Annotated in this window: 54 protein-coding genes (1 of these 54 cut by a window edge); 40 read left to right on the top strand and 14 right to left on the bottom strand. The window is 58.9% G+C overall.

Going from position 1 to position 56,575, the window contains the following annotated elements; translation table 11 throughout:
• Positions 1-129 precede the first annotated feature (129 nt).
• The 34 genes from ACKPCU_RS15910 to flhB all read left to right on the top strand — a co-directional run bounded on the left by ACKPCU_RS15910 (position 130) and on the right by flhB (position 34,583).
• On the top strand, positions 130-1,047 hold the full coding sequence (locus ACKPCU_RS15910; RefSeq protein ID WP_321348203.1) for a GNAT family N-acetyltransferase: 918 nt from the start codon (positions 130-132) through the stop codon (positions 1,045-1,047).
• Positions 1,037-1,771 carry a class I SAM-dependent methyltransferase gene (locus tag ACKPCU_RS15905; RefSeq protein ID WP_321348201.1) on the top strand — a complete coding sequence of 245 codons (735 nt, stop codon included), beginning with the start codon at positions 1,037-1,039 and terminating at the stop codon, positions 1,769-1,771. The genes ACKPCU_RS15910 and ACKPCU_RS15905 overlap by 11 nt, the downstream gene beginning before the upstream one ends.
• Positions 1,755-3,155 carry a hypothetical protein gene (locus tag ACKPCU_RS15900; protein WP_321348199.1) on the top strand — a complete coding sequence of 467 codons (1,401 nt, stop codon included), beginning with the start codon at positions 1,755-1,757 and terminating at the stop codon, positions 3,153-3,155. Before ACKPCU_RS15905 ends, ACKPCU_RS15900 begins: the two co-directional genes overlap by 17 nt.
• Positions 3,155-3,898 carry a class I SAM-dependent methyltransferase gene (locus ACKPCU_RS15895; protein WP_321348197.1) on the top strand — a complete coding sequence of 248 codons (744 nt, stop codon included), beginning with the start codon at positions 3,155-3,157 and terminating at the stop codon, positions 3,896-3,898. The genes ACKPCU_RS15900 and ACKPCU_RS15895 overlap by 1 nt, the downstream gene beginning before the upstream one ends.
• A gap of 79 nt (positions 3,899-3,977) precedes the next feature.
• A complete protein-coding gene (locus ACKPCU_RS15890) occupies positions 3,978-5,009 on the top strand; it encodes a DegT/DnrJ/EryC1/StrS family aminotransferase (RefSeq protein ID WP_321348194.1) in 1,032 nt (343 codons plus the stop codon).
• A 19-nt stretch (positions 5,010-5,028) separates the two neighbouring features.
• The gene (locus ACKPCU_RS15885) at positions 5,029-5,436 is read left to right on the top strand and encodes a sugar 3,4-ketoisomerase (protein WP_104737947.1); all 408 of its coding nucleotides are present in this window, start codon (positions 5,029-5,031) and stop codon (positions 5,434-5,436) included.
• A gap of 82 nt (positions 5,437-5,518) precedes the next feature.
• Positions 5,519-9,841 carry a glycosyltransferase gene (locus tag ACKPCU_RS15880; protein ID WP_321348190.1) on the top strand — a complete coding sequence of 1,441 codons (4,323 nt, stop codon included), beginning with the start codon at positions 5,519-5,521 and terminating at the stop codon, positions 9,839-9,841.
• Between the two features lie 253 nt (positions 9,842-10,094).
• The gene (locus tag ACKPCU_RS15875) at positions 10,095-11,294 is read left to right on the top strand and encodes a flagellin (RefSeq protein WP_321348188.1); all 1,200 of its coding nucleotides are present in this window, start codon (positions 10,095-10,097) and stop codon (positions 11,292-11,294) included.
• Between the two features lie 74 nt (positions 11,295-11,368).
• Positions 11,369-11,773, top strand: coding sequence for a flagellar protein FlaG (locus ACKPCU_RS15870; RefSeq protein ID WP_104737945.1), 405 nt, complete (start codon positions 11,369-11,371; stop codon positions 11,771-11,773).
• Between the two features lie 97 nt (positions 11,774-11,870).
• Positions 11,871-13,325 carry a flagellar filament capping protein FliD gene (gene fliD, locus ACKPCU_RS15865; RefSeq protein ID WP_321348185.1) on the top strand — a complete coding sequence of 485 codons (1,455 nt, stop codon included), beginning with the start codon at positions 11,871-11,873 and terminating at the stop codon, positions 13,323-13,325.
• A gap of 4 nt (positions 13,326-13,329) precedes the next feature.
• Positions 13,330-13,698: a flagellar export chaperone FliS gene (gene fliS / locus ACKPCU_RS15860; protein ID WP_321348184.1), complete on the top strand. Its 369-nt coding sequence runs from the start codon at positions 13,330-13,332 to the stop codon at positions 13,696-13,698.
• A 132-nt stretch (positions 13,699-13,830) separates the two neighbouring features.
• A complete protein-coding gene (gene fliS / locus ACKPCU_RS15855) occupies positions 13,831-14,214 on the top strand; it encodes a flagellar export chaperone FliS (RefSeq protein ID WP_104737942.1) in 384 nt (127 codons plus the stop codon).
• A gap of 10 nt (positions 14,215-14,224) precedes the next feature.
• The gene (locus ACKPCU_RS15850; protein WP_170063027.1) at positions 14,225-14,521 is read left to right on the top strand and encodes a flagellar protein FliT; all 297 of its coding nucleotides are present in this window, start codon (positions 14,225-14,227) and stop codon (positions 14,519-14,521) included.
• 327 nt (positions 14,522-14,848) lie between these two features.
• Positions 14,849-16,318 (top strand): sigma-54 dependent transcriptional regulator, encoded by a 1,470-nt coding sequence (locus ACKPCU_RS15845; protein WP_321348182.1) that lies wholly within the window; start codon positions 14,849-14,851, stop codon positions 16,316-16,318.
• A 110-nt stretch (positions 16,319-16,428) separates the two neighbouring features.
• The gene (locus ACKPCU_RS15840) at positions 16,429-17,685 is read left to right on the top strand and encodes a sensor histidine kinase (RefSeq protein WP_321348180.1); all 1,257 of its coding nucleotides are present in this window, start codon (positions 16,429-16,431) and stop codon (positions 17,683-17,685) included.
• On the top strand, positions 17,672-19,093 hold the full coding sequence (locus ACKPCU_RS15835; RefSeq protein WP_321348178.1) for a sigma-54-dependent transcriptional regulator: 1,422 nt from the start codon (positions 17,672-17,674) through the stop codon (positions 19,091-19,093). The genes ACKPCU_RS15840 and ACKPCU_RS15835 overlap by 14 nt, the downstream gene beginning before the upstream one ends.
• A gap of 159 nt (positions 19,094-19,252) precedes the next feature.
• Entirely contained in the window at positions 19,253-19,585 is a 333-nt protein-coding gene (gene fliE / locus ACKPCU_RS15830; protein WP_321348176.1) for a flagellar hook-basal body complex protein FliE, read from the top strand.
• A gap of 28 nt (positions 19,586-19,613) precedes the next feature.
• Positions 19,614-21,332 (top strand): flagellar basal-body MS-ring/collar protein FliF, encoded by a 1,719-nt coding sequence (gene fliF, locus ACKPCU_RS15825; RefSeq protein WP_373289748.1) that lies wholly within the window; start codon positions 19,614-19,616, stop codon positions 21,330-21,332.
• The gene (gene fliG / locus ACKPCU_RS15820) at positions 21,325-22,347 is read left to right on the top strand and encodes a flagellar motor switch protein FliG (protein WP_321348173.1); all 1,023 of its coding nucleotides are present in this window, start codon (positions 21,325-21,327) and stop codon (positions 22,345-22,347) included. The genes fliF and fliG overlap by 8 nt, the downstream gene beginning before the upstream one ends.
• Positions 22,348-22,419: 72 nt before the next feature.
• Entirely contained in the window at positions 22,420-23,202 is a 783-nt protein-coding gene (fliH, locus tag ACKPCU_RS15815) for a flagellar assembly protein FliH (protein WP_321348171.1), read from the top strand.
• Positions 23,199-24,551: a flagellar protein export ATPase FliI gene (gene fliI / locus ACKPCU_RS15810; RefSeq protein WP_321348169.1), complete on the top strand. Its 1,353-nt coding sequence runs from the start codon at positions 23,199-23,201 to the stop codon at positions 24,549-24,551. The genes fliH and fliI overlap by 4 nt, the downstream gene beginning before the upstream one ends.
• Positions 24,544-24,999, top strand: coding sequence for a flagellar export protein FliJ (gene fliJ, locus ACKPCU_RS15805; protein ID WP_321348167.1), 456 nt, complete (start codon positions 24,544-24,546; stop codon positions 24,997-24,999). The genes fliI and fliJ overlap by 8 nt, the downstream gene beginning before the upstream one ends.
• Positions 25,000-25,071: 72 nt before the next feature.
• Complete coding sequence (locus tag ACKPCU_RS15800; protein WP_321348165.1) at positions 25,072-25,377, top strand: STAS domain-containing protein; 306 nt, start codon at positions 25,072-25,074, stop codon at positions 25,375-25,377.
• Between the two features lie 2 nt (positions 25,378-25,379).
• Complete coding sequence (locus ACKPCU_RS15795) at positions 25,380-27,113, top strand: ATP-binding SpoIIE family protein phosphatase (protein ID WP_321348164.1); 1,734 nt, start codon at positions 25,380-25,382, stop codon at positions 27,111-27,113.
• A gap of 38 nt (positions 27,114-27,151) precedes the next feature.
• Entirely contained in the window at positions 27,152-27,487 is a 336-nt protein-coding gene (locus tag ACKPCU_RS15790; protein WP_321348163.1) for an Hpt domain-containing protein, read from the top strand.
• 90 nt (positions 27,488-27,577) lie between these two features.
• Positions 27,578-29,005 carry a flagellar hook-length control protein FliK gene (locus tag ACKPCU_RS15785; RefSeq protein WP_321348162.1) on the top strand — a complete coding sequence of 476 codons (1,428 nt, stop codon included), beginning with the start codon at positions 27,578-27,580 and terminating at the stop codon, positions 29,003-29,005.
• Positions 29,006-29,220: 215 nt separating this feature from the next.
• Complete coding sequence (locus ACKPCU_RS15780; RefSeq protein WP_104737929.1) at positions 29,221-29,727, top strand: flagellar basal body-associated FliL family protein; 507 nt, start codon at positions 29,221-29,223, stop codon at positions 29,725-29,727.
• A 9-nt stretch (positions 29,728-29,736) separates the two neighbouring features.
• Positions 29,737-30,708 carry a flagellar motor switch protein FliM gene (fliM, locus tag ACKPCU_RS15775; RefSeq protein ID WP_104737928.1) on the top strand — a complete coding sequence of 324 codons (972 nt, stop codon included), beginning with the start codon at positions 29,737-29,739 and terminating at the stop codon, positions 30,706-30,708.
• A 34-nt stretch (positions 30,709-30,742) separates the two neighbouring features.
• A complete protein-coding gene (gene fliN / locus ACKPCU_RS15770) occupies positions 30,743-31,210 on the top strand; it encodes a flagellar motor switch protein FliN (protein ID WP_104737927.1) in 468 nt (155 codons plus the stop codon).
• Entirely contained in the window at positions 31,210-31,647 is a 438-nt protein-coding gene (gene fliO / locus ACKPCU_RS15765) for a flagellar biosynthetic protein FliO (RefSeq protein WP_321348159.1), read from the top strand. Before fliN ends, fliO begins: the two co-directional genes overlap by 1 nt.
• The gene (gene fliP, locus ACKPCU_RS15760; protein ID WP_104737925.1) at positions 31,644-32,396 is read left to right on the top strand and encodes a flagellar type III secretion system pore protein FliP; all 753 of its coding nucleotides are present in this window, start codon (positions 31,644-31,646) and stop codon (positions 32,394-32,396) included. Before fliO ends, fliP begins: the two co-directional genes overlap by 4 nt.
• An 11-nt stretch (positions 32,397-32,407) precedes the next feature.
• Positions 32,408-32,677: a flagellar biosynthesis protein FliQ gene (gene fliQ, locus ACKPCU_RS15755; RefSeq protein WP_104737924.1), complete on the top strand. Its 270-nt coding sequence runs from the start codon at positions 32,408-32,410 to the stop codon at positions 32,675-32,677.
• Positions 32,677-33,453, top strand: a complete 777-nt coding sequence (gene fliR / locus ACKPCU_RS15750; RefSeq protein ID WP_104737923.1) for a flagellar biosynthetic protein FliR — start codon at positions 32,677-32,679, stop codon at positions 33,451-33,453. Before fliQ ends, fliR begins: the two co-directional genes overlap by 1 nt.
• A complete protein-coding gene (flhB, locus tag ACKPCU_RS15745; RefSeq protein ID WP_104737922.1) occupies positions 33,453-34,583 on the top strand; it encodes a flagellar biosynthesis protein FlhB in 1,131 nt (376 codons plus the stop codon). Before fliR ends, flhB begins: the two co-directional genes overlap by 1 nt.
• A 7-nt stretch (positions 34,584-34,590) precedes the next feature.
• Here the strand turns inward: flhB and ACKPCU_RS15740 are convergent, their stop codons facing one another.
• Together ACKPCU_RS15740 and pomA are read right to left on the bottom strand one after the other, a co-directional pair.
• Positions 34,591-35,538 (bottom strand): flagellar motor protein MotB, encoded by a 948-nt coding sequence (locus ACKPCU_RS15740; RefSeq protein WP_407651766.1) that lies wholly within the window; start codon positions 35,536-35,538, stop codon positions 34,591-34,593.
• Positions 35,538-36,311: a flagellar motor protein PomA gene (gene pomA, locus ACKPCU_RS15735; protein WP_104737920.1), complete on the bottom strand. Its 774-nt coding sequence runs from the start codon at positions 36,309-36,311 to the stop codon at positions 35,538-35,540. The genes ACKPCU_RS15740 and pomA overlap by 1 nt, the downstream gene beginning before the upstream one ends.
• A gap of 151 nt (positions 36,312-36,462) precedes the next feature.
• On the opposite strand from pomA, the gene ACKPCU_RS15730 reads away from it, so the two are divergent.
• Positions 36,463-37,179, top strand: a complete 717-nt coding sequence (locus ACKPCU_RS15730; protein ID WP_321348154.1) for an SIMPL domain-containing protein — start codon at positions 36,463-36,465, stop codon at positions 37,177-37,179.
• 3 nt (positions 37,180-37,182) lie between these two features.
• Here the strand turns inward: ACKPCU_RS15730 and ACKPCU_RS15725 are convergent, their stop codons facing one another.
• Complete coding sequence (locus tag ACKPCU_RS15725) at positions 37,183-37,962, bottom strand: alpha/beta fold hydrolase (protein ID WP_321348152.1); 780 nt, start codon at positions 37,960-37,962, stop codon at positions 37,183-37,185.
• A gap of 109 nt (positions 37,963-38,071) precedes the next feature.
• On the opposite strand from ACKPCU_RS15725, the gene ACKPCU_RS15720 reads away from it, so the two are divergent.
• Positions 38,072-38,947: an alpha/beta fold hydrolase gene (locus ACKPCU_RS15720; protein WP_321348151.1), complete on the top strand. Its 876-nt coding sequence runs from the start codon at positions 38,072-38,074 to the stop codon at positions 38,945-38,947.
• Position 38,948: 1 nt separating this feature from the next.
• On the opposite strand, the gene ACKPCU_RS15715 is transcribed toward ACKPCU_RS15720, so the two are convergent.
• The 6 genes from ACKPCU_RS15715 to ACKPCU_RS15690 form a co-directional block, all read right to left on the bottom strand.
• Complete coding sequence (locus tag ACKPCU_RS15715) at positions 38,949-40,529, bottom strand: cation:proton antiporter family protein (RefSeq protein ID WP_321348149.1); 1,581 nt, start codon at positions 40,527-40,529, stop codon at positions 38,949-38,951.
• 168 nt (positions 40,530-40,697) lie between these two features.
• Entirely contained in the window at positions 40,698-42,128 is a 1,431-nt protein-coding gene (locus ACKPCU_RS15710; RefSeq protein WP_321348147.1) for an aspartate kinase, read from the bottom strand.
• A gap of 317 nt (positions 42,129-42,445) precedes the next feature.
• Positions 42,446-42,835, bottom strand: coding sequence for an ectoine synthase (locus ACKPCU_RS15705; RefSeq protein WP_104737914.1), 390 nt, complete (start codon positions 42,833-42,835; stop codon positions 42,446-42,448).
• Positions 42,836-42,848: 13 nt separating this feature from the next.
• Positions 42,849-44,135, bottom strand: a complete 1,287-nt coding sequence (gene ectB / locus ACKPCU_RS15700; protein WP_321348145.1) for a diaminobutyrate--2-oxoglutarate transaminase — start codon at positions 44,133-44,135, stop codon at positions 42,849-42,851.
• A gap of 14 nt (positions 44,136-44,149) precedes the next feature.
• Positions 44,150-44,671, bottom strand: coding sequence for a diaminobutyrate acetyltransferase (ectA, locus tag ACKPCU_RS15695; protein WP_321348144.1), 522 nt, complete (start codon positions 44,669-44,671; stop codon positions 44,150-44,152).
• Between the two features lie 299 nt (positions 44,672-44,970).
• Positions 44,971-45,741, bottom strand: coding sequence for an SDR family oxidoreductase (locus tag ACKPCU_RS15690; RefSeq protein ID WP_321348142.1), 771 nt, complete (start codon positions 45,739-45,741; stop codon positions 44,971-44,973).
• Between the two features lie 233 nt (positions 45,742-45,974).
• Here ACKPCU_RS15690 and speA point away from each other — a divergent pair, with 233 nt between their 5' ends.
• Positions 45,975-47,894 (top strand): arginine decarboxylase, encoded by a 1,920-nt coding sequence (gene speA, locus ACKPCU_RS15685; RefSeq protein WP_104737997.1) that lies wholly within the window; start codon positions 45,975-45,977, stop codon positions 47,892-47,894.
• Between the two features lie 4 nt (positions 47,895-47,898).
• Here the strand turns inward: speA and ACKPCU_RS15680 are convergent, their stop codons facing one another.
• Genes ACKPCU_RS15680 through ACKPCU_RS15670 form a run of 3 tightly spaced genes read right to left on the bottom strand, consistent with a single transcriptional unit; the run spans position 47,899 to position 50,290 of the window.
• Positions 47,899-48,615, bottom strand: coding sequence for a hypothetical protein (locus ACKPCU_RS15680; protein ID WP_321348140.1), 717 nt, complete (start codon positions 48,613-48,615; stop codon positions 47,899-47,901).
• Between the two features lie 11 nt (positions 48,616-48,626).
• Positions 48,627-49,307, bottom strand: coding sequence for an SDR family oxidoreductase (locus ACKPCU_RS15675; protein WP_321348138.1), 681 nt, complete (start codon positions 49,305-49,307; stop codon positions 48,627-48,629).
• A 14-nt stretch (positions 49,308-49,321) separates the two neighbouring features.
• A complete protein-coding gene (locus ACKPCU_RS15670; RefSeq protein ID WP_321348136.1) occupies positions 49,322-50,290 on the bottom strand; it encodes an alpha/beta fold hydrolase in 969 nt (322 codons plus the stop codon).
• A gap of 226 nt (positions 50,291-50,516) precedes the next feature.
• On the opposite strand from ACKPCU_RS15670, the gene ACKPCU_RS15665 reads away from it, so the two are divergent.
• The 3 genes from ACKPCU_RS15665 (at position 50,517) to ACKPCU_RS15655 (ending at position 54,841) form a co-directional block, all read left to right on the top strand.
• Complete coding sequence (locus ACKPCU_RS15665; RefSeq protein WP_321348135.1) at positions 50,517-53,408, top strand: HD domain-containing phosphohydrolase; 2,892 nt, start codon at positions 50,517-50,519, stop codon at positions 53,406-53,408.
• Between the two features lie 89 nt (positions 53,409-53,497).
• Positions 53,498-54,241, top strand: coding sequence for a lysophospholipid acyltransferase family protein (locus ACKPCU_RS15660; protein WP_321348133.1), 744 nt, complete (start codon positions 53,498-53,500; stop codon positions 54,239-54,241).
• A gap of 219 nt (positions 54,242-54,460) precedes the next feature.
• The gene (locus ACKPCU_RS15655) at positions 54,461-54,841 is read left to right on the top strand and encodes a rhodanese-like domain-containing protein (RefSeq protein WP_104737905.1); all 381 of its coding nucleotides are present in this window, start codon (positions 54,461-54,463) and stop codon (positions 54,839-54,841) included.
• A gap of 42 nt (positions 54,842-54,883) precedes the next feature.
• Here ACKPCU_RS15655 and ACKPCU_RS15650 read toward each other — a convergent pair whose 3' ends face one another.
• Positions 54,884-55,339, bottom strand: a complete 456-nt coding sequence (locus ACKPCU_RS15650; protein WP_104737904.1) for a hypothetical protein — start codon at positions 55,337-55,339, stop codon at positions 54,884-54,886.
• A 78-nt stretch (positions 55,340-55,417) separates the two neighbouring features.
• On the bottom strand, positions 55,418-56,575 hold the 3' portion of the coding sequence (locus ACKPCU_RS15645) for a sigma-54-dependent transcriptional regulator (protein WP_321348130.1). The gene runs 216 nt beyond the window's last position; only the last 1,158 of its 1,374 coding nucleotides appear in the window; its start codon lies beyond the right edge, outside the window; the stop codon is at positions 55,418-55,420.

Raw genomic sequence — 56,575 nt, 5'->3', positions numbered from 1 at the left:
TTGCCTCCCTTACCAAATCGGATGTTAAGTGTCAGGTTTTGGTCGTTACGCAGTTTATGTCAGGCAGCCCATGGATTGTTGGTAGATGATAAGTCGATGTAAAGGAATTCCGGACGCCGGAGGTGGCGTGTGCTGAGCGTTAATCAGTTTGTGAGCCAGCCACAGGACAGGCTGTTTAATACCGAGGCATTCTTCCGTTTGCATGCGCCGGACAATGCCTGCTTTTTCCAATGGGTTCTCAAAGGGCGCGCGGTCATGTGCCTGCATGCCAGCGAGGTAAACCCCGGTTGCTGGCGGTCCCCGCGACGCGGTACCTATGGTGGGGTTAGCTTCTTTGCGGACGTTAGCGTGCAGGAGCTTGAGGCGTTTCTGGTTGAGGTACTGGAATATCTGCAGCGACAGGGTGTTGAGCGCCTGGAAATACTGTTGCCACCCATGGCGCACGCCGAGGAACGGGCCGCGGAGCAGTTTTTTGTGTTGCGCTCGTTGGGCTTTACCGAATCGCTCTGCGATGCCAACTATGCGATTGACGTGGACACCAGGCCGCTGCTGGAACACCTCAATTATGCTAATCGAAAGCGCTTGAACAAGTGCCAGCGTGAGGGCTTTGCCGCCAGAATGGCAGAGCCGACTGAGCTGCCAGCAATTTATCAGGTGATAGCGCGCAACCGGTTGGGCAAAGGGTATCCAATGACCATGACCCTCGCGCAACTTACCCAGATGCAGGTGCTTTTCCCGGAGCAGGTTCAGTTGTTTGCTTGTCATGCTGCACAGCAGATGGTCGCATCGGCGGTGTGTCTGCGGGTGTCGCCTGAGGTGCTTTATGTTTTCTATTGGGGCGATGAGGCGGCGTTTTCCCAGTTTAGCCCCATAACCCTGCTTGCCAGTGCCATCTATGAATACTGTCAACAGCAGGCCATTGCCCTGCTCGATATTGGTACTGCAAGCGCTGACGGTCAGGCCAATCACGGCCTGATTCGCTTTAAGCGGGGGCTCGGCTGCGAGGCTTCGCTGAAATTCAGACTGGAGAAAACCCTTGAGTCGTGACTTGCAGCAGTATCAACAGGACTATCACGCGTTGCCGTTCGAGGCGACGCAACTGTCGTTCCGGCGGCGCGTGGTTCTGGAGCAGATCGCCGCCTGCGAGCCGCGACGGCTGGTGGAAGTGGGTTGTGGATTGCGCCCGTTGTTCTGTGACTGGACTGGTTCAGAGGTGATCACGGTGGTCGAGCCGGCCGCCGAGTTTGCCTCCAACGCCCGTGTCCTGTCGGCTGATGACCCTCGTGTGCGTGTCCTGGAGGGGCGTCTGGAAGACGTTGCCGATCAGCTCGATGGCGAACCCGATATGGTCATTGTCAGCAGTCTGTTGCATGAGGTTGAGCATCCTGAGGCGCTGTTGGCTGCGGTCAGACGGATCTGCGGTACTGACACGCTGGTGCATTTCAACGTGCCCAATGCGTATTCGATTCACCGCCTGCTGGCGGTCGAAATGGGGCTGATTGAAGACCCCTTTACTCTATCCGGCACTCAGACCCGCATGCAGCAGCACAGCACTTTCAGCCAGGAGTCGTTGCAGTCGTTGCTTGAGGCCAACGGTTTTGCAGTCCAGGACAGTGGCAGTTTTTTCATTAAGCCCTTTACCCATGCGCAGATGCAGCAGCTGGTTGATCAGGGGATGCTGACTGCTGACCACCTAGAAGGCTTGTTCAAACTGTGCCGGCGATTGCCGGCGTTCGGTTCGGAGATATATGCCAATGCCAAACTCTGCTGACGCCGATGTTGTATTGCTGGGCAACAATCTTGCCCTGATGGTCGCTGGACGAGAGCTCGCCTTGCAGGGGCGCTCGGTAATCATGCTTACCGATGGCAAGCGTCCCGGTGCCCATTTCACCGGAATGCGTATCGATAATTACGACTTCGATATCGGGATGGTGCTGTTTGAGCAGGTGATGCGTGGCGAACAGTCGACTGATGTAACTGGCTACGATGATCGGGTCCGCAACGATTCTGCGCGGTTTGCGGCGGTAGTCGCCGAATATGTCGGGCAGTTTGTGACGACGGTGCCGGTGCCTACACCGTCAGTATGGCTTGATGGGCAACGCCACCCTGACTTTGTGATTGCCAACCGGCTTGATTACTTTGCGTCCGCTGCCTGTCGCCCGGAGCTGGCTGAAGCTGTGGCTGCGCTGCCCGATCCGGGCGTGCTGCACGCTTCTCGCAAGCTGACGCCCGGCTATCAGTGGGTCAGCTATGAGGAGGCTTCGTTGGCAAACCATGGCGCGCCGCTGCACGCGTTGTTCGAAGGGCTGGTGCAGAAGATAACCCGCCGCTCCAGTCGCGATATTCTGGCACCCTGGCATCGCTTGGCGTGGCTGCCTCTCTACTACCCAGAGACCCTCAAGGCGGCGTTGCAGGGCGAGCCTTGCGGACTGCCAGAATATCCGTTTCGCGCCGCGCAAGAGGGGTTTACCGGGGCGTTCGTCAGGGAGTTGCAGGCGAGCATGCTCGCTGCCGGCGTGACCCTCGTCGAGACTCCGCTTGAGCGCTGTGAACCTGAGGCCTGTGGCGGGCTGGTTACGACCGTTGATGGCAGTAGTTGGCGTGCCCCGGTGTTGGTCATGGGCCTGGCTCAGGGGCGGGCAGCCGAGCTGCTTGGGATGGGGCAGAAGCCGCCCGTGGGCGCCTCGATGCGGATCTGCTTCGGGCTGATTCCGAGAACCAGTCTCTTAAGTCTGGACAGTTGTCTGTTGGTGTTGGATGAGCGGTATGCCATTTACCGTGTAACCAACCAGGATGTCGCGGCCGGGACTGACGATCCTCTCTGTCGAGTGACGGTCGAGCTGAATCCGCAGTGGGCCGACCACGTTTACCCTGGCCTGGATGATGCTGCATTGCAGAATAGGGTCTTTGCGGAGCTGGTCGAGCTCGGTGTTATCAGTCAGCTAGAAGACTTCCGCCTGCTGCGCAGTATCGATGCGAGCGGTGCGTTGCCATTTGCCGATCAGTCGCTGTTGGACTTCAGCCGCCAGCTTGGCGACGCCGCCGCTCAATGGCCTGGACTGGAGCTGACCGCGAGCTTGCTCGGAATGGGCGTTTCTTCATTCAACGATCAGATTATTCAAGGGCTCAAGCTGGCCCGAACCTGGAGCCATTGATGACGGATTCTCTGGAAAGTCTTGAGCATATCGCTCAGAGCTACCATCTCAGTGATGAGGTGCCGGACCGCTTTATTGAAAGTGCTTGCCAACACTACTGCTGTGATTGGATCGCTGGTCATCTGCAAGGCGCAGAAAGCGTGCTGGAACTGGGATATGGTGACGGAATAACCCTCTCTCGGCTTAGTCCGCTGGTTCCGAGTTACCGGGTAATCGAAGGCGCGAAGAGCCTCGCGGAGCGTGTGCGGCGTGAGCATCCGAAGGTTGAGGTTCTGCATCAATTGTTTGAGGAACATCAGTCTGCGCAGCCCTACGACCGGGTCTTGGCGTTGCATGTTCTGGAACACGTTGACGATCCGGTTAGCCTGCTGCGCCACATGGCCAACTGGATGGGGCCGGATTCGGAGATGATTGTGGTCGTTCCCAACAGTGAGTCGTTGCACCGGCGTCTTGCGGTCTTGATGGGGCTACAGCCAGAGCTGGATACGCTTAGCGCCCGCGACAAGGTCGTGGGACATCAGCGAGTGTATGACCTCGCCGGGTTGATTGCTGACCTTGAAGCCGGTGGTTTTGAGGTGATCGAGAGCAAGGGGTTTTTCCTCAAGACGCTGCCCAACTCAATGATGCTGGAGTACAGCGAGGGGCTGATCGCAGGGCTCAATGCACTCAGTGAGCAGTTGCCTGCGCAATTGCTTGCAAATCTGGCTGTGCGTGTCCGTCTGGCGAGTGCGTCCGATGGCTGATGCTCGTGTTCCGTTTCTCGATCTGAGAGCGCTTAACGAGCCTTTTCGCCCGGCAATTCGAGAAGCGTTGGACCGTGTTATGGATTCGGGTTATTACCTGCTCGGCGAGGAGGTTGCCGCTTTCGAGGGTCGGTTTGCGCGCTACTGCGGGTGCGCTGCCGCCATCGGCGTGGCCAATGGGCTGGATGCGCTTACCCTGGTGCTGAGAGGGTGGAAGGAACTCGGGCAACTGAGCGATGGCGACGAAGTCATCGTGCCCGCCAACACCTACATTGCAACGCTGCTGGCGATCAGCGCCAGCGGTTTGGTGCCGGTGCCGGTTGATCCCGATGCTGACTCTTTCAATCTTGACGCAGACGGTGTTCGGCGTGCGCTCACAGCGCGTACACGCGTGGTTTTGCCGGTGCATCTGTATGGTCGTATGGTCGACATGCCGGCGATTATGTCGCTGGCACAGGAGCACGGCTTGCTGGTGCTGGAAGATGCGGCTCAGGCGCATGGCGCGACGTGTGAGGGACAGCGGGCCGGCAGTTGGGGGCACGCTGCCGGTTTTAGCTTTTACCCGGGCAAGGTGCTCGGCGCTCTCGGAGATGCCGGCGCGGTGACGACCTCGGATCCGGAGCTGGCAGGCGTGGTGCGCTGTCTTGCAAACTACGGATCCAGTGAGAAGTACATTTTTCCCGTTAAGGGAAGCAACAGTCGGATGGATGAGTTACAGGCAGCGATTCTGAATATCAAGCTGAACGAACTGGAACAACATCTGACTGGGCGCAGGGCGGCAGCGCTGGCTTATCAGCAGGGAATTGCCAATTCTGCACTCAAACTGCCGACGGGTGTCTTAGACGAGCATGCCTGGCACCTTTACGTTGTGCGCTGTCGCGAGCGCGAGCGCTTGCGCGAGCACCTGACCCGCGAAGGTATCGGTTGCCTGATACATTACCCGCTGCCGCCACATCGCCAGGGAGCCTATGCTGATTTGAGCACCCGGGTCTTGCCGATTACCGAGCGTCTGTCGGAAAGCGTGCTCAGTCTGCCGATTTATCCTGGGGTGGACTCGCAGTCTGTCATTGATGCCTGCAATCGGTTCTCCGGTGCGGCTTGGTCCGAATAACAACACAGGAGACCTCACCTTGGCGCTGGACGATTGTCGAATTATCGAATTGCCGCAAGTACATGATCAGCGTGGCAATTTGACCTTTGTCGAGGGCGGACGTCACGTACCCTTCGATATACGCCGTGCGTACTATCTGTATGACGTTCCTGCCGGCTCGCACCGTGGTGGGCATGCCCATCGCGAGTTGTCTCAGTTGATCATCGCGATGTCCGGCAGCTTCGACATCTTGCTGGATGACGGGTGCGAAAAGAGAAAGTTTCACCTGGCTCGGCCGCATTATGGCCTGCTGATTACGCCGATGGTGTGGCGAGAAATGGACAACTTTTCAGGTGGTTCTGTCTGCATGGTGTTGGCCTCCGCGCACTATGACGAGAGTGACTATTTTCGCGATTACCAGCAGTTCTGTGCGGCAGCATCGCGCTGATCCATCAGTGCTGTTGCGATGACGTTTATTTATTGCCGGGGGGCTCTTTCTCACCCGGTTAATCCAGGAATCAGGGAATCCCATGCGCGTTGAAAAACCTGTTGATGTTTCCGTTGTTGTCATGTCGTACAACAATGCACGCTACATCGGTGAGACCATCGAATCGGTTCTGGCCCAGCAGGATGTTGAGCTTGAGCTGATCATTGTGGATGACTGCTCCACTGACGGCTCGTTGGATGTTGTCCGCCGCTACCAGAAAGACCCGCGGCTCAGCGTGCAGGTAAACGCTGAGAACCTCGGACAGACCGGCAACTTCAACAAGTGTGTGGTCTGCGGAACGGGCCGCTATGTTGTCGTGCTTGGCTCTGATGACATCCTGTATCCCGGGCACCTGGCCGAGCTGGTCAAGGCGCTGGATGCCAACCCTGAGGCGGCCCTGGCCTACTCGCAATGTACGTGGATTGATGAGGCCGGGAAGGTGCTGAAGTATGTGGACCATCGCGGACACCTGCCCCAGTCCTATTCCGGTGGGCGAGATGAGGTTGTTGATTTGTTGTCATTCGACAACTACATCACGCCCTCGACGGTGATGCTGCGTCGCAGCATTCTCGATGATATTCGCCTCGAGAACGGCGATTACGCGCAAGAAGGGATGCTCGCGGGTGATTGGGAACTGTGGGTTCGGATTGCCCGCCATCACCCGAACTTCGCCTTTGTCAGACGCTCGTCGGTAGGCTATCGGGTGCACGGCAACCAGGTATCTCAGGATTTTTATCGCTCCGAGCGGCCGCTATGGGAGCATCTGCACATCCTCGAACTGAACCTGCTTGATCTGGCGACTCGGCCGCGCCTGCAAGCGGCAGCTGAAAGGGTTTGGCAGTTGGTTGAGGGGCGCATGTCGCATTTCTCGCCAGAGGTGGTTGCCAAGTACCGCGACGATATTACGCGAGTGCGACGTTTGCTCTTTGCTCTTCCTGAGGTGGATGAGGCGAGTTCCGATTTTCTTTTTTCTGTGGTGGTGACCACCTACAACCGTCCGGCGATGCTGCTGGACGCATTACGCAGTCTGTCTGCCCAGACTCTGCGTGACTTCGAAGTGATTCTGGTGAATGACCACGGTGAGCCAGTGGAAGCGCTGCTGGGCGAGTTTGATTTTCCGCTCACGTATATCTACAAGGGGCGCAACGAGGGTTTGTCTGCTGCGCGCAACTCGGCACTGGCGCTGGCGCGCGGGCGCTACGTTTGCTACCTGGATGACGACGACTGCTATGCGCCATCTCACCTGCAGACGCTGCTTGCGGCGTTCGAGGAGCACGGCGAATGTGTTGTTTATACCGGGGTAGAATACGTTGCCGAGCGTATTGAGGCGGGTGAACGGGTAGAGCTCTCGCGTGAAGTTCAGTTTGTACACGACAGTTATGACCGTGAGCGACTGTTCATTCATAACTACATACCGGTAAATACCTGGGCTCATCCGCGCTCTATGCTGCGCGACGTCGGGCAGTTCGATACCAGCCTGACCGCGCTCGAAGATTGGGACCTGCTGCTGCGCCTGGCGGCTCGCTTCCCTCTGGTGCATGTGGCGGACGTCACCGCCGAGGTGCGGACCCGGGAAGCTGGAAGCGGTTCGGATGATCATATGTTGAGCCGCGAACGAGAGCGGTTCGCCTCTTTATACCAGGAGATCTATCGACGCCATTCTGATTTGGCCAGTGACCGTGTTCGCAAGGGGCGAGCGCTTCAGCTCCGAAGCCTTGGGGTGACCGGCAAGGTCGATGCGACGCCAGTGCGCACCTGGCTCGCTTCTCGGGTGATGACGCCGGTGCAGCAGCGACTTGCGAAGGAGCACATTGAAGCGTGTCGATCCGCTGGCGCGACGCTGACTGTTCTTGTACTGGATATGGCTGCCGACGCAGCCGCGTTGGCGCGGTCGATCCGCTCACTGACCTGCGACGTCGATGCCGGGAACATCTCGCTGCATGTGTTGAGTACCGGCGCGCGGCCGGATAACTCGATGCCAGCCTGGAGTCAATGTGAGCAGCAAGACTGGGTCGAAGCGCTAAACCGTTTGCTGGCAGAGCTGACCTGCGACTGGGTCATGTTGTTGCAGGCCGGCGATGAGCTGGTTTCCAGCGGGGTGCAGGTGGTGTCGCTGGAATTGTTGGCCAACCCCGACTGCCGTGCCATCTATGCGGATGCTTTGTGGCACCAGGAAGGTGATGACCTTGGTCCCCTTTTGCGTCCGGATTTCAACCTCGACTACTTGCTGAGTTTTCCTCGTGGCCTGATCGGTAACTGGTTGTTCCGACGCACCGAACTACTGGGGCTGGGAGGCTTCGCGCAAGATAGTGGCGAGGCCATGGAGCTGGATGTGGTGTTGCGCCTGATCAACCAGCAGGGAGTGAGCGGTTTTGGGCATGTTTCCGAGCCACTGGTGCTGAACTCAGCATCACTGCTTACAGACTCCGTAAAAGAGCGTGATGCCATCACCCGGCATCTGCGTGCGCGTGGCTATGACCAGGCTGCTGTTGTGGCGGTTCGGCCTGGGCAGTATCGGGTCGAATACGGACACAGCGAGCAGCCTTTAGTCTCCATCGTCATTATCGTACGAGACCAACTGGCGGCAGCCCAGCGCTGTGTCATGAGTGTGTTGGAGCATACTCAGTACCCCAGATATCAGATTCTGCTGGTGGATAACGCGAGCTCTGATCCGGCAACGCTGCAGTGGCTGCAGTCGGTTGAAGAGATGGCGAGTGATCAACTGCTGGTCCTGCGTTCAGCCACGGAGCTGTCCGACAGCGACCTATACAACCAGGCAGCCTTGAACGCCGAGGGTGACTATCTGTTGTTGTTACAGGCAGAGGCGGCGGTGCTGGAGGCCGGTTGGCTGGACGCGCTGCTCAATCATGGACTGCGGCCGGAGGTGGGCGCTGTAGGTGCCAAAGCGATTGATGCTGATGGCAAGGTAACCAGTGCCGGTCTTGTACTTGGGCTGCAGGGGCCCGCGGGCAGGGTGTTTGTCGGTGAGTCGGTCGATGCGCCCGGCTATATGCAGCGCCTGCAGGTTGACCTGAATCCAAGCGCGCTGGGTGCGGGCTGTGTGCTGGTCCGCAAGTCTGTCTACGTTGAGCTTGGTGGTCTTGACGCTGTCGAGTTTGATGGCCAGGCGGCGCTGCTGGATCTGTGCCTGCGGTTGACGGCAAACGGCCATCTGTTGGTCTGGACGCCGGCGGCTACGCTGTTGCTTGCGAGCACACCTGAGGCGTTGCCTACTGAGGTTGAGGACAAACTCTATCAACGTTGGCTGCCACGCTTGGCACGGGATCCTGCCTATAACGCGAATTTTTCCTTAGTAAGGAAGGGCGGCTTCAAGCTGACTGATACGCAGATTTCCTGGCGGCCGCTGGATATCTGGCGGCCCAGTCCAGTTGTGCTGGCGCACCCTGCCGACATCTTTGGTTGCGGGCACTATCGTGTGATTCAACCGTTCGGCGCGTTGTTGGCGGCCGGGCTGGTGGACGGTGCGCTTTCACAAGGGTTGATGCACCCTGCTGACCTTGAGCGATACAACCCGGATGTGATCATTTTGCAGCGCCAGATCGGTGACGAGCGTTTGGAAGCGATGCGGCGCATGAAAGCCTTCTCTCCAGCCTTTAAAGTGTATGAACTTGACGACTATCTACCCAATCTGCCGATGAAGAGTGTTCACCGGGCACATATGCCCAAGGACATCGTGCGCTCGCTCAAGCGCGGTCTTGCGCTGGTAGACCGGTTCGTTGTTTCCACCGAACCGTTGGCTGAGGCGCTGAGTGGTTATCACCCTGATATTCGCGTGGTCCCCAATCGGCTGGAGCCGCGCATTTGGGGCAACCTGCCGGAGTCTCTGCGGGGGCAGTCCGGAAAACCGCGCGTCGGCTGGGCTGGTGGCTCCAGTCATACTGGTGACCTTGAACTGATCATGGATGTTGTTCGTGATCTGGCAAGTGAGGTTGAGTGGGTGTTCTTTGGGATGTGTCCGGATGCGATCAGGCCCTATGTGCATGAATTTCATCCCGGTGTACGGATCGACGAGTATCCGCGTAAGCTGGCAAGCCTTAATCTGGACCTGGCATTGGCCCCGGTTGAAGAGAACCTGTTCAACGAGTGCAAGAGTAATCTGCGTCTGCTCGAATATGGCATCTGCGCGTACCCGGTCATCTGCTCGGACGTACGCTGTTACGCGGGTGATTTGCCGGTAACTCGAGTGAAGAACCGCTATCGCGACTGGATGGAGGCGATTCGCATGCACCTAGCCGACGCTGCCGCCTCAGCCAGCCAGGGCAGGGCCCTGCAGCAGGCGGTGCGTGCGCGCTGGATGCTGGACGAGCAGGGGCTCACCGCCTGGCAGCAGGGCTGGTTGCCCTGAACCGTTGGGCAGTGACGAACGGTCGCTAAAGGATTTCTGCCTGAGGTCGATACATGGATCGTGGCTGGCATGGTTGCCAGTCACGCTATAGCTGACTGGAAGAATTCGCCGATAAAAAATGAATTTCCTCCTAAAGCTTTCGGACAAGGTGTCGATAAAGTAATCGAATGCGAACTCAATGGGTGCCTGGGCAGGTCCGGCCCACGAGTCGCAAGCTCAGGCAAACATTTTCAGGTCCTTTGGAGGCAATACCATGGCCCTTACAGTCAACACAAACACAGCTTCTCTGAACGCTCAGCGCAACTTGGGATCTTCCTCCAACGCGCTGGCCACTTCTCTTGAGCGTCTGTCCTCCGGTTCGCGCATCAACAGCGCAAAAGATGATGCTGCCGGTCTGCAGATCTCCAACCGCCTGACCAGTCAGATTAATGGTCTGGGCGTCGCTGCGAAGAACGCCAACAGCGGTATCTCCATCGCACAAACTGCTGAAGGTGCTCTGCAAGAGTCCACCAACATTCTGCAGCGTATGCGTGACCTGGCTCTGCAATCAGCCAACGGCTCCAACGGTGAAACCGAGCGTGACGCTCTGAACGCTGAAGTGACCGAGCTGAAGAAAGAACTGGATCGTATCGCCAACACTACTGCGTTCGGTGGCAAGAAACTGTTTGATGGCAGCTTTGGTACCGAAACCTTCCAGGTTGGTAGCGCTGCCAACGAAGCGATCAGCATCAAGCTGGATGAAGTTAGCACCAAAGAGCTGAAGAGCGATTCGATCAGCTCCGGTTCGGTTGCTGCTCAGGCCGCCGCTAGTGCTTCTGGTGCTGTTGCAGTCACCTTTACCGTGGCATCCGGCAGCGCTGACGGCACTGATCGTGTCTTCACCATCAGCGCTGAATACGCGTCTGGCGCAACTGCAGCTGAACAGACCCAACTGCTGGCAACCGTGATCAACGATGCCAACATGGGTGTGGGTGCCTTCGTACAGGATGATGGCACTATCTCTGTGGTTACTGACGCCGATGTTGGTACTGCCAAGGGCGAGCTGTCCTTCGCGTTTGCGACTGGTGCGACCGTGGCGGCAGCAGAGACTGCAGCTGGTTCTGCCACTGACGTAGCGCTGTCCGACGTGACCACTAAAAATACTGTGAAAGATATCGACATCAGCGATGCGAAATCTGCTCAGGAAGCGGTCTACATCATCGACGAGGCGATTGCGTCCATCGACTCTCAGCGAGCTGACCTCGGTGCGATTCAGAACCGCTTCGAGTCGACCATCGCTAACTTGCAGAACGTGTCCGAGAACGCCTCTGCCGCTCGCGGCCGGATTCAGGACACTGACTACGCGGCTGAAACTGCAAACCTGACCAAGAACCAGATCCTGCAACAGGCAGGTACTGCGATCCTGGCCCAGGCCAACCAGCTGCCTCAGGCCGTTCTCAGCCTCTTGGGCTAAGAAACGATCCGGGGTAATATGCGGGGGGAGGGCTTCAGCCTTCTCCCCGCTTTGTCCGTTGCGAGGTAAGCACCATGGATATGGGTGTTATCAAACCGTTTGAAGTGACCCGTCCTGCCAGTCGCGCAGCTGCGGTGGAAGCGGGTACTGACGCAAGTCAGGTCAAGCAGATGGATGCTGCACAGAATCGTTCCTCCTCATCCGAACAGGTGGCAACCCAGACCCGCTCTGCGGTTGAGCAGTCACCCGAAGCCGAGCGCGAGAAGCTGCAGGCGGCAGTGTCGGATATTCAGGGTTTTGTCCAGTCGGTGCGCCGTGATATCAACTTCAACCTTGATGAAGACAGCGGCCGGGTGGTTATCAACGTCACCGAGGCAACCAGCGGCGATGTGATTCGCCAGATTCCCTCGGAGGAAGCGTTGCGGTTGGCCGAGAACCTGTCGGAAATTCGCAGCGTGTTGTTCGAAGCAGAGGCCTGACTCTGCTTGCCGGTTTGCTGGCACGTAACTTGCCTGATAGACCGGAACCTTCTTTTCGGCAGGCGATACGTCAAAAAACGGTCGCGAGGTAAGTACTATGGCTATTACTGGTATTGGCTCAGGTCTCGAAATCAACAAGATTGTCAGCGCTCTGGTGAGTGCGGATGGCGCGCCAAAGACGGCCCAGCTGTCTCGCCTTGAGAACGCAACAACCTCCAAGTTCACTGCGCTGGGTAGTTTTCGCAGTGCCTTGTCGACGTTTCAGTCGGTTCTGGAAAAGCTGAACAGCGCTGATCTCTACAATGCTCGCAGTGCAACCTCCGGTGACTCCAAGGTCTTCTCGGTAACGGCAGACTCGGCGGCTTCGGCAGGCAGCTATGACCTCCAGGTCTTTAATCTTGCCCAGACCAGCAAGGTGGCGCTGCGCGGGCAAGCCAACGCGACTGATCCGGTTGGTACCGGGACCCTGACGCTGTCTGCCGGCAGCACGTCAATTGATGTCGAAATTACCGAAGATAACAACAGTCTCTCGGGTATTCGTGATGCCATCAATGCGAAAAGCGCTGACAGCGGGATTACAGCGACGGTTGTGACTGACCCTAATGGCGCAGGTGGCTCCCGTTTGGTACTCAGTTCCAATACTGCGGGCACCGGTAACGACATCAGTGTTGCCGTGACAACCGATGGCAGTGACACCGGTGACCTTAGTGTGCTGGCGTATACGCCGCCTGCAACCACGGATTTTGAACCTACCCCGAGCGATCCGATGGATCCGTTGGGGCCGCGCGTTGTTTCCTACGCGCGAGATGCCAATCTGTCGATCGACGGCCTGGCGATCAGCAGTACCAGTAATACGATTTCTGATGCTATCGACGGCGTCAGCATTACGCTGAAGAAGGCTCAAAGCCAGGAAGATATTGATGCAGGCTCGACTATCAGCCTGTCGGTAGGGCTGGACAAATCAAGTGTCCGGACCTCGCTGGAGTCATTCGTTGATGGCTATAACGCCATGATGAAGAGTATCAACTCCCTCACTTCGGTTACTCCCGTCGGTGGTGATGATGGCGAGCCGTTGGCCGCTGCCCTGGTTGGTGATGCATCCGTCCGTTCGTTGACGGCAGCGCTGCGTACCGAGATGGGGACGGTTGCCAAAGGCGATGTCAGAATTCTGGCTGACTTGGGTATTTCCACAAAGTCGGATGGTACTCTGGAAATTGATTCCGAGAAGCTGGATGACGCGCTTGAGAACAAATTTGAGTCGCTAAGTACCTTTCTGGCCGGCGACGACGGTCTGATGAGCCGACTGAACGCGAAGATTGAGCCCTATACCAAAGACGATGGCATTTTGGAGAAGCGTACGACGTCTCTGCAGAATACGCTGTCCGGTATCGACGATCAGCGGGAGCGTCTGGAAGCGCGGCTGGCAAGCATGGAAACACGCCTGCTGGCGCAATTCAACGCGATGGACACCCTGGTGGCTGGTTTGTCCAGTACCAGTTCTTTTTTGGCTAGCCAATTAGCCAACCTGCCTGGTATAGCGAAGGAGTCGTGAACTTATGGCAAACCCTATTGATACCTACAAGCAGGTAAATGTTACCCAGGAAGTGTCGCAGTATCGTGCTGTACAACTGCTTCTTGATGGCGCCATTGAGCGTTTGAAGCTTGCACGGCACGCACAGGCGCTAGGTAATTCGGAGCGTCGTGGTGTCGCGGTCAGCAGCACCATCAGCATCATCGGTGCGCTACAAGCTTCGCTGGACAAGGACATGGGCGGTGAGATTGCCGAGAACCTCGATGCCCTCTACGACTACATGACGCGCAAGTTGGTTGGTGTGGCCGTAGACGATACCCCGCGCTCGCTGGACGAAGTGCAGCAGCTGCTGGCTGAGATCAAGGCGGCGTGGGACGCTATTGAACCAGCCTGAATCTGGTCCTGTGATTATTGGTGAACTGAGGAACCGGCCTGGGTTGGCCGGTTTTTTTATGCGAAGGCGCTTCAGCTTTTTGACTGCTAGCCGATACAGGGGCATGTGCCACAGCAACGCAGGATCTTGCAGATGAACGCCTACGCAGCAATGAAGCAATACCAGACGGTGAACGTCAACGCTCAGGTCAGTGAAGCGGACCCGCATCGGCTGATTCAGATGCTGATGGAGGGCGGTCTGCAGCGCATTGCTCAGGCCCGGGGCGCAATGCAACATGGTAATGTTGCGCTCAAGGGCGAACTCATTGGCAAGGCGTTGGGGATTATTGGCGGTCTGCGTGATTCGCTGAATGCCGATCAAGGCGGCGAACTGGCGCTCAACCTGGATCGACTTTATGCTTTCATGCAGGATCGTCTGAGTCAGGCCAACCTGAAAAATGACGTCAGTATGCTGGACGAGGTGGCGGAGCTACTGCGCGAAGTCAAGGCTGGCTGGGACGGCATCCGCCAATCGTGAGGATTCAAGCATGGCCAATGCTGTAGAAAAACTGCAGGAAACTCACGCGTCGCTGATAGCGGCCGTGCAGGCGTGTGACTGGCAGCAGGTCGGTGAGCTCGACAAGGCTTGCCGTGAGCAGGTGCGCGCTGCAATGGAAGATCCTGCGAGAGATGATCAGCAGGTAGCGTCCACGCTTGAGGAATTGAGCGAAACCTACCGCGAGGTGGTTGCTTTGTGCCAGGCAGTTCAAGGCAAGCTTGCCGAAGAGCTGCAGGGGCTGCAGCGGGGGCGTCAGGGGGCAAAGGTCTATCAGATGTTTCGCTAGCCGACTGGTGAAATGTTCTCGATCGTCCCTACTGAGGCTAATACCGGCCGTGCGTCCGCTGGGTATCATGTTCTCCGGTGCTGGAGTGGCGTGATGCGAGGTTTGAGTATTTTCGCGCCTTTTTGCTCGACGTTGGTCGCCTCGGCTGCGTTTGTCAGGCCACCTGCGGGAATACCTGCCTGCCAATTTGGCGCCGACAGCGATGCGCCAACTATTTGACTCGCTAGTCGTTTCTGACTACATTATCGGACCATAACAGAGTGTGGCGCAGCGCCATCATGGTGATGCGCTCTGCTCAAGCCTGCTAACAGGAATAGCGCCCCGTCTATGCTGCCAAACAATCATATTTTGCTGATTGATGATTCCGCTCAGAGTCGTCACGATCTGAGTGTCGTTCTGGAGTTTCTCGGGGAAGATGCAATCATCGCCGACAGTGCCGACTGGCTGCAGGTTGCCGCCAACCAGGTCGAATCGGCAGGCGAGGTCAAATGCGTCATTCTTGGGCGTTGCGATCTTGACCAAGGGCTGCCCGCACTGTTGGGTCAGCTCGACAAGTGGGACGAGAATCTGCCCGTCATCCTGCTTGATCCCAGTCAGTCGGCCAGTTGGCCGGACCATCTGAAGCAGCGTCTGCTCGCGGTAATGGAGCCGCCGCTCAGCTACAACCATCTGCTTGACGCTTTGCATCGTGCCCAAGTCTATCGCGAGGTGTTTGAAGAGAACGCCAACCGTCAGCGTCAGCGTGAACCCAATCTGTTTCGCAGTTTGGTTGGCACCAGCCGCTCTATTCAGTCGGTACGGCAGATGATGCAGCAAGTGGCTGATACCGAAGCCACTGTATTGATCCTCGGCGAGTCTGGCACCGGCAAGGAAGTAGTTGCCCGCAATCTGCATTACCATTCCCGTCGGAAGGACGCTCCCTTCGTGCCGGTCAACTGCGGTGCTATCCCGGCCGAGCTGCTGGAAAGCGAGCTGTTTGGCCACGAAAAAGGTGCCTTTACTGGTGCTATCACCAGTAGAGCAGGGCGTTTTGAGCTGGCGCAGGGTGGCACCTTGTTCCTGGATGAGATCGGTGACATGCCGTTGCCGATGCAGGTAAAACTGCTGCGCGTGCTGCAGGAGCGAACCTTTGAGCGGGTTGGTAGCAACAAAGTGCAGAGCGCTGATGTCCGCGTCATCGCGGCAACGCACAAAAATCTCGAGCAGATGATTGAGGATGGTACCTTCCGCGAGGACCTCTATTATCGTCTCAACGTATTCCCCATCGATATGCCAGCCATGCGCGAGCGTATCGAGGACCTGCCGTTATTGCTCAACGAGCTGATCACTCGGATGGAAACCGAAAAGCGTGGCTCCATTCGCTTCAGTACATCGGCAATCATGTCGCTGTGTCAGCACGACTGGCCGGGCAACGTTCGTGAGTTGGCCAACCTGGTTGAACGCATGGCCATCATGCACCCCCATGGCGTAATTGGCGTTGGCGAGCTGCCGCGTAAATTCCGCTATGTGGAGGATGATCAGGATGATCTGCGCCAGCTGCGAGAGACTGAGGATGAGCGTAGCGATGCCTTCAGCGGCTTGGTTGGCCTGGACAGTCCTGCGTTTCTGCCACCGGAGGGGTTGGACCTGAAGGAGTATTTGGCGGGACTGGAGCAAACGCTGATTCAACAGGCGCTGGACGAGTGTGGTGGCGTTGTGGCGCGGGCGGCGGAGCGCTTGCGTATTCGCCGTACTACCCTGGTCGAGAAGATGCGCAAGTATGGACTCAATCGTGGTGCTGATGCGTCAGAAGACTGACGTGACTACGCTAATCTTTTTTTAAGATCCTGTTTTTAAAGGATAACTTATTCTTGGCATAAGGTTTGCAGTGCTTCCCCTGTGTGCTTCATGTATTCAGGGGATACCCCATGGCGGCCAACGTGCAACCCAATCAGAACCCGGCAGATTACCTCGACGATATCGTTCGTGAGGTGATGACATCGGATCGTGCGACCGACAGCGACCAGCTGCACGACGCGTTCGAACGCTTTCAATCGATGTCTGCCCAGTTGGGGGCTTCTCATGCGCTGCTGGAAAGGCAGGTTGTGCTGCTTAAACGGCAGTTGGCTGACAGTCAGGCCCAACGTACCCGGGAGCTGGCCGAAAAGGCTCGACTGGCAGGCCGTTTGCAGAATGTGCTCAATCTGCTGCCCGGTGGCGTCATCATTCTTGATGGTCGAGGCGTGGTACGTGACGCTAATCCGGCTGCTCGCGAATTGCTTGGTGAGCCGCTTGAGGGGCAGCTGTGGCGCGACCTTATCCAGCAGCGCTTTGCCCCGCGCGAAGACGATTACCATGAAGTGTCGTTGCGCAGTGGACGGCGTGTCTCGCTGGCGACCCGTTCATTGGAAGGCGAGCCGGGTCAGTTGATTCTGATTCAGGACCAGACCGAGACGCGTGCGCTACAGTCTGAGCTGGCGCGCAATGAGCGTCTGTCCGCGCTGGGCCGTATGGTGGCCTCACTGGCACACCAGATTCGTACGCCGCTGGCCTCTGCGCTGTTGTACGCCGAGCATCTCGGTGATGAGACGCTGCCGACCGAGCACCGCACCCGTTTTTCCGGTCGTCTGCATGGACGGCTGTTGAGTATTGAGCATCAGATTCGTGACATGCTGCAGTTTGCCAAGGGTGATCTGCCAATCAACGATCTGCTGCCGGTTTCCATTTTTTTTGAATGGCTGCAGAGTCAGGCTGAAAGCGTCATCGAAGCGCGTGGCGGAATCTGTCGCTGGGTCAACCTGTTGCCACAGGATGCGATGCTCCGCTGCAACCGGGATACGTTGGTCGGCGCGGTCATCAATCTGATTGAGAACGCGCTGCAGGCAGGCATGCCGGCACCCAGACTGAAAGTCGTGGCGCGCCTGATCGAAGGGCAGCTGAGCCTGTGCGTGGTCGACGCTGGCCAGGGCATGACGGTCGAGCAGCTGGCACATATCGGCGAGCCCTTTCATACCAGCAAGCCGCAGGGCACCGGTCTTGGTGTGACCGTCGTCAAGTCGGTGGTGAGTGCCCATGGTGGTGCCTTTCATCTGCATAGCAAGGCCGGTTGGGGAACCAGTGCTGAAATCCTGCTGCCGCTGCGGTTGCTCCCTGCCGCGAAGGAGCTAGACCATGAGCAAGTCTGATATCCGTATCCTGCTGGTTGAAGACGATACCAGCCTCAGTGAGGCTCTGGCAGATACCCTGCTGTTGGCGGGGTACGCCTGCGTTCAGGCGGCTGATGCCGAGTCGGCGATTACCCTACTCGGGCGCGAGCAAGTGAGCATGGTGGTCAGTGATGTGAACATGCCGGGCATGGACGGTCATGCGCTGCTGCGGACGTTGCGTGCCGATTATCCGCAATTGCCGGTATTGCTGATGACAGCTTATGGCACTGTGCAGCAAGCTGTCAGCGCCATGCGTGAGGGGGCTGTCGATTATCTGGTAAAACCCTTTGCCCCCAAAGCGTTGTTGGACCTGATAGCGCAGCACACCCAGGGGCGCCTGAGTTCGGCGCCGGGTAGCGGCCCGGTGGCGGTCGATCCAGGTAGCGTGCAGTTGCTGGAGCTGGCAGCGCGGGTGGCGGTCAGTGATTCGACTGTGCTGATTTCAGGCGAGTCCGGTACCGGTAAGGAAGTACTGGCGCGCTATATTCACCAGCAGTCTTCACGTGCCGAACAGCCGTTTATTGCGATCAATTGCGCAGCCATTCCCGACAACATGCTTGAAGCAACCCTGTTCGGTCACGAAAAGGGGGCGTTTACCGGTGCGGTAGCCGCGCAGCCAGGCAAGTTTGAACAGGCCAACGGTGGCACCCTGCTGCTGGACGAAATTTCCGAAATGCCACTTGGGTTGCAGGCGAAACTGCTGCGCGTGTTGCAGGAGCGGGAGGTTGAACGCGTTGGCGGGCGCAAGTTGATTGAACTGAATATCCGCATCATTGCCACCACCAACCGCGATCTGCCTGCCGAGGTTGCGGCAGGCCGGTTTCGTGAGGACCTGTTCTACCGGCTGGGTGTTTTCCCGCTGCAGTGGCGCGCGCTGCGTGAGCGGCCGGCAGACATTCTGCCGATTGCCGAGCGCTTGCTGGCCAAGCATGCGGGCAAGATGAACATGGCCAGTGTCAGTTTTTCGACGCAGGCGGTTCAGGCATTAGAGGCGCATCCCTGGCCGGGCAATGTGCGTGAATTGGATAATGCGATACAGCGGGCGTTGGTGCTGCAGGCTGGTGGTGTAATTCAGCCGTCAGACTTGTGCCTGGATCTGCAGGCCAGCGGTGGCACGCCGGTTTTGCGTAGGGTGCCGGCCAGTCGGCTTGACCCGCTGGCTGAGCAGCCGTTGGCTGATGCTGGGCAGGAGGCTGGTTGTGACCTGGGTACCGGTGTGCGGCAACGTGAGTTCCAATTGATTATCAATGTCCTGCGCGCCGAGCGGGGACGTCGAAAGGAGGCAGCGGAGCGGCTCGGTATCAGCCCACGGACGTTGCGCTACAAGCTCGCGCAGATGCGTGATGCCGGGCTGGATGTGGAAGGTAGTCTGTTCGCGGGCTTCTGACCTCTCACCCTATATTCCCCTTCTTCTGCGCCAGCCTCTCGGCTGGCGTAGGTCGTTTTCCTGTGCCCGTTGGCGCAGGATGCGTTTTGGCATCAAACTTGCTGAGTACCCTGTAAAGCGACTGTAGCCGTCAAAAAACCGGACGGCCTGGAGGCAAACGTGACTCAGGGTGTTGAATTCAATCGATTGATGCTGCAAATGCGCACCATGCAAATGGAAGCCATGGGCAAGCCGCAACCGGTCAAGCCGGCCGAGCCGAGCGTCAACGGTCCAGGTTTTGATGATCTGCTCAAGCAAGCCGTCGACCGCGTCAACGAACTGCAAAAAACTACCTCCGAATTGCAGACTGGTTACGAGCGTGGGGTCGAGGGTATCGATCTGACCGAAGTGATGATTGCCTCGCAGAAATCGTCCGTTGCTTTCCAGGCAATGACGCAGGTGCGCAACAAGATGGTTGCCGCCTACGAAGACATCATGAAAATGCCTATCTAATCTTATTTGAGCCTGACCGCCTGAGGAAATGACAATGGATTCCGCCAGCAACACTCCGGCTACCCGTGACCCGCTTGTCGCTGACCGCAAGCCGCTGATGGGGCTGACCTTTCTGGAGAACCTGTCGCAACTGCCGATGCTGCGCCAGTTTGGTTTGCTGGTGGGGTTGGCTGCGAGTGTGGCGATCGGGTTTGCTGTCGTGCTGTGGTCGCAGGAGCCGGAGTATCGGCCGTTGTACAACAGCATGGATGGCTTCGATGCTGGCCAGGTGGTAGAGCTGCTGCAGCAGAGCCGTATCGACTACAAGGTGGAGCCCAACAGCGGCGCGTTGCTGGTTCGCAGTGAGGATCTGGCTGATGCCCGCATGCGCCTTGCCAGCGCCGGCATTTCGCCCACCGACGGCAATGTCGGGTTCGAGATTCTGGATCGTGAGCAAGGGCTGGGCACCAGTCAATTCATGGAAACCACCCGTTACCGTCGCGGCCTGGAAGGGGAGTTGGCCAGGACCATCTCCAGCCTCTATAACGTGAAGGGCGCTCGTGTGCATATCGCCATTCCGCGCTCTACTGTTTTTGTGCGGGATGACCGCAAGCCCAGTGCCTCGGTGTTGCTGGAAATGTATGCCGGTCGCCGCCTCGAGCCGGCTCAGGTAATGGCTATCGTCAATCTGGTGGCAACCAGCGTTCCGGAGCTGGGCAAAGATGAGGTAACGGTTGTCGACCAGAACGGCAATCTGCTCTCCAATCAAAGCGAGCTCAACGAACTCACCGTGGCCGGTCGCCAGTTTGATTACACCCGTCGTCTGGAAGACACCTACACCCGTCGGGTTCACAACATTCTTCAGCCGGTTCTGGGCTCAGGTCGTTACAAGGCCGAAGTCTCTGCTGATGTGGATTTCAGTGCAGTCGAGTCGACCGCCGAAATGTTCAGTCCAGATGCAGCTCTGCGCAGTGAACAAGTTGTCAGCGAAGCGCGTGCCGCCAATGCGGGTCCGCAGGGCGTGCCAGGTGCGCTGTCTAACCAGCCGCCCGGCGCTACTCAGGTGCCGGAGCAGGTGATTGACCCCGCAACCGGTCAGCCAGTAGTGGCAGCGGTACCCCAGGATAAGCGTGAGCAGGCTGTGCGCAACTACGAGCTGGATCGTCAGATCAGCCACACCCGCCAGCAGCAGGGCCGCCTGAAGCGGTTGTCGGTTGCGGTGGTAGTAGATGATCCTGCCCAGGTGGATCCGCAGACCGGTGAGGTCACCCGGACGCCAATCAGTGAGGCCGAGATGGCTCGGCTGACCCGCCTGGTGCAGGATGCGGTCGGTTATGACGCCAGCCGTGGTGACAGCGTCAGTGTCATCAACAGTCCGTTCGTGCCGGAAACCGAGCTGGAACCCCTACCGTCCATCCCATTCTGGGAACAGCCCTGGTTCTGGGACGTTGCCAAGCAGATACTGGGTATTCTATTCGTGCTGGTCCTGGTGTTTGCGGTGTTGCGCCCGGCGCTGAAGAATCTCACTGTCGCAGGCAAAGGTGGCAGTGACGGTTACCCTGCGCTGGCCGGTGGCGGGTATGATGGGATGGATGCTGCTCTGCGAGATGATCAGGTGAGTCTGTCCGGACCGGCTTCCAACCCGGTATTGCTGCCGCCGCCTGGTGCGGGTTATGAGCAGCAGCTCAACGCCATCAAGGGCCTGCTGGCCGAAGACCCGGGCCGGGTGGCGCAAGTCGTGAAAGAGTGGATCAACGCCGATGAGTGAAGAAGCCAGCAAACGCCATGCGAAGATGTCCAAACTGGACAAGGCGGCCATTTTCCTGCTCAGTCTCGGTGAGTCTGATGCTGCGGCGATTCTCAAGCACATGGGCCCCAAGGAGGTTCAGCGGGTCGGTAGCGCGATGGCCGGTATGCGTACGGTTCAGCGTGACCAGGTGCAGGAGGTCATGGGCGATTTCATCGAGGTGGTGGGCGAGCAGACCGGCTTGGGGGTTGGTGCTGACAGCTACATTCGCACCATGCTGACCCAGGCGCTGGGCGAGGATAAGGCAAATGGCCTGGTTGATCGCATTCTGCTGGGTGGCAGCACCTCTGGTCTGGACAGCCTGAAATGGATGGAGCCGCGTGCGGTAGCTGATGTGATCCGTTTCGAGCACCCGCAGATTCAGGCAATCGTTGTCGCGTATCTTGATCCTGACATGGCGGCCGAGGTGGTCGGTTACTTTGATCACAAGGTACGGCTCGACATTTTGTTGCGCGTGGCTGCCCTCAATACGGTGCAGCCTTCGGCACTGAAGGAGCTGAACGAGATTCTCGAGAAGCAGTTCGCTGGTAACTCAAACACCTCGCGGGCCTCTATGGGCGGTGTCAAGCGTACGGCAGATATCATGAACTACCTTGAGTCGAGTGCCGAGTCTCAGCTGATCGAATCGATCCGTGAAGTTGATGAGGACCTGTCCTCGAAGATCGAGGACCTGATGTTTGTCTTCGACAACTTGGCTGATGTGGATGATCGTGGAATTCAGGCGCTGCTGCGTGAGGTGTCTTCCGAAGTGCTGATCGTTGCCCTCAAGGGGGCCGATGAGGCGATCAAGGAGAAAATCTTCCGCAATATGTCCAAGCGTGCGTCGGAGCTGCTGCAGGACGACCTGGAAGCCAAGGGGCCGGTGCGCATCAGCGAAGTGGAGGCAGCGCAGAAGGAAATCCTCACCATTGCGCGCCGCATGGCCGACGCCGGCGAAATTGTGCTGGGCGGCAAGGGCGGCGAAGAGATGATCTGACGAACGCAGCGCGCCGCCGTGTGCGTTTGGCGGTGGTATGCTGGCCGGGTTTTCCAAGCGGGGTAGGGTGTCATGTCGCAGGTCAAGAATGAAAGCGAGCTATTGCGCAGCAGCGAGGTGTCGGCATTCAGTCGCTGGGATCTGCCTAGCTTTGACGCTGAGCCGCATCAGATTGCCCTGGAGCGCGAAACGGAGCCGTCCTCTGAGTCCGCGCCCGACCCGCAGCCTGAAGAAGAGCAGGAGCTTGAGACGGTCAAACCATTCACCGTCGAAGAACTCGAGCAGATTCGTGAAGAAGCCTACAACGAAGGCTTTGCAACCGGTGAGAAAGACGGGTTTCACGCTGGTCAGCTGAAGGGGCAACAGGAAGCCAAGGCCGTTCTGGCCAAGCGCACCGACGAGCTGGACGCGCTAATGGTTCAGTTGATGGCGCCGCTGAAAAAGCAGGACGAGCAGATTGAAGATATGCTGCTGGTGCTGCTTGAGCAGATGCTGCGTGCGGTGCTGCAGCGTGAAATGCAATCGGATCGTGATCAGGTGATGGGCGTGCTGCGCTCGGCACTCAAGGCGCTGCCGGTTGGTGCCGAGAATATCCGTATCTACCTCAATCCACTCGACTTTGACAGCATCAAGGCGCTGCGCGAGCGCCACGAAGAGAGTTGGCGCCTGCTTGAGGATGACCAATTGATGCCCGGTGGGTGTCGCGTCGAAACCGAACACAGCCAGGTTGACGCTACGCTGGAAACCCGGCTGCAGCAATTGATCGAGCAACTCTACGAGCAGCGCCGCGAACAGCGTGCTCATCCGCCAGAGGCGGACTTGCCGATCCCGGACAGCGCGTCGGAGCCGGAATGAACACGCCAGAGCGCATCAGCTTCGCGCGTCGATTGTCTGGCTACCAGCAGGCGCTGCAGTTACCTGCCCAGCCGGTAGTTGAAGGCCGACTGATCCGTATGGTCGGCCTCACGCTTGAAGCAGAGGGATGCAAGGCGCCGGTGGGAAGCCGTTGCCTGGTTATCAGCGACACGTTGCATGGCCAAAGCCAGATTGAGGCCGAAGTCATGGGCTTTGCCGGTAACAAGATTTATCTGATGCCGGTGGATCGACTGGAAGGCATGCAGCCCGGTGCTCGCGTCGTGCCATCGGCCGGCGGCGGCAAGCTGCCGATGGGCTCGGGCATGCTGGGACGCGTGGTGGACGGCATTGGGCGTCCGCTGGACGGCAAGGGCGGCTTCAAGGCCGAAGACTGGGTCGATATCAACGGTCCAACCATCAATCCGCTCAAGCGCCATCCGATCGAGGAACCCCTTGATGTCGGTATCCGTTCGATCAACAGTTTGTTGACGGTTGGCCGCGGCCAGCGGCTTGGTCTGTTTGCCGGCAGCGGCGTCGGCAAGAGTATGTTGCTGGGAATGATGACTCGCTTCACCGATGCCGACATCACCATTGTCGGGCTGGTCGGTGAGCGGGGCCGTGAGGTCAAGGAGTTCATCGAGCAGATCCTTGGCGAAGAGGGGATGGCACGGTCCGTCGTGGTCGCCTCACCGGCCGACGACGCGCCGCTGATGCGTTTGCGTGCGGCGATGTATTGTACGCGCATTGCCGAGTACTTCCGTGATCAGGGCAAGAATGTGCTGCTGTTGATGGACTCGCTCACCCGTTTTGCCCAGGCCCAGCGTGAGATCGCCTTGGCCATTGGCGAGCCGCCGGCGACCAAGGGCTACCCGCCGTCGGTGTTTGCCCGGTTGCCGCAGCTGGTTGAGCGCGCTGGCAACGCTGAACAGGGCGGAGGCTCGATTACTGCGTTTTACACCGTGCTGTCCGAAGGGGACGACCAGCAGGACCCGATAGCCGATGCCTCGCGGGCGATTCTCGACGGTCACGTAGTGCTGTCGAGGCGACTGGCTGAGGAAGGGCACTATCCTGCCATCGACATTGAAGCGTCGATCAGTCGTGCGATGCCGCAGATCGTATCGCAGGACTATTTGCAGAAGGCGCAGCTGTTCAAGCAGCTATATGCGCGTTATCAGCAGAGCCGCGACCTGATCAGCGTTGGCGCCTATGCCGCCGGGTCCGATCCGTTGACAGACAAGGCGCTGGAGAAGATGCCGTCGATGCAGGGTTTTTTGTGCCAGGGATTGCACGAAAGTGTCTCGCTACCCGACAGCCAAGCTGGGCTGGAACAGATTCTGACTAATGAGTGAAGAGCGGATTCGCCGCCTTGCTCCGGTGCTGGATATGGCGCTGGAGGAGGAGCGTAAGGCTGCCACAGTGCTTGGTCAGTGTCAGAAGCAATTCCAGGACGCCGAAGTTCGCCTGCGTGACCTGGAATACTATTGCAGCGAATACGCCAAAGGCTGGACCCAACGTGGAGCCCAAGGGGTCGGGCGAGACTGGTTGATGAACTACCAGCGCTTTATGGCCCAGATGGAGGTGGCCATTGATCAGCAGCGTCAGACTGTGCGCTGGCATGGCGAGAGCATCGAGCGCGCGCGGGACAACTGGCGGCAGCGTTACCAGCGCCTGGAGGCGCTACGCAAACTGATCGAAAAATACCGCCAGGAAGCTCAAGCCAGAGCTGATCGTCAGGAGCAAAAGCTGCTTGATGAATTGTCTCAGCGTGCCCACTCGCAACGGGCAAATAATTCCTGACAGTCGTCCGAGGCTGTGCTAAAACGAGAAGTAATACGTCTCTTGTAGCGCGACACCTGACAGGGAGAAAACATGTCGATTCAGGCGTCAATGTCCAGCGATAGCCAGGTACTGACCATCAGTGTAAATGGGCGCTTTGACTTCGGCGCGCATCAGGACTTCCGTAATGCTTACGAGCGCAGTGGCCTGACGCCGAGCCAGTATGTCGTTGACCTTCAGGATACTGACTATATCGATAGCTCCGCGCTGGGCATGTTGCTGCTGCTGCGGGATCACGCCGGCGGTGATGCAGCCGATATTCGCATCGTCCACTGCAACCCGGACGTGCGCAAGGTCCTGAGTATCTCCAATTTCGAACAGCTGTTCTGTATCGAGTAACCATGACCAACACCAGCCCGAGCAGCGCACGCGCCGAGCAGGGCGCGCAGCCGTTGTTGGTGCTGGTTGCCGATGACAATCCTGCTGACCGGATGATCCTCGGGCGTCTGGTTGAGCGGCTCGGGCATCGTGTTTGCCAGGCCGAGCATGGCCAGCAGGCCGTTGAGCTATTCGTTCAGCAGTCTCCCGATATTGTCCTGCTTGATGCCCTGATGCCGACCATGGACGGCTTTGAGGCTGCTCGCCAGATTAAGTTGCACGCCGGGGAAGATCTGGTCCCGATTATTTTCCTCACCAGCCTGACCGAGACCGGAGCCCTGGTGAAATGCCTCGAGGCCGGGGGCGACGACTTTCTCACCAAACCCTACAATCCGGTGATTCTGGAGGCCAAGATTCGCGCCTTCAGACGAATGCGCGAGATGCACCAAACGTTGCAGAGCCAGCGTGATGTGATCGCCGGGCAGCACGCCGGGTTACTGCGTGATCAGGAGCTGGCCAAGATCGTCTTCGATCGGGTCGCCCATGCCGGGGCGCTGGATGACGCCTGCCTGCGGTATCTGCAGTCAGCCTATGCCATGTTTAACGGCGATATTCTGTTGGCAGCCCACCGTCCCTCTGGCGAAATGCATCTGCTGCTCGGTGATTTCACCGGGCACGGTCTGTCGGCCGCCATCGGGGCGATGCCGCTGGCAGAGGTCTTCTATGCCATGACGGCCAAGGGTTTCGCCCTGCGGGATATTCTGCTGGAGCTTAACGCCAAGCTCAGCAACATTCTGCCGGTCGGCATTTTCTGCTGCGCGGTGCTGATTGAACTCAATCCGGCCAAGGGGTTGGTTGAGATCTGGAACGGTGGTCTGCCAGAAGTGGTGATCCTCGGACGAGAGGGCCAACTGCTTCAGCGGGCCGCGTCGACCAACCTGCCGTTGGGCGTTGCCAGCCGGGTTCGCTTCAATCCCGAACCGGTGGTTATGGTGATGCATCCGGGTGAGCGTTTGTTGTGCTGGACTGACGGTGTCATCGAGTGCCGCAACGCGGCCGGTGAACAGTTTGGTGAGGACGGCGTATTGCAGGCAGTTGCCGCCCACGCGGGTCGCCCCGACGCCTTGTTTGACGGCCTGCTGGATGCGTTGGAGCGCTTTCATGGTAGCCCTGAAGACGACATCAGCCTGCTGCAGGTAGTGATGCCCTCGCGGGACCTGTCGCCACCGATACCGCCGGCCTCCTTGGGGACGGCAGCGCAGGGCGGACATGACTGGCAGCTGAACTACACCTATCGGGCCAATGCCATTCGTGAACAGAACCCACTGCCCTTTTTGTTGCAGACGCTGCTCTCGATTCCGGGGCTGCGCTGCCGTGCCGGGAGCCTGTTCACGGTACTGAGTGAACTCTACAGCAATGCACTGGAGCACGGTCTGCTCAACCTGCAGTCTGCGTGGAAGCAGGACTCTGACGGTTTCGCGCTTTACTATCAGGAGCGGAGTGCGCGACTCAGGACGCTTGATGACGGGTGGATTCGGTTTTCGCTGGACCATCAGCCAGTTGCAGATGGCGGGCGACTGGTGATCGAGTGCGAAGACAGTGGTGCCGGGTTCTCGGCCGTCAGTGCGTCTGCTGACTATGCCGGGCGTGGGCTGGCGTTGATCAGAGCGCTCGCTGACGAAGTGAGCTTCAGTGCACAGGGAAGCCTGGTCAGGGTGGTCTTCCATTGGTCGCTTGGGCATACTGCTGGGCAATGACAGTTGACTCAGCTTCCGCTGATAAGGACCTCCGCGCGATGGCAGATCGCAAGCCAGATATGGATCTGAATGTGCAGCAGGGGCTGCGTGAGTTGATGCAGGACGATTACGCGCTACTGCTAGAAACCTTTCTTGCTGATGCGGACAACCGGTTGCGTCAATTGCACGACGCTCTTGGCAAAGACGATATGGATGCGTTCCGCCAGGCCGCGCACAGCTTCAAGGGCAGCTGTGGCAATATGGGCGCGCTGGCGCTCGAGCAAGCCTGCCTTGAGGCTGAAGGTGCAGGTGTTGCGGGCGACCGCCAGGCTGCGAGCGTGCTGCTCGCTGATATTGAGCAGGCATTTACACGCCTCAAACCGCTGCTCGGTTGATTCTTTCCTCCTTTCTTTTTCAGATTGGCCCGTCGTTTGCAGATATTCCCCTGAATCATTGGCCAAGCCTTTTCAGGTGGAGATTACATCATGCCAATCGGGCAGAATCTGATGGCGCTTTTTGGCGCTGACTTTCCCCGTGACAGTTTTGCCGGTGTTGCTTCCGGCGGCAGCAAGGGCGCAAGCTCCGGCGCCGTAGCAGCGTTCTCGGCCATTCTTGCCGAGCAGACGCCAGAGGACCTTGATGCTCTGATGCAGCGGCTTGCCGAGGTAACCAGCGACGTCGACGCAACCCTGCCGCTGCCCTCGTTGATTGCCGCGGACGGCAAGGAATTGCCGGGTAGCATGCAAGGCTGGTTTCAACAGCTCGCGCAGGTGATGGGGAGCGTTGATGGTGATCGCGCCGAGGGCGTGACGCCCGGCGAGGGCGAGGACGTGGCGGGGCTTGATGCCGATGACCCGGACAGCATTCTGGCCGGTATTAGCCAGCAGTGGCAGCAATGGCTGGCTCGGCTGCCGAGCGATGGCGAGCCCTCGGCGGAAGAGGGGGGTGACGAGTCCTTGACGGCCGACAGTAATCCGGCGGTTGCGGCGTTGGCCGCCATTGATGCCGCGGCAAAGGCAGCCGCGGCGGAGGCTGGGGCGGACGACGTTCTGGCTAGTGGTGGTGGGCGCGGCACGACTGTTGCTGATCTGGCTGCCCAGTTACGCGCAATTTTGCGTGGTGAAGCCCAAGCAAACGCTAATGCTGATGGCCAAGCGACTGCGCGTGATGGGAGCGCCAAGTCGGCAGATGCGGCTGTTGCGCAGGTTGATGCCAACCAGCGCCAGACGCAGGCGGACGTTCAACAGCAACGCGCAATGCAGTCTGGCGCTACTGAACAGCCGATTCCGGTTGGCAAACTGATTGAACAGCTGGAGTCGCGTCTTGCTGCGCGTGCCAGCAGTCTGGATAGCAATGCTATTGATGACGGTAAAGGCGCGGCGGCAGCTCAGGTGCAGAGCAACGGACAGGTGGCGATGACGGCGCGGCCGGTGACTGGCGCCACCCAGACGCTGGGGGTGCCGATGGGGCAATCCGGCTGGAGTGAGGCGGTAGTCAACAAGGTGATGTGGATGTCCAGTCAGAACGTCAAATCGGTTGAGATTCAGCTGGACCCGGCAGAGCTGGGGCCGCTGGAAATCAAGATTCAGACTCGCGGCCAGGAACATCAGGTGCAGTTCGTGAGTCAGCACGCTGGCGTGCGTGATGCGCTGGAAGGGCAGATGCACCGGCTGCGTGATATGTTCACCCAGCAGGGAGCCTCACTGGTTGACGTCAATGTGTCGGACGGCTCGGCGGAAGGGCGTCAGTCGCAGGGCAGTTTCGCCGGGCTGGCTGATCAGGGCGGCGGTCGTGGTGATGGTGGTAATACTCCCGGGCGGATGGATGGTAGTGACGATGCGCTTGCCAGCGACCCGGCTGCAGTGTTGCAGACCCGGCTGACCGCCGCTCGGCTGGTTGATTACTACGCCTGATCCGGCGGCTTTCCTGCGTTCCTGCCGGGGCAGTATCAACTGCCCCGGATCTCTGCGCCCAACTCGGGCGGCAAAAGACATTTTTCCTGCAAGTCAGTATCCTATGGAGACTGCCAGTGAATCGGGCAGGGCTGTATGCTGCCGAGTTGCTGGCACGCAGAATGCATACACCTCCTTGAACAGCGGCTGAAAAGCCTAATTGACGGAATATTGGCATGGCGAAGCAAGCGCAACCTGTTGAAGACGACGCGCAGGAAAAGCCGGCGAAAAGCCGCAAGAAACTTTTTATCCTGATTGGTGTTGGCCTGTTGGCGCTGCTGATTTCAGCGGGCGGCGTGGCCTATTTCCTGCTCAGTGGCGACGACGCCCCGGTTGAGGAAGTCGCGGCTGAGCCGGTCAAGCAGGAGGCAATCTACCAGCCGCTGGATCCGGCGTTTGTCGTCAACTACGCCGTTTCTGGCCGGCAGCGTTATATGCAGGTCAGTGTGGTATTGATGGGTCGCGATGCGGCTGGCATGGCTAAACTCAATCAGCACCTTCCGCTGATTCGCAATCAGTTGGTCATGTTATTTGGCAGTGAAGAGTTTGAGGCGTTGACGACGGCTGAAGGCAAGCAGGCTTTGCGTGACAAGGCGACCCTCGCGGTTAAGGCGTTGCTTGAGAAGGAAGTAGGCGACCCCGTCATCGAGTCGGTGCTGTTTACCAACATGGTTCTTCAATAGGAGATACCGATGGCTGTACAGGATCTGCTGTCCCAGGATGAGATCGATGCCCTTCTGCATGGGGTGGATGATGGCGCCATTGATACCGATCTGGACAGTGACCCCGGTTCGATCAAAAGCTATGACCTGACCAGCCAGGATCGTATCGTGCGTGGGCGCATGCCGACGCTGGAGATGATCAACGAACGCTTTGCCCGCTATACCCGGATCAGCATGTTCAATCTGATGCGTCGCTCTGCCGATGTGGCGGTCGGCGGCGTGCAGGTCATGAAGTTCGGTGAGTACGTGCATACCCTGTACGTACCGACCAGCCTCAACCTGGTCAAGATGAAGCCATTGCGCGGTACGGCCCTGTTCATTCTGGATGCCAAGCTGGTGTTCAAGCTGGTTGACAACTTCTTCGGTGGTGACGGTCGCCATGCCAAGATCGAGGGGCGCGAGTTCACCCCAACCGAGCTGCGTGTTGTGCGCATGGTGCTCGATCAGGCATTTGTCGATCTGAAGGAGGCCTGGCAGGCGGTTCACGACGTGCAGTTCGAGTACGTCAATTCTGAGGTGAATCCCGCCCTGGCGAATATTGTTAGCCCGAGCGAAGTGGTTGTGGTGTCCACGTTCCATATCGAGCTTGATGGTGGCGGCGGTGATCTGCACGTCACCATGCCGTATTCGATGATCGAGCCGTTGCGCGAAGTGCTGGATTCGGGCGTGCAGTCAGATGTCGATGAGCATGACGAGCGCTGGGTACGCGCACTCCGTGAAGAGATCACAGGGGTCAAGGTTCCGCTCAACGCGACCGTGGTAAAAACCCAGCTCAAGCTGAAGGACCTGCTGAGTATGCAGCCGGGTGATGTGATTCCAGTCGAGATGCCTGACTATATGGTGCTCTGTGCCAACGGCGTGCCAACGTTCAAGAGCAAGCTGGGCTCAGTCAAGGGCAATCTGGCGCTGCAGATTCTCGGGCCGCTCGCGCGACCGCGCTGATCGACCATAACAATCAATGACAGGGGACAGCGAGATGGCTGACGACAACAAACCCGACGAAATCAGCCCGGAAGAGCAAGCGCTGGCTGACGAGTGGGCGGCTGCGCTGGACGAAGCCGGTGACGCTAATCAGGACGACATCGATGCGATGCTGGAGCAGACTAGCGCGCAGCCACGCATGCAGATGGAAGAGTTCGATGCGCCTGCGCGTACCGGTGGCGAGGATATGGACCCCGGCGATAGCCCGAACCTGGACGTGATTCTGGATATTCCGGTCACTATCTCGATGGAGGTGGGGAATACCGAGATCACCATTCGCAACCTGCTTCAGCTCAATCAGGGCTCGGTGGTCGAACTGGATCGGCTGGCGGGCGAGCCGCTGGATGTGAAGGTCAATGGTACGTTGATTGCGCATGGTGAAGTGGTGGTGGTGAACGAGAAGTTCGGTATTCGCCTGACTGACGTCATCAGTCCTTCTGAACGCATCAAGAAGCTGCGTTGATGCGGGGGCTGATGCTGGCGTTGCTGCTGGTCCTGCCAGTCGGCGTGAATGCGCAAAGTGGCGAGCCGGCGGCAGCGGCAATGAACAACGTCGGTGGCGGCTCGCTCGCGTTGCAGCTGGCACAGCTGGCGCTGGGGCTCGGCTTCGTGGTCGGGCTGATTGTCTTGCTGGGCTGGTTGTTGCGCCGGGTCGGGCCGCTGGCCGCCCAGGGTGGGCAACACATTCGTCTGGTCAGCAGCTTGCCGCTCGGGCCGCGCGACCGCCTGCTGCTGGTTGATGTTGGTGGCAAGCAGATGCTGCTGGGGGCTTCGCCGGGGCGGATCAACACGTTACATGTATTTGATCAGCCGGTGGCTGACCTCAATGCGGCTGTAGCCGGCAACAGCGATTTCGCGCGCAAGTTGCAAGCCTTGTTGAAAAGGGAAGATCAGTCATGATGCGCTGGCTCGGACTTTTGCTGGTGCTGCTGGCACCGTCGGTACTGGCTCAGACGGCAGCGGACCCGCTCAGCTTGCCAGCCATCACCTTGAGCACGGATAGCGAAGGTCAGCAGACCTATTCGGTCAGCCTGCAGGTGCTGCTGCTGATGTCTGCGCTGACCTTCATTCCGGCATTCGTGATGATGATGACCAGCTTCACCCGGATCATCATTGTCTTTGCCATTCTGCGTCAGGCCCTGGGGTTGCAACAGACACCGTCCAGTCAGGTTCTGATCGGTCTTGCGCTATTTCTCACCCTGTTCATCATGGCGCCGGTATTCAGCAAGATCAACGAGGCGGCGCTGCAGCCGTATCTCAACGAGCAGATGCAGCCGCAGGAGGCCTTGCAGGCCGCGAGCCTGCCGTTGCGTGAATTCATGCTGGCGCAAACCCGCGAAACCGACCTTGAGCTCTTTGTACGTCTGGCCAAGCGCACCGATCTGACCGGCCCGGATGACGTGCCTTTCCACATTCTGGTGCCGGCGTTTGTGACTTCCGAGCTGAAGACGGCCTTTCAAATCGGTTTCATGATCTTTATTCCATTTCTGGTGATTGACTTGGTGGTGGCCAGCGTCCTGATGGCGATGGGTATGATGATGCTGTCACCACTGATCATTTCGTTGCCGTTCAAGATCATGCTGTTTGTGCTGGTGGATGGCTGGGCGCTGATCATTGGCACCCTGGCTGCCAGCTTCGCTGTTCCCTAGGAGGGCTGCAGATGACTCCCGAAGTGGCAGTAGGATTGTTCAGTCAAGCGCTGTGGCTTACCGCTGTGGTCGTTGCCATTGTGGTCATGCCAAGCCTGATTGTGGGCCTGATCGTCGCGATGTTTCAGGCCGCCACGCAGATCAACGAGCAGACACTGAGCTTCCTGCCGCGTTTGCTGATTACCTTTGTCACGCTGATCTGGCTTGGCCCTTGGTTGGCGGCGCAGATGATCGAGTTTACCGATAACCTCTATCGCCAGATCCCGGGATTGATTGGCTGATGATCGAACTGTCCAGCGCCGAAATCAGTCGCTGGGTAGCGAGCTACCTGTGGGTGCTGTTTCGTATTGCGTCCCTGCTGATGACGATGCCGGTAATCGGTACGCAGCTACTGCCAACACGGGTACGTCTTTATTTTGCCCTTGCCCTGACTATGCTGATCGCTCCGCAGGTCGGCGAGGTGCCGATGCTGGATGCATTGTCGTTGCGTACCTGGGTGGTGATTGGCGAGCAGATTTTGATCGGAGCTGCTATGGGGTTTTCCCTGCAGCTGCTGTTCCAGATCCACGTGCTGGCGGGCCAGATCATTGCTATGCAGATGGGGCTCGGTTTCGCGTCCATGAACGACCCGACCACGGGGATCTCGGTGGCGGTGGTGGCGCAGGTTTTTACCATGCTGGTCACCTTGCTGTTCCTGGCCATGAATGGACATCTGGTTGTGCTGGAAGTCCTGACTGAAAGCTTCACTACCTTGCCGGTTGGTGAGAGCCTGGGGCGGTTGGATTTCCAAGCGCTGGTGTTGCGCTTCTCGTGGGTGCTGGCTGCCGCGATTTTGATTGGTCTGCCGGCGATTACGGCGCTGCTGATCGTCAATATTTCCTTTGGTGTGATGATGCGCGCGGCACCGCAGCTGAATATTTTCTCCATCGGTTTCCCGCTGACGCTGGTATTTGGTCTATTCATCATGTGGGTTCTGATGGGTAACGTGCCGGGGCAGTATCAGGAACTCGCCGCCGATGCACTGATCTGGCTACGTGGACTGGTGAGGGCGAGCTGATGGCAGAATCAGACAGCGGTCAGGAACGCACAGAGGAGCCCACGGGCAAGCGACTTAAAGAGTCGCGCGACAAAGGCCAGGTTGCTCGATCACGCGAGCTCAATACGTTGGCCGTGGTGATGGCGGCGGCGATTGGCTTGCTGATGCTTGGGCCGGGCATGGTCCAGAAGCTCATGGACATCATGATTTTCAACTTCGCCCTGGAGCGCGAGTCGCTGTACGGCACCGACGCCATGGGGCTGCACCTGTTTGCATCCCTGCGTGAGGGGCTTGAAGTGCTTGGCCCGCTGTTTGGAGTGCTGCTGGTGGCCTCCATTGTCGGGCCTATCCTGCTCGGCGGCTGGTTGTTCAGTGCCAGTTCGCTGGCTCCCAAGTTTGAGCGCATGGACCCGCTGGCGGGCCTCAAGCGGATGTTTTCGGTCAAGGCGCTGGTTGAGTTGCTCAAGGCACTGGCCAAGTTCCTTGTGGTCCTTGGTGTGGCGCTGGTTGTGCTGCAATTACGCACCGAAGACCTGCTCAGCATGGCCAATGAGCCGTTGTCGGCAGCGATCATCCATTGTGCCTGGGTGTTGGGCTCGTCCTTGCTGATTCTGTCCTGTTCGCTGATTCTGATTGCCGCTGTGGATGCGCCGTTCCAGCTATGGGATCACAAGCAGAAATTGCGTATGACCAAGCAGGAGGTCAAGGACGAATACAAGGACTCGGAGGGCAAGCCCGAGGTCAAGTCGCGTATTCGACAGCTGCAGCGCGAGATGGCGGAGCGTCGGATGATGAGCAATGTGCCGCAGGCCGACGTTATCATTACCAACCCGACCCATTTCGCTGTAGCGCTGAAATATGATCCGATGGCTTCCGGTGCGCCGGTGCTTTTGGCGAAGGGTGCTGATTTTGTCGCCCAGCGTATTCGCGAGGTGGCGAACGAGAACGAAATTATCATCCTGGAATCACCGCCATTGGCCCGGGCGGTGTATTACAGCACCGAGATCGACCATGAAATTCCGTCCGGTCTCTATCTCGCGGTGGCGCAGGTCCTGGCGTACGTATTCCAGTTACGCCAGTACCGCGCGGGTCAGGGCAAGCGGCCGGGGCCGATGCCTGATCCGAATATTCCCGACGATCTCAAGCACTGACCCTGTTTCAGGGCGCAGTGGGAGGCGGGCTGTCGGGCGGCGGCTCGCTGGATGAGGGGGCGTTATGGAGCTCGAGATCCTGAATCAGGTCACCCAGGTCTTCCTCCATCAGACGACGCAGCTCTGCTTCGTATTCTTCTATCGAGCCTGACAGGTCAAGAATGATCTCGACCCGGCGGTTAAGCGCACGGGTTTCCGGCCACTCATTGCTGGCACGAGGGCGGGTCTCGGCGTAGCCCTGTACCCGCATACGCTCCGGCTTGATAGTATCGTTGAGCAGCAGGGCGTTGGCGACCGATGAGGCGCGCGCTGCGGAGAGGTCCCAGTTGGACTGGAAGCGGTTGGTGTGGATCGGAATGTTATCCGTGTGTCCCTCGATGGTGATTTCGCCCGGCAGCTTGGCCAGTACTTCGGCAATACGGTCCAGCATGTCGCGAAAATCGTCGGTCATGTCAGCCGAGCCGGAAGGGAAGGAGCCCTTCTCCTCTACCCGAATGATGATCCGCTTGCGGTCGTGTTCCAGTTGCAGTCGGCCCTGCGCCAATTCGTTTTCCAGTACGTCACGCAGGGCGTCCATGCTGGTATCGATCTGTTCTTTGGTGGTTTGCTGAACCTGCTGCTGGACGTCTGCTTCCATTTCCTCGCGCAGGGTATCCAGCTTTGGATCCTGTTCGGTGGTCTGCTGGCGCACGCTATCGACGGGGGTGGGTTCGGGCTTGCCCGGTGAGAACTTGTCGAAAATCGGACTGGTACCCATCGGGATGTCCAGCGCGGGCACATCGCGCTGTACGCCAAAGGCGGCTGATAGTTCGCCGGCGATCTGCTTGAACTTCTGCGCGTCGATTTCGGAGAATGACAGCAGCAGCACGAAGAAGCACATCAGCAGCGACATCAGATCGGCGAAGGTCATGACCCATGCGGGGATGCCGGGGCTGTCGTCTTCCTGCTCTTCCATCAGCCTTCCTTCGCCTCGTCGTTCGCCTTGCTGCGTTTATCGGCAGGCAGGTAGCTGCTCAGCAGTTGTTCGATAACACGGGGGTTGGTGCCTTCCTGAATTGCCAGAATGGCGTCGATCCACAGTGATTGCATGCGTGCTTCTTCGGTCATGCGCAGGGCCAGCTTGTCGGCGATTGGTAGGCAGACCATGGTTGCCAGCATCGCGCCGTACAGCGTGGTGAGCAGCGCGACTGCCATGGCCGGACCAATAGACTTCGGGTCTTCCATGTTGGACAGCATCTGAACCAGGCCGATCAGCGTACCGATCATGCCCATCGCCGGGCCCACGTCACCCAGCGCAGAAAAAATCTTCGCCCCCCAGCGGTTGCGTTCCATGGTCAGCACCCGCTCCTTTTCGAGGATAGCCTTGACGGTTTCCTGCGGATGGCCGTCGATCAGCAACTGAATACCACTGGCGAGGAACGGGGAGGCGATTTCCTTTTCTTCAAGGGCCAGCAACCCGGACTTGCGGGCGATGGTGGCGAGTTCAACCAGCTCGTTGATGCTGGTTTCGGTATCGGGGAGCTTGAAACGAAAGGCTCGGCCTGCAACTTTAATGGCGCCAATAAATTGACCAACATTGAATTTGGCAAGCACCACAAACAGGCTGCCACCAAAAACGATCAGCATTGATGGCACATTGAAGAACACCTGGGCACCAGTGCCCAGCAGAATGGATGCAGCGATGATGCCGAGTGCGCCGATCAGGCCAATCAGGGTTGCGAGATCCAAACGGGGACTCCTGGGATGTATTGCGACGGGGTGGACAGCAATGGGTGCCCGCGCTCGGGCTATAGCGGCTATTCTAAGTTGGATAGCCAATATTGCAAACGTCAGATGCATTTAGGATAGTCGGATATTCACCAGGTTTCGAGGAGATGTCATGGCGGTTTTCAGTCGTGTTTCGCTGTGGTCAGTGGTAGCGGCGGCCTTGGTAGCGGGAGGGCTTGCGTTTATCGGGGTCAGTCTGAAAACCGGGCTGCTGGAGTTTCGTGGCGCCGACCGGGTTGTCAGTGTCAAAGGATTGGCAGAGCGTCAGGTGCCGGCGGATCTGGCACTGTGGCCGATCAATTTCAGCGTTACCGGCGACAGTCTGGACCGTCTGCAGGACGATGTTGAACATCAGCAGGGGTTGGTGCGTTCGTTTTTACTGCTCAAGGGGTTCGAGGAAAAGGACATTCAGCTTTCGATGCCCAAGATAGTCGATCAGCATGCCAACAGCTATGGTGCCAACCTTCCGCCCGAGCGCTATCGCGCGGAAGTTACTGTGCTGGTTCGCACCGCCGATGTTGATGGCGTCAAGGCGGGCATGCAGTCGGTCGGCGAACTGGTCAAGTCAGGGGTTGCACTGACCCAGAGCTACGAGTTTCAACCCACCTTTCTCTTCACCCAGCTTGATGCGATCAAGCCCGATATGATTGCAGATGCGACCCGTGATGCCCGTGCGGCGGCGGATCAGTTTGCCCGCGACTCCGGGGCTTCTGTCGGCAGTATTCGTCGTGCTTCCCAGGGCTATTTCTCAATCGACGATGTGGACCCGTTTACTCCGGAAGTGAAGCGCATCCGCGTTGTCACCAACATTGATTACAGTTTGGAGTAGGGGTTAACCCGGTGCGTGTCTGCGGACAAAATCGCTGATCGTCCGGGGCCAGTGCTGCAGGTCGTTTGCGTCGCTGATGATCTGCAGCTCGGCCAGGGGCAACGCCGTGGCCAATTGCTCTGCGGTTTCCAGCGGATGGATCGGGTCATCGCGCCAGGCAAGAATCAGCGTTGGCACTTCCAGCTGCTGCAGCGCGCTCACAGCAGGCAGGTCGCAGGCGCAGGCGGCGTCGAGTATTGCCATTAGTGAGTCTGCACGCATGCCGCTCAGGGCCCGCAGTGACGCGCTTGCGTGATCAGGATGGGCTTGCAGCAGCCAGTTGGGCAGAGCTGGGTTCTGTGACGCTAGCCTGAGCAGGCTGGCAATGCCGCGTTGTTCAATGAGGCGTTGCATCTGCCGGTAGCGGCGTACCTGACTCGGTCTCGTTTGCCAGGCCGTCGGCGGCGTCGCCAGAATCAGGCAGGAAGTTAGTTCAGGCTGTTTCAACGCCGCGAGCAGGGCGCTGGCGGACCCCATCGAGTGCCCCCCCAGGGCGCGCGGTGTTGTGGCGTGTTCACTGGCGATCCCGAGCATGTCGTCCGCCTGGCTCGTCCAGAGATAGGCTGAACTGGCGGTTCCCCCCGGTGATTGGCCATGTCCGCGTGCGTCATAGCGTATCCGGCGTATGCCGTCTTCCTGAGCCGGGTGAAACCAGCCGGTGGTGTCTTCGAACGCCATCGAAAGCATCAAGCCGTGCGCCCAGATCAGCGAGGGGCCTGAGCCGGATACTGTTGTCTTCAGCATGTAGGTGTCATCATCAAGGCCGAATTGCCAGATTAACAGACGGGTATGCCGCTGACAGCCGCAAAGGGGCGAATTAGACTGGCTGACTTGTTTTTTGGGGAGTTGCTGAATGGATTTGTTGGCCTGGGCTCACGAAAGCAGTGCTGGTTTCACCTTGCGCGGTTGGCATAGCCAGCCGAGTGGTAAACCGGTTCTGCACTTTTTGCACGGCAATGGTTTTTGCACCCGGACCTACGAACCGATGCTGGCGTTACTGGTTGAAGACTTCGATCTCTGGCTGTGCGACCTGCAGGGCCATGGTCAGAGCGATCATGGTGGCCGCTTCGTTGGCTGGAACCGCAATGCGGAGCTGGCTGCAGAGGCATTTTCCGAGCAGGGCAAGGTGTTCGGTGACGCGCCGCGGATGGCATGCGGGCACAGCTTTGGCGGGGTTTTGACTGCCTTGATCATGGCTCGCCAACCGGACCTGTTTCTGCGCACGGTACTGCTTGATCCGGTGTTCTTTCCGCCGGGGCTGATTGCATTGCGGCGTGGTCTCGGGCTATTTGGCTTGCACGATCATCCGGCGGCAAAACGTGCTGCTGCGCGTCGGGACTACTGGCCAGACCGCACAGCGGCGCATGCCGGGCTGCACAACCGAGGCATGTTTAAGGGCTGGGACGAGACGGCCTTTGAGGCACATATTGCTCATGCGTTGCGTGACCGGGAGGCGGGCGGGGTGGAGCTGTGCTGCCGGCCGAGTCGCGAGGCTGAGGTATTTCGTACGATGCCGTCGGCACTGTGGTCGTCATTACGGCGGTTAACGACCCCGACGCAGATCGTCTATGGTGATCGCACCTATCCGTTTGTCGGGCGTGCAGTGCGTCGTCTGGCCGCCAGCAATCGCCATGTGACAGCGCATCAGACGGCGGGCGGTCACTGCTTTATGCTGGAGCACCCGGCCAGCGCCGCTGCCGCGGTACGCGCACAACTGCTGGGGGTGTAGGTCAGGCCCGCTTGGCCTGCTCGGTAAGCAGCGTGCTGCGTTCCTGGATGCTTCTGGCCACGTGCTCTGCTAAGCCGGTGCCTGCTTCGCTCATGGTCAGGTAGGTGTGATCGGCGCCTGCCTGAATAATGCGCCGCGCGATATCCTCGTACATGGCATGCGAGACAATTAGGCCGTCGAAGCCGCGACCGCGCAAGTTGTGGACGGTAATCGTCTTCGCCTCGGCATCGTTCATGGCGAGGATCACCGAGTGAATGTTCGGCATATCCAGGTTCTGCCAGAACACCGGGTCTTCGGCGTCAGCGAACAGGGCCTGTCGGCCTGACGCCAGGCTGCCCTCAACGGCGACGGGGTCGGAGTCGAGGCCGATGACGCGGTAGCCTTTCTCCGACAGGTTGTCATAGGCGGCGCGGCCGGTGCGGCCCAGCCCCATGATCAGTATCTGTGCATCGCCCAGGGTGATTGGCTGTTCGTCCGGGTGGCGAATATCCCGCTCAAAGCGAGTCAACAGCGGCGCTATGTATTCATAAATGCTGTGCACGATGCGGTTGAGCGGTGCGGAAATGACAAAGGAAAAGGCAACCGTTAGCGCCAGTGGTATCAGCCACTCAGGCAGCACCAGGCTAGCCATGATCAGGCCGAACTCGCTGTAGTTGGTAAGAGTAAGGCTGCTGAGAAAGGCACTGCGTGCGCGTAGCTTGAAACCGGTGAACAGAAAGAAGAACAGGGCGGTTTTCAGCGGTAGCAGCAGAGTCAATGCCAGCGCAAACAGGATGGCGTGTTGATCCGGCAGGCCGCCCAAGCCAATCTGGAGAAAGAAGCCAACCAGAAAGACTTCCTTCAGGCTCCAAAGTGACTGCGACAGCTCACCAGCGCGTTTGTGGTTGGCCAGCATGGCGCCAAATGCGAGTGCGCCCAGCTCGGAGCTTAAGCCCAGTGCTTCGAAACCGGCACCGCCGACTACCAGTGCCAGTAACAGGCCGAGCAGTACCATCAGCTCCTCTCGGCCACTCAAATCCAGCAGCTTGAACAGTAGCGGGCGGCATAGTGGCAGGATCAGTACCATCAGAGCCCACCCGGAAGGTGTCTGGCCGCTGGCAATGCTGATCGCCACTAGGGCGATCAGATCCTGCATGATCAATACGCCGATCGCAACCCGGCCATGGAAGGCGCGTAGCTCGCGTTTGCTCTCTAGCACCTTGGCTGCCAGTACGGTACTGGAAAACGACAGTGCCATTGCCAGCAGTACGGCCTGCTTGACCGGCATATCAAGAAAGAATATGAACGCCGGCAGAAACAGGGCAGTAGATAGGCCAAAGTGCAGCAAGCTGCCGCCGATGACTTCTGGTCGGGCGAGGTTCTTAAGTTTGAGTTTGAGGCCGACCGTAAATAGCAGGAGCAGCACGCCGAGATGGGCGATGTGATTGAGAACGTAGCTGTCTTCGGGGCCTACACCGACGCGTTCGCCAAGCGCAGAGAGTGCAAAGCCGGCACCAAGGTAGCCGATCAGGGGAGGGAGGCCGACCTGCTTGAACAGCAGGCCCAAGCCGAAGGCAAAGGCAATCCAGACCGCTTCAATCACAACCGCATTCCATTTTTTGTGTGGGGATGCCCCCAGTCATGGCCGCGCTGTGCGGCCTCCTCTGGCCAAACTATATAGAACTCGGCGCGGCTTTGCCGAGTGTGCGGAGCCAAAATGCACAAACCCGGCAGTTGCCGGGTTTGTGCTGATGCGTCAACGAGGCGCCAATCAGGCGGCGACGATCACATCGCCGTGATTCTCCGGCTCGATCAGTGCGCGGTGTAGCGCAGCAATCGCGGCGTCATAGTCCTCTTCCTGAACTACGCATTGCATCTCGACCTGGCGGATCGACTGGTGCACTGCCTGGATGCTAATGCCAGCTTCGGCCAGGGCAGCCACAGTCTTGGCCAGAATACCTTTGACCTTGAGGTCCGAGCCGATCGCTGAAACGATAGCGACGTTATGCACGTTGACCTCGGCCATCGGGTAGCGCTCTTCGATTAGGCGTGAGGCGCGGTTGATCATCTTGCGTGACGCCGAGACGTAATAGGTAATGCTGTTGGCATCTGAGTCCTTGTTCACCACGTACAGCTTGAGCTTTCTCAGCAGCTTGGTGATCTCCAGATCGTATTCAACGTCGCCCAGCATCTCCTGGTCGAAGACTTCGATGCCAAATACGTCTTTACGGCCGGCGATGATCTCGACGCAGGGCTTCTCACTGCAATAGTCCTGGCTGATCAGTGTGCCACCGTGATCCGGCTCGAAGGCATTCTTGATGCGCAGGTGGATGCCTGCGCGGCGCAAGGTACGCGCGGCTTTGGGGTGAATCGCTTCCATGCCGAGATTGGAGAGCTGGTCGGCCACGTCATAGTTGGTACGCCCGATGGTAACCACTTTGTCCACTCCGACCAATGTCGGATCGGCGCTGGATAGATGGTATTCCTTGTGAATGATGGCTTCACTGGCGCCGGTGGTTGCCGCGATCTGGGCGAATGTGATCTCGCTGTAGCCGCGGTCGAAGGTGCTCATCAGACCTTCGCTGCAGTGGGTATAACCAGTCGCAACAACCAGTTCTTTATTCAAGTCGATACCGTCAAAGCTGTCGCGAACCATTTCCTGAAAGGTTTTCGGCTCGCGTTGGTTCCAGCCGGTCAGGTCGGCCAGTCGAGCGTTTATGCCCTTTTTCTTCAGCGCCAGCACGGTATTGAAGGCGCTGTGAGCCTCACCCAGCGAAGCCAGCATTTCGCGGACCTTCATCAGGTGTTCGGTCAGCTGGAAGTGGCCGTAGGAACACAGTTGCTGCAGGCTAACCATGCAGTCGCGAACGTCGCTGATGCGGCCTTCAATGAAACGGTTGGCGGCTTGCAGTTCGTATTCGCCCTGGAACAGTTCAGCGTTTTTGGCGGTCATGGCCTGCTGGACGTTGTCCAGGGCTTCCAGCCAGGCGTCTTCGTTGTGGGCGTCGGCGAAGCGCTCATACACACCGGGCTCGCCGGTTTTCTTGTGTTCGAGCAGCATGTTGGTCATGCCTGAATAGGCAGAGACCACAAAAATGCGCTGGTACAGCTCAGCACCCTGACGTTGGCCAATGAAAATGTTCTGCAGTACTTCCTCGAAGCGGCTCATTGAAGTGCCGCCGATCTTCTCTACTGTATGCATGGTCCTGGTTTCTGTCGTTGGTGAATGCTGTCCTGCCATTGGCAGGTCGGAGCCTCATGCTCCGCCGCGAACGCCGGCCGTTAATTGCCCTTTTGGGCGTAGCCGGCAGATTATCCACATCAAGCTGCCGTCGGAATAGATGTCTGAGTGAATCTATTTGTTGCATTTGACGCGCGGTGTGTGGGACGCGGTCACTGTCTTTGTGAGCCGCTGCCGGAGTCGATACCTGTTTCAGGGTGACTCCGGCCAGCGTGCCCCTGAGTGCGGTTGTCTCCTGTCTGGAGAGCGTTCAGGTCACGCGGCGGCGTAGGCATGACTCAGTCCATATCAACCGGGTAAACGCCGTCTTTGTCATGAACTTCCTTGCCGCTCAGTGGCGGGTTGAAGACACAGGCCATCTTCATGTCTTCGCTGCCACCACGCAGCATGTGCTCGTCATGCTTGTCGAGGATGTAGAGCGTGCCTGGACGGATCTGGTACACCTTGCCGTCGGACAGGGTCTCGATCTCGCCGTTGCCACTCATGCAGTAGACCGACTCCAAATGGTTCTTGTAATGGATGTGGGTCTCTTTGTTGGCATAAATGGTGGTGATGTGAAACGAGAACCCCATGTTGTCGTCCTTGAGCAGCATCCGGGTGCTTTCCCAGGTCTCGGTGGCGACACGGCGCTCGGAGTTTTCACAGTCTTGCAGTGTACGTACGATCATGAATTCGGGTTCCTTACGAAGCTTGGTTGGCTACCTGTTCTGCCATGACTTTGGCAAAGGCGGCATCGAGAATTTTCAGGGCCTTGTCGATCTGCTCTTCGGTGATGGTCAGCGGGCACAGGCATTTGACTACCTGGCTATGGTTGCCGCTGGTTTCGATCACCAGACCGTTGGCGAAGGCTTCCTTGCAGATCGCGGCTGCGATGTCGCCGTCCGGGCAGTTGATACCGATCATCATGCCGCGACCTTTGACATAGAGAGAGTCGGGGCCGTGCTTGCGGACAATCTTCTGCATGCCTTCGCGGATGCGCTGGCCCTTGGCCTGAACGCTCTTGGCGAAGCTGTCGTCCGACCAGAAATGCTCGATGGCGGTGGCTGCGGTAACAAACGCGTGGTTGTTGCCGCGGAAGGTGCCGTTGTGTTCACCCGGTTTCCACTGGTCAAGCTCGTTGCGCATGACGACGATGGCAAACGGCAGACCGAAGCCGCTCAGCGACTTGGACAGAGTGATGATATCTGGCTTGATGCCCATCTCTTCAAAGCTGAAGAAGGTGCCGGTACGGCCGCAGCCTGCCTGAATGTCGTCAACAATCAGCAGCATTTCGTGCTTGCGGCACAGCTTCTCCAGTTTGCGCATCCATTCGGCCGATGCGGTGTTCAGGCCGCCTTCGCCCTGGACGACTTCTACGATCACGGCGGCAGGCTTATCGATGCCACTGCTCGGGTCACTGAGCATCTTGTCCATCATGGAGATGGTATTGACCTTGTCGCCGAAGTAGTTGGCGTAGGGCATACGGCTGATGTCGGTCAGCGGTACGCCAGCAGCGCCACGGTGATGGCCGTTACCTGTGGCTGCCAGTGCACCGATGGTGCAGCCGTGGAAGCCGTTGGTGAAGCTGATCACGTTGCTGCGGCCGGTCACTTTGCGGGCCAATTTCAGGGCCGCTTCAACGGCGTTGGCGCCGGTCGGGCCGCTGAACTGGACCTTGTACTTGTCCAGGCCGCGTGGCTGCAGAATCACTCGTTTGAAGGTTTCCAGGAAGCGCTCTTTGGCTTCGGAGTACATGTCCAGTCCGTGTGTCAGACCGTCATCTTCCAGATACTGGATCAGCGCCTTCTTCAGGACCGGGTTGTTGTGCCCGTAGTTCAGGGTGCCAGCACCGGCGAGAAAGTCGATGTAATGCTTGCCTTCACGGGTGATTAACTCTGCGCCGCGGGCCTGTTTGAAAATCACCGGGAACGAGCGGCAGTAGCTGCGAATATCCGATTCGTTTTTTTCGAACTGTTCAAAGGTATTCATGAAATCTCCTGATCTCAGTGCTGAGCGTCGTTGGGTGCTGATTGGGTAAAGGGGCCGGCGCGATAGATGACTTCATCATCATGCTCGCCGTTGAAATGGGTCTGGCGTGAGAACAGCACCTCTGTGCTGTAGTCAGCGCCTAGTAGGCTAAACGCCTTCTTGAACAGCGCCTCGGATGCCTCGTTGCCGGGGGAGATCGTAGTCTCCAGACGATTTACACCTTCAGGGCGCAGACGCTCGATCAGCGCCAGCAACATCTTGAGAGCCAAGCCTTGGCCGCGCATGCAGCTGTCTACCGCGACCTGCCAGACAAACAGCGTGTCCTGGCGTGCGGGTGGGCGGTAGCCGGAAATGAAGCCAACCAGATCGCCGTCCGATGTTTCTGCGGCGATGGCCGTGTCGGCGAAGTCGTGACACTGCAGCAGGTTGCAGTACACCGAGTTGGTGTCCAGCGGCTTGCAGCGTTCGACGAGACTGTTAAGAGCGAAGCCGTCCGTGTTTTTTGGTTTTCGTAGTGTTACGGGTGTGAGGGACAAAACGAGTTCCTAATGCTTATGCATAAATGCTTTTTTAATAATAAACACATCCAAAAAATTATCTCAACCGCCTGTAGGTGCTGATTTATATGGGGTTTGCCCGTTGGTCATATATTTATAGCTGTTAAATAGATGTGTCATGAAAGTGTTTTTTAGTATAAAGATTTTGCCTGAAAGCCAGCTGTGACAAGGCCTGCGTCTGGATTGGCGCATAGGGCATCGGGAAGAGGGGGAAGGGCGTGTCGGGAGGGGGCGCACCCGCTCGTCAGAGCGGGTGGCAAAAGTACTGCATTTGAACGTTACAGGGTGAAACCGCCGTCGATTGGAATGATGTTGCCGGTCATGTAGGCACCGCCTGTGCCTGCCAGCATGATTGCCAGTGCGGACATTTCCTCTTCACGGCCCCAGCGCTTCATCGGAATGTGCTGGCAGTCTTCTGCCATTGCCTGTGGGTCGTTATGGATGTGGCTGGTCATCTTGCTTGGGAAGCGGCCGGGAGCGATAACGTTGACGTTGATATGTTCGCTAACCAGTTCGCGGGCAAGGTTGCGCGACAGTTGATGCACCGCCGCCTTGCTCGGGCCGTAGGAGTAAGCCTGCTCACCGAACGAGCTGATGCCTGCAACCGAACCGATGTTGATGATGCGAGCCGGGTTCTCTGCGCTGGCGGAGCTGCGCAGCAGCGGCAGCAATTGCTGGATACAGCTGAACACCGAGATCACGTTCAGTTGCATGACCTTTTCCCAGCCGGATACCGGGAATTCCTCCAGCGGGGCGCCCCAGCTGGTGCCTGCGTTGTTGACCAGAATGTCCAGACGCTCGGTAATGCCGCGCACATCTTCCGCCAGTTGGCGCGCGCCTTGCTCGGTAGAGAGGTCAGCTGCCAGGGCGATGCAGTCGCCGTACTGGCTCAGTTCCTCGGCGGTTTGCATGCCCTCGGCGATCTTGCGGCAGCAGATGATGACGCGGGCGCCGGCTTCCAGGTAGCCCTGGGCGATCATGCGGCCGATGCCGCGGCTGCCGCCAGTGACCAGCGCGGTGCGGCCGGCAAGGCTGAAGTAGTGCTGCATGGGTGTCTCCTTGATGTAATCGGATGGGGTAATAGCCCGGTCCTTACGGTAAACCAGCGCTCGCTCCAGGCCCTAGGTTTATCCAGAGCGCAAATACTGGCTCATGGGTCGACGATGACCTTCGCTGTGATTATCTGGCTTTTGGCTTATCCTTTGGCACATCAGCCAGCGGAACTGTTGTCATGTATGACGTTCACAATGGCGAGCCTGTATTTGAGCAAAGTGAGGTGGTGATGGGACCTGTTCGACGTTCGCGCAAAGAAGACGCATCTGCCTGGACCGTGGCTGACAGCCGCAGCGTTTACGGCATTCGGCACTGGGGTGCCGGCTATTTCAACGTCAATGAACAGGGGCATGTAGACGTCATGCCACGCGGGGCCGAGGGCGGCAGCATCGACCTGCATGAACTGGTTGGCCAACTGCGAGAGAGCGGCTTGGACCTGCCGCTGCTGGTACGTTTTCCGGACATTCTGCAGGCGCGGGTGCGGCAATTGACCGGCGCCTTTGATCGCAGCATTGAGGCGCTAGATTATGGCAGCGGTTATACCGCGCTCTATCCGATCAAGGTCAACCAGCAAGAGGCCGTGGTTGAGAATGTGATCGCCACCGAGAATGTCTCCATCGGGCTTGAGGCGGGCTCCAAGCCGGAGTTGATGGCGGTGCTAGCGCTGGCACCCAAAGGCGGCACCATCGTTTGTAATGGCTACAAGGATCGCGAGTTCATCCACCTGGCGCTGATCGGACAGAAGCTGGGTCACAAGGTGTTCATCGTTATCGAAAAGGAGTCCGAGGTTCGGCTGGTCATCGAAGAGGCAGAAAAGCTCGGAGTGACGCCCAATATCGGTTTGCGCGTACGCTTGTCTTCGCTGGCGTCCAGCAAGTGGGCCGACACCGGAGGGGAGAAGTCCAAGTTTGGGTTGTCGGCGGCGCAGTTGCTGCGCGTAGTGGATGCCTTTCGTGCTGCAAATCTGCAGGACGGGGTGCGCCTGCTGCACTTCCACATGGGGTCTCAGATCGCCAATCTGGCGGACTATCAGCATGGCTTCCGTGAAGCGATTCGCTACTTCGGTGAGCTGCGTGCGTTGGGCCTGCCGGTCGACCATATCGACGTTGGTGGTGGGCTGGGGGTCGACTACGACGGTACCCACTCGCGCAATGCCAGCTCGATCAACTACGACGTCAACGAGTATGCCCAGACCGTCGTCGGCATGCTGCGCGACTTCTGCGATGAGCAGGGCCTGCCGCATCCGCACATCTTCTCCGAGAGTGGCCGGGCGATGACCGCGCACCACGCGGTGCTGATCGTCCAGGTAACTGATGTCGAGCGCTACAACGATGTCATGCCGCAGATTGATGATCTAGAGGCGTTGCCGCTGGTGGTACGCAATCTGGTCAGGCTGCAGGATCAGCACGATGTCGAGATGGTGACCGAGACCTACTGGCGGGCCACCCACTATATGGCGGATGTGGCGGCGCAGTACGCTGAAGGCAAGCTGACGCTGTCGGAGAAAGCACTGGCCGAGCAGTGCTACTACGCGCTTTGCAACCGTCTGCATACCCTGCTCAAGGCGCGCCAGCGCTCGCATCGTCAGGTGCTGGACGAGCTGAACGACAAGATGGCCGACAAGTATATCTGCAACTTTTCGGTATTCCAGAGCCTGCCGGATACCTGGGCGATTGATCAGGTACTGCCGATTATGCCGCTGGATCGACTGGAGGAAGAACCATTGCGCAGGGCGGTGTTGCAGGATCTGACCTGCGACTCCGATGGCAAGATCCGCCATTATGTCGATGAGCAGAGTATTGAAAACAGTCTGCCGGTACACGAGCTGCGCGAGGGTGAGGATTATCTGCTGGGTATCTTTCTGGTCGGCGCCTATCAGGAAATTCTCGGCGACATGCACAACCTGTTCGGCGACACCGACTCGGTCAATGTCTACCTGCGCCCGGATGGCAAGGTAGTGCACGGTGGTATCGAAACCCACGACACCATCGAAGACATGCTGCGCTACGTGCACTTTGCGCCGGACGAACTGGTGACACTGTATCGCGACAAGGTCTCCGGCGCCCGCCTGAGTCCGGCCGAGCGCACGCGCTTTGTGGATGCGCTGCGACTCGGCCTGACGCGTTCGTCTTACCTGAGCGCTGAGTAAGGGGTCAGGCGGCCTGTTTCTGCAAGCTGATCCAGGTCGCTTCGGCCCAGCCCACCGGTTGGCCGGCGGCGTCGTAGAGGGCCGTGCCGGCCTGGTGCTTGCGTCCGTCGTGGGCGATGGCCCAGCCGGCTACTACCAGTTGCTCTCCCACCTTGATTGGCCGCTCGATATGCGCCGCGAAGCGGCCTAGCAGGGCGACGCCTGCCTGTTCCCTGACCGCAAAGTACCCAGGACAGTCCAGGGCCGCCCAGAGGTACTCTGGTGCCACGCTGCCGTCGCCCGCATCCAGTGTGCTGTCGGGTGTCCAGGGGCAGGCAACAGTGCTGGTGCGACCGCTGACCGGGCCGGTGTGCAATAGCAGGCCGTCGTGTTCGCAGCGGTTGGTGCCGCAGACAAAACAGCCCGGCAGGCCGTGGTCGTTATAGCCGCTGAACCGTGGCCGCGCCGCTTCGGCGTCGGCCAGGCTGATCGCAGCAGGTGGCGTCAGCTCCAGCTGGTAGGGTTTGGCGCTGCCGAGCAGGGTATCGCCTTGCAGCAGGTGAGCCCCGTCGCTGTCGCGCACAATCTGCAGTTCGGTATCCAGCGGCGGTGGTGCGTGCAGGGTGACCTGGCAGGGCTCGGCCATGGCGTTGGCCAACAGGCCGCAGACGTAGCCGCCGTTGCCGCTATTTGGCGGCCCGCAGAAGCGCTTGCGAATGATGGTCGGGATGGTGCTTTGCATGAACATTTTCCTTAATGGCTCCAGCCGCCGCAGACCGGGAACACCTGGCCGACAAAACAGTTGGCGGCGTCCGAGCAGAGGTAGGCGGCGAAGTGGGTGTCTTCGTCTGCCGAGACCAGACGTCCGAGCGGCACTTCACGTTGCAGTCGGGCCTGAAACGCCGGGTTGGCCTGAATCTCGGGCGGGAAGTAGGTCGGGTTGTCGACAAAGTTCTGAGCGATGGCATTGACCTGGATGCCCTTGGCAGCGACTTCTGCGCCGACCGCTTGTACCCAGGCCAGCTGCGCTCCGCGCGCGGCGCTGTAGCTGGAGGCCCGCTTCATGCCGCGCAGGGCAGAGGCACTACCCATCAGCAGTATCTTGCCGCTGCCACGGTTGATCATGGAGGGCAGAACGGCCCGCGCGAAGCGGGGCAGCGGATCGACCATGTGGCGAAACAGCAGGCCCCATTCCTCGTCTGCGACCTGATCGGCAGGTGTGCTCGGCGCGGGTACCCCGAGATTGAGCAGCAGTACGTCAACCTCGCCCGCTTCAGCAATCAGCTTCTGCGGTGCTTTCGGGTCCAGAAAGTCGCGCTTGTCGGCGATCACGCTGGCACCGCAGGCCTCCAGCGTGCGCTGCAGTGCCGGGCCCATGAAGTCGCCTGCCTGGGTCAGCAGGATGCGCTTGTTGCTCAGGTCGCACAGACTCATTGTTCTTCTCCCTGTCAGCTTGCCGGGAAATGGCGTTCCAGGAACGGCAGCAGCAAGCTGTTTACCTGCGCTGGCTTCTCTGCCTGGATCCAGTGTCCGCAATCGGCAATCACGTGCTGCTCGACCTGCGGCACCACGGCCGGCATTTTCTTGATGGTATAGGCTTCAAGTGTACCGACTGGATCGCGGTCGCCGATCAGGAACAGTGCGGGCTGCTCGATTTGACGGTCGGCCAGCGCTTCGGTGCGCTCCCAGTTGCGCTCGAAATTGCGATACCAGTTTACCGGGCCACGGAAGCCGCTTTGCTCGAAGGTTTTAACATAGACGTCGAAGGCCTCATCCGAACACCACGCAGGCGGCTTGCCGGGATCGGTGTAGTCGTCCAGCCAGGCCGCGTCCGCCGGTTTGTCCTGCACCAGTGCGCCGCCTTCCTGGCTATCCAGGCCGTGCATCATCAGGCGCATGGTGCGCGGAATGTCGGCCGCCAGCTCGGCCTCTGCCAGCCCCGGTTTCTGGAAGTAGAGGATATAGTGGAAGCGGTCCTTGTAGGCCTCGCGCATCATGTTGATGGCCGGCTGGCGCGGCCGCCCGCCGAAGGGTACCGACATGCCGCAGACGGCCTTGATGCGGGCCGGCTCCAGCAGCGCCAGGTGCCAGGCGACCGGTGCGCCCCAGTCATGGCCGATCATGGCTACCTGCTGGTGGCCGAAGTGGTTCATGGCACCCTGGATATCGGCGCACAGGGTGATCAGGTCGTAGGCCTCGATCGCTTCCGGTGCCTCGGTTGCGCCATAGCCGCGCATTTCCGGTGCAAACACGCGGTAACCCTGTGCCGCCAGTGCAGCAATCTGGTGGCGCCAGGAATACCAGCACTCGGGGAAACCGTGTAGCAGCCAGACCGGCTTGCCGCTTTCGGGACCGGCAATATGCACGCTGAGCCTGATGCCGTTGACCTTGATCAGCTGTTGTTGTGTCTGCTGCATGCTGCTCTCCAAAGAATCAGAAGTCGACACTATGGCAAATCGGTGCCGTAATGGCGCGATTGTCGCATGCGCATTCATCAGCCGAAGTGGCGAATATCCGTTTGGTGCATGATTCGCGGAGAGTGGCACTGAGCTGGTTGCGAACATGATGCGATCCTCCGTCGCTGAGCTATGCTCATCATGTTGTGGAAGCTGGCGCTATCCAGACAGGGAACAGGATCAGGCAATGAAAAGAGTGCGTCCGTGGATCACGCTGCAGGGGCTCATTGCCGTGTCCATCGTTATCTGCCTGCTGACAATGCTGGCAGTGACTGCCTTCCAGGGCTATCGCGGCGCGCGAGCGGTACTGGTTGCGGCGGCGGCTGACTCTGCCATGCAGTTCGGTGCCCTGCTGGATGAGCGTGCGGATCGCCTGCTCACTCCGAGCGAGGACGCCTTGCGTCTGCTGGTCCACGATCCGCTGGTCAGCGCGCGAACCCTTTCTGACCGGGTTGGTCGGTTACCGGCATTGGCTCAACTGCTGCGCGATGGCACTGCGGTCAGTGCTGTTTATGCGGGCTATCCGGACGGCGATTTCTTTCTGGTGCGCAGGGTGCCTGAGGGCGGAATTGATGGCTACGACTTGCCTGAAGGTACCCATTTCCTGGCGCAGTCCATTGAGCGCGATGGTGAAGTGCTGCATGGCCGCTGGCTGTTCTTTGACAAGGAACTGCATCAGATGGGAAGCCGGCCCGTCCCGGAGTACCGTTACGACCCCCGTACTCGCCCCTGGTATCAGATGGCGCAGCAGTCAGCAGAGGTTGTGCTGACTGAACCCTACCTGTATTTCACGACCCACCAGGTTGGCCTGACCATGGCGCTGCGCAGCCAGCTGACCGCTACCGTACTTGGGCTGGACGCGGCAGTCGATGACTTGGCCGTCGAGGTTGAGGATATGCACCTTACGCCAGGCACCGAGATGGCAATCGTCAGCGGCAATCGCGTTGTTGCCTACCCTGATGTCGATCGCTTGATCGTGCTGGAGGGGGTGGAAGCCCCCAGACTGGCGACCATCGATGAGCTGGATGTGCCGGTGCTGAGCGAGTTGGCAGCCATGCGTATTGCTTCCTCGGAGGTCAGACGTTTGCCGCGGGAGGATGGCGACTGGTACGTCATCAGTCTGCCGTTGAGCCGGATTGGGGAAGACTTGGGGCGTGTGTTGATTGCCATACCTGGCAGGGAGTTGATGTCCAGCGTAGTCAACATACTCAAGCACCAGGCGGTCTGGGCGCTGGTGCTCATGTTGCTGCTGGTGCTGATTGGTTGGGCACTAGGGCAGCGACTAGGAGGGCCACTCAAATCGCTGGCTGACCAGGTTGGCTATCTGGCCGACATGGATTTCAGCCAAAAGATCGGCGTGCGCTCGCGTATTCGTGAAGTGAGTGAACTGGGCCAGGTGCTAGGGCGAATGGCGAGTGCCATTCATCACTTTCAGCAAATTTCACTGGCGCTCAGTCGTGAAGCTCGGCTTGAGCGAATGCTGGATGAGGTGCTTGGTCATCTTATCGAAATGGCCAAGGGGCGCGGCGGTGCCGTGTTTCTGTACGAAGAAAAGAGCGCTGAGCTGGTACTCGCCAGCGGTATTAACGCTGACCATTACCCTCAGTCGATTCTTCTCGACGAGGAATTGCGCAGCAAGCCGGAGCGGGTGCTGGCGACGCGGCTTGATCGCGATCACCGTTATCTGACGTTGGCATTGCGTGATCGGCGGGAAAGCCTAATCGGTGTGCTGGCAGTGGAAGTGTCGCCGTTGCTATCGGGCAAGGCCCTCCGGAGTTTGCGGCAATTCCTCGACAGCCTGTCCGGCACGCTAGCGGTTGCTATCGAGACGCGGCAGCTGTTCGATGACCAGCGGCGCTTGATGGAGTCAATCATTCGCCTGCTGGCAACGGCGATTGACGCCAAGTCACCCTATACCGGCGGCCACTGTGATCGTGTGCCACAGTTGGCTGAGATGCTGCTCAATCGGGCGTTGAGTGCAGAAAACGGCTCGCTGGCGGATTTTTCCATGGACGAGGATGAACGCTATGCCTTCAGAATCGCCGCGTGGATGCACGATTGCGGCAAGATCACCAGCCCGGAATACGTCGTTGACAAAGCGACCAAGCTGGAAACCATCTACAACCGTATTCACGAGATTCGCACGCGTTTTGAAGTGCTCTGGCGTGACGCCGAGATACGCTATTGGCAGGGGCGAGCAGACGGGCAGGATGAAGCGGCACTGGCCGCTGAGCTGGCCCAGGCCCATGCGCGTCTGCAAGCCGAGTTTGCCGAGGTGGCCAAGGCTAACGTTGGTGGCGAGTTCATGCGTGATGAGGATATTGCGCAGTTGCAGCAGATCGCTCGGCAGACTTGGACGCGGCACTTCGATGATCGGCTTGGCCTGTCGCAGCAGGAAATGCGGCAGCTCGAAACGGTACCCGAATTGCCGCTGCCGGTGGTTGAGCAACTGCTCAGCGACAAGCCGGAGCACAAGGTGCCCTGGGGGGATCGCAAGCCGCCGGTTGCCAGTGATGATCCGCGCAATGAGTGGGGGTTCGATATGAAACCGCCGGAATACAGTTTCGACCTGGGTGAGCTGCACAACCTGTCCATCCAGCGTGGAACCCTCACAGCTGAGGAGCGGTTCAAGATCAATGATCATATTGTGCAGACGCTGATCATGCTCAGCACCTTGCCGTTCCCGCGTGCGCTGCGCAATGTGCCGCAATTGGCCGCGACGCATCATGAGAAGCTTGATGGGACCGGTTATCCGCGTCGGCTTGGCGAAGATCAGCTGTCAGTGCAGGATCGGGTTCTGGCAATCGCTGATATCTTTGAGGCGCTGACGGCGGCCGATCGCCCCTACAAGTCAGCCAAGACCCTGTCTGAAGCGGTCAAGATCATGCTGTTCATGGCTAAGGATAGGCATATTGACCCAACACTGCTGGCGCTCTTTCTGCGCACCGGTGTGCACGAACAGTACGGACAGTTGTTCCTGTCCGATTTCCAGCGTGATGACGTCGATGTCAGTGAGTGTCTTGCCCAGTTGCGTGAATGGGGGCTGATCTCGGAGCAGGATAGCCAGCCGCTGGCTTGACTGTAGATGACGGAATTGTGGCAATCTGTGCCATCCTGCCGATGGTTGCTGGCGCGGCAGGGGTCGATAGCCATAACAAGAGAGTGGTCATGCTGAGTCTGTCACCCGTTGCTGAATCCGCCACCTTGCTGCGCCGTGTTGGCGTTGTGGTTGGCTCTGTGCTGGTTACCTTGGGGTACTGCCTGGACGTCATCTGGAGAGCCGCATTCAGGCAGCTGGATCGGGCCCGGGTTGACCGCTACACACGCGGCTGGGCGAGCAAATTGCTGAGGCTGGTGCGGCTGCAGGTTACGGTACACGGCAAAACGCCGGACTTCGCAGACGGTCGCCGCTATATCATTCTCTGCACCCATGCCAGCCACTACGATATTCCGGTCAGCTTCGTCGCTTTGCCCGGCTCGATCCGTATGCTCGCCAAGGCCGAGCTGTATCGGATTCCGGTGCTTGGGGTCACCATGCGGTTGGCTGAATTCCCTTCAATCAACCGCCACAAGCGCAATCAGGCGATAGCCGACCTGGCTCAGGCGCGGAATATGATGGAGTCCGGGATTGTGCTCTGGGCAGCGCCGGAAGGGACGCGTTCACGTACCGGGGAGCTGTTGCCGTTCAAGAAGGGGTGTTTTCATCTGGCCCTGGATACCGACGCAATCATCGTACCGGTTGCCATTCGCGGTATTCACAATGTACTTCCGGCACGCAGTTGGCGTTTCAATCTAGGCCAGCAGGTGTCGGTACACATCGGTGAGCCGCTGGACGCCAGCAGCTATGATCGTGAGCAACTGCCAGAGCTGATGGCAGAAACCCGGCAGCGTATCGCGGCGTTGCTGGGGTAGCCGGGCCTGGTTTCCCTTGCGCCCCTGTTTTCGGTCAGGTAAGTAGGCTGGCTTATCTCCGGTGAGCTTGTTATTCCTTTTTGTGCTATGCATAGAATTAAAATAAAGTTTATATTTTTCTTAATTGAGAGCCCGTGAAAGTCCGGCACATGGCTGTCTTGTGTTGCCGGTGCGGTGCATGCGGGCTCGAACCTGCCATGTCTAACACCGGAGTCACTTATGAAAACCGCTCATGATCTGGTCGCCGCCGCCAAGGCGCGTGTCAATGAGGTTGATCTGACGGCTGCTGACGCAGCCATTCAGGCTGCCGATGTGCTGATTGATGTACGCGAGGCGGACGAGTTTCAGGCCGGTCATATCCCGGGCGCGATCAACATCCCTCGTGGGTTGTTGGAATTCAAGCTCAGCAATGACCCGGTGTTGTCGGCTCGTGATCAAAAGCTGGTGCTTTATTGCAAAAACAGTGGCCGCTCGGCGCTGGCAGCCAGTTCGCTGCAGGAGATGGGATACCTGGACGTGCTGTCGATTCTGGGCGGTTTTGATGCCTGGGCTGAGGCCGGCAAACCGGTGGCCGGTGCGGCTTTGCCACCATTCGAATAACGCTTTGTTGGTACCGGCGCGGCGCTACGCTGTCGCCGGTACCTAGCCCTGATCCTCGAGCGCCAGGTGAAACTGGGCACCCTCGGCTTCAAGCGGTGTGAGCAGGGTGGTGCAGTAGCCCAGTTCATCGAGCAGGTCGCGCACCTTGGCGCTGTTCAGTCCACTGTGCGGGGTTTTGCGCAGGTGCTGCTCCAGCGCCTCTAGCGTGCTCATGCCGGCGGCAACTGGTTGCCAGCTGACGTCTTCGATACCCCACACCTGGCCGGTTGCTGGGTCAACCTCCGGCACCTCCGCTGTGCGCCCCTCTTCACCAAGCATGGCAACGGCGGCTTGCAGCTCAAGCGCGGTGGTATCAATGAACTGGCTCAGTTCGGCGACACCTAGGGTACGGCACAGGCCATCGAGCAGTTTCAATTCGTTGCGCAGGGTGCAAAGAAGTCGGTCTCCCGGCTGGAATTGATGGTCCAGCAGGGCATTCAGCCGCAGGGCGCTTGCCACATTGTGCTCCTGGTTGAGAGGTTATTCGAGGTTCGGGCCTACTGTAACCCAGAGCGCGGCCGTCCTGCATCGCCGCACTCATTCTATCCAGCGGTAGAGGGTGCGGCGGGTGATGCCAAGAATGTCCGCTGCGCGACGCTTGTTGCCACCGGTTGCGCTGAGCACCTGGTGGATGTATTGCCGTTGTACCGTCTCCAGGCTGGGAAGCTGGTCCAGCGCTTCGCCGGTGAGGTTGTCGAGCATCGGTACCGCTGGTGCGCCGGGAAGGTCGGCCTCGTTCTGCTGCAAGCGCTCAGGCAGGTTGACGAGCTCGATCAGGTTGCCGGTACAGAAGGTGGCCGCACGTTCGACTGCATTCTGCAGCTCGCGCACATTGCCCGGGAATGGGTGGCGCTGCAGCGCTGCTCTAGCGTCGTCGCTGAAGCCTTTGATCTGGCGCTGCTGTCTGGCATTGAATCGTGCCAGGAAGAAGTCGGCCAGCGCGTGAATGTCTTCGGCGCGTTCACGCAAGGGTGGAACTTGCAGGGTGAATGTTTCCAGTCGGTAGAACAGGTCTTCGCGGAAGCTGCTGTCGGCAACACAGTCGGTCAACTGGCGGTTGGTCGCGGCGATTACACGCACATTCAGCTGGATCTCGTGGTCGCTGCCCACCGGGCGCACCTTGCCATCCTGCAGGGCGCGCAATAGCTTGGCCTGCAGGGCGAGCGGCATTTCTCCTATTTCGTCAAGCAGCAGGGTGCCGCCGTCGGCCTGCTGGAACAGGCCCGCGCGTGCCTTGCGTGCCCCGGTGTAGGCTCCGGCGGCATGGCCGAAGAACTCGCTCTCCATCAGCTCGCCCGGGATACCGCCGCAATTAACAACCATATAAGGGGCGCTGGAACGGGCGCTTTGCTCATGCACTGCGCGAGCGACCAGTTCCTTGCCGGTACCGCTCTCGCCCTGGATCAGAACCGGGCCATCGGCGCCTGCGACCTGGCGAATGTCCTGAAACAGCCGGCGCATGACGTTGCTCTGGCCGATGATCCCGTGAAATTGCTCAAGGGCCATGATTGAACGGTAGCGCTGCACTTCGCGGCGCAGGCGGCGATTCTCCAGCAGCCGACTGGCTGTCAGCAGAAAATGATCCATTTCCAAGGGTTTGGTCAGGAAGTCGTCTGCCCCTTCCTGCAGCGCCTGCACTGCCTGCTGAACGGAACCGAAAGCGGTGATGATCAGAATCGCCGGGGCCGGGCTCGC

Origin of the sequence: Halopseudomonas oceani, from assembly GCF_963677335.1 — a bacterium.
Classification (GTDB): Bacteria; Pseudomonadota; Gammaproteobacteria; order Pseudomonadales; family Pseudomonadaceae; genus Halopseudomonas; species Halopseudomonas oceani.
This window is presented reverse-complemented; position numbering and strand designations above follow the sequence as displayed.

What these genes read in the sequence shown, in the direction of transcription:
- ACKPCU_RS15890 (WP_321348194.1), top strand. Translation starts at nt 3,978, where the DNA reads ATGGATTCGGGTTATTACCTGCTCGGCGAGGAGGTTGCCGCTTTCGAG.
- ACKPCU_RS15720 (WP_321348151.1), top strand. Translation starts at nt 38,072, where the DNA reads ATGGATTTGTTGGCCTGGGCTCACGAAAGCAGTGCTGGTTTCACCTTG.
- flhB (WP_104737922.1), top strand. Translation starts at nt 33,453, where the DNA reads ATGGCAGAATCAGACAGCGGTCAGGAACGCACAGAGGAGCCCACGGGC.
- ACKPCU_RS15725 (WP_321348152.1), bottom strand. Translation starts at nt 37,962, where the DNA reads ATGCTGAAGACAACAGTATCCGGCTCAGGCCCCTCGCTGATCTGGGCG.
- ACKPCU_RS15665 (WP_321348135.1), top strand. Translation starts at nt 50,517, where the DNA reads ATGAAAAGAGTGCGTCCGTGGATCACGCTGCAGGGGCTCATTGCCGTG.
- fliS (WP_321348184.1), top strand. Translation starts at nt 13,330, where the DNA reads ATGGCAAACCCTATTGATACCTACAAGCAGGTAAATGTTACCCAGGAA.
- ACKPCU_RS15790 (WP_321348163.1), top strand. Translation starts at nt 27,152, where the DNA reads ATGGCAGATCGCAAGCCAGATATGGATCTGAATGTGCAGCAGGGGCTG.
- fliJ (WP_321348167.1), top strand. Translation starts at nt 24,544, where the DNA reads ATGAGTGAAGAGCGGATTCGCCGCCTTGCTCCGGTGCTGGATATGGCG.
- ACKPCU_RS15660 (WP_321348133.1), top strand. Translation starts at nt 53,498, where the DNA reads ATGCTGAGTCTGTCACCCGTTGCTGAATCCGCCACCTTGCTGCGCCGT.
- fliR (WP_104737923.1), top strand. Translation starts at nt 32,677, where the DNA reads ATGATCGAACTGTCCAGCGCCGAAATCAGTCGCTGGGTAGCGAGCTAC.
- fliF (WP_373289748.1), top strand. Translation starts at nt 19,614, where the DNA reads ATGACAATGGATTCCGCCAGCAACACTCCGGCTACCCGTGACCCGCTT.
- ACKPCU_RS15840 (WP_321348180.1), top strand. Translation starts at nt 16,429, where the DNA reads ATGGCGGCCAACGTGCAACCCAATCAGAACCCGGCAGATTACCTCGAC.
- fliQ (WP_104737924.1), top strand. Translation starts at nt 32,408, where the DNA reads ATGACTCCCGAAGTGGCAGTAGGATTGTTCAGTCAAGCGCTGTGGCTT.
- ACKPCU_RS15795 (WP_321348164.1), top strand. Translation starts at nt 25,380, where the DNA reads ATGACCAACACCAGCCCGAGCAGCGCACGCGCCGAGCAGGGCGCGCAG.
- fliS (WP_104737942.1), top strand. Translation starts at nt 13,831, where the DNA reads ATGAACGCCTACGCAGCAATGAAGCAATACCAGACGGTGAACGTCAAC.
- ACKPCU_RS15895 (WP_321348197.1), top strand. Translation starts at nt 3,155, where the DNA reads ATGACGGATTCTCTGGAAAGTCTTGAGCATATCGCTCAGAGCTACCAT.
- ACKPCU_RS15690 (WP_321348142.1), bottom strand. Translation starts at nt 45,741, where the DNA reads ATGCAGCACTACTTCAGCCTTGCCGGCCGCACCGCGCTGGTCACTGGC.
- ACKPCU_RS15880 (WP_321348190.1), top strand. Translation starts at nt 5,519, where the DNA reads ATGCGCGTTGAAAAACCTGTTGATGTTTCCGTTGTTGTCATGTCGTAC.
- fliI (WP_321348169.1), top strand. Translation starts at nt 23,199, where the DNA reads ATGAACACGCCAGAGCGCATCAGCTTCGCGCGTCGATTGTCTGGCTAC.
- ACKPCU_RS15675 (WP_321348138.1), bottom strand. Translation starts at nt 49,307, where the DNA reads ATGAGTCTGTGCGACCTGAGCAACAAGCGCATCCTGCTGACCCAGGCA.
- fliD (WP_321348185.1), top strand. Translation starts at nt 11,871, where the DNA reads ATGGCTATTACTGGTATTGGCTCAGGTCTCGAAATCAACAAGATTGTC.
- ACKPCU_RS15800 (WP_321348165.1), top strand. Translation starts at nt 25,072, where the DNA reads ATGTCGATTCAGGCGTCAATGTCCAGCGATAGCCAGGTACTGACCATC.
- fliP (WP_104737925.1), top strand. Translation starts at nt 31,644, where the DNA reads ATGATGCGCTGGCTCGGACTTTTGCTGGTGCTGCTGGCACCGTCGGTA.
- ACKPCU_RS15730 (WP_321348154.1), top strand. Translation starts at nt 36,463, where the DNA reads ATGGCGGTTTTCAGTCGTGTTTCGCTGTGGTCAGTGGTAGCGGCGGCC.
- ACKPCU_RS15655 (WP_104737905.1), top strand. Translation starts at nt 54,461, where the DNA reads ATGAAAACCGCTCATGATCTGGTCGCCGCCGCCAAGGCGCGTGTCAAT.
- speA (WP_104737997.1), top strand. Translation starts at nt 45,975, where the DNA reads ATGGGACCTGTTCGACGTTCGCGCAAAGAAGACGCATCTGCCTGGACC.
- ACKPCU_RS15875 (WP_321348188.1), top strand. Translation starts at nt 10,095, where the DNA reads ATGGCCCTTACAGTCAACACAAACACAGCTTCTCTGAACGCTCAGCGC.
- ACKPCU_RS15710 (WP_321348147.1), bottom strand. Translation starts at nt 42,128, where the DNA reads ATGCATACAGTAGAGAAGATCGGCGGCACTTCAATGAGCCGCTTCGAG.
- ACKPCU_RS15670 (WP_321348136.1), bottom strand. Translation starts at nt 50,290, where the DNA reads ATGCAGCAGACACAACAACAGCTGATCAAGGTCAACGGCATCAGGCTC.
- ACKPCU_RS15705 (WP_104737914.1), bottom strand. Translation starts at nt 42,835, where the DNA reads ATGATCGTACGTACACTGCAAGACTGTGAAAACTCCGAGCGCCGTGTC.
- ACKPCU_RS15900 (WP_321348199.1), top strand. Translation starts at nt 1,755, where the DNA reads ATGCCAAACTCTGCTGACGCCGATGTTGTATTGCTGGGCAACAATCTT.
- ectB (WP_321348145.1), bottom strand. Translation starts at nt 44,135, where the DNA reads ATGAATACCTTTGAACAGTTCGAAAAAAACGAATCGGATATTCGCAGC.
- ACKPCU_RS15740 (WP_407651766.1), bottom strand. Translation starts at nt 35,538, where the DNA reads ATGGAAGAGCAGGAAGACGACAGCCCCGGCATCCCCGCATGGGTCATG.
- fliN (WP_104737927.1), top strand. Translation starts at nt 30,743, where the DNA reads ATGGCTGACGACAACAAACCCGACGAAATCAGCCCGGAAGAGCAAGCG.
- fliH (WP_321348171.1), top strand. Translation starts at nt 22,420, where the DNA reads ATGTCGCAGGTCAAGAATGAAAGCGAGCTATTGCGCAGCAGCGAGGTG.
- fliG (WP_321348173.1), top strand. Translation starts at nt 21,325, where the DNA reads ATGAGTGAAGAAGCCAGCAAACGCCATGCGAAGATGTCCAAACTGGAC.
- ACKPCU_RS15785 (WP_321348162.1), top strand. Translation starts at nt 27,578, where the DNA reads ATGCCAATCGGGCAGAATCTGATGGCGCTTTTTGGCGCTGACTTTCCC.
- ACKPCU_RS15780 (WP_104737929.1), top strand. Translation starts at nt 29,221, where the DNA reads ATGGCGAAGCAAGCGCAACCTGTTGAAGACGACGCGCAGGAAAAGCCG.
- ACKPCU_RS15845 (WP_321348182.1), top strand. Translation starts at nt 14,849, where the DNA reads ATGCTGCCAAACAATCATATTTTGCTGATTGATGATTCCGCTCAGAGT.
- ACKPCU_RS15870 (WP_104737945.1), top strand. Translation starts at nt 11,369, where the DNA reads ATGGATATGGGTGTTATCAAACCGTTTGAAGTGACCCGTCCTGCCAGT.
- ACKPCU_RS15850 (WP_170063027.1), top strand. Translation starts at nt 14,225, where the DNA reads ATGGCCAATGCTGTAGAAAAACTGCAGGAAACTCACGCGTCGCTGATA.
- ACKPCU_RS15680 (WP_321348140.1), bottom strand. Translation starts at nt 48,615, where the DNA reads ATGCAAAGCACCATCCCGACCATCATTCGCAAGCGCTTCTGCGGGCCG.
- fliM (WP_104737928.1), top strand. Translation starts at nt 29,737, where the DNA reads ATGGCTGTACAGGATCTGCTGTCCCAGGATGAGATCGATGCCCTTCTG.
- ACKPCU_RS15835 (WP_321348178.1), top strand. Translation starts at nt 17,672, where the DNA reads ATGAGCAAGTCTGATATCCGTATCCTGCTGGTTGAAGACGATACCAGC.
- fliO (WP_321348159.1), top strand. Translation starts at nt 31,210, where the DNA reads ATGCGGGGGCTGATGCTGGCGTTGCTGCTGGTCCTGCCAGTCGGCGTG.